Source organism: Curtobacterium sp. MCBA15_007, assembly GCF_001864905.1.
GTDB lineage: Bacteria > Actinomycetota > Actinomycetes > Actinomycetales > Microbacteriaceae > Curtobacterium > Curtobacterium poinsettiae.
This window is the reverse complement of sequence record NZ_MJGM01000056.1, coordinates 206154-249088: the sequence shown is the minus strand read 5'-3', so window position 1 is coordinate 249088 and position 42935 is coordinate 206154. Positions and strand designations below refer to the sequence as shown.

The 42935-nt window shown below is 72.3% G+C and carries 48 protein-coding genes and 1 pseudogene; 23 read left to right on the top strand and 26 right to left on the bottom strand.

Translation table 11 applies throughout. The features are described 5' to 3' along the window. Together BIU95_RS18810 and BIU95_RS18805 are read right to left on the bottom strand one after the other, a co-directional pair. A pseudogene (locus tag BIU95_RS18810) lies at nucleotides 1–470 on the bottom strand (hypothetical protein); the annotation flags it as partial. 86 nt (nucleotides 471–556) lie between these two features. After that, nucleotides 557–1930, bottom strand: coding sequence for a hypothetical protein (locus BIU95_RS18805; protein WP_071252028.1), 1374 nt, complete (start codon nucleotides 1928–1930; stop codon nucleotides 557–559). 111 nt (nucleotides 1931–2041) lie between these two features. On the opposite strand from BIU95_RS18805, the gene BIU95_RS14970 reads away from it, so the two are divergent. Next, entirely contained in the window at nucleotides 2042–2473 is a 432-nt protein-coding gene (locus BIU95_RS14970) for a GNAT family N-acetyltransferase (protein ID WP_017888555.1), read from the top strand. A 43-nt stretch (nucleotides 2474–2516) separates the two neighbouring features. On the opposite strand, the gene BIU95_RS14965 is transcribed toward BIU95_RS14970, so the two are convergent. Both BIU95_RS14965 and BIU95_RS19195 read right to left on the bottom strand, forming a co-directional pair. Next, on the bottom strand, nucleotides 2517–3044 hold the full coding sequence (locus BIU95_RS14965) for an Lrp/AsnC family transcriptional regulator (protein ID WP_017888554.1): 528 nt from the start codon (nucleotides 3042–3044) through the stop codon (nucleotides 2517–2519). A 9-nt stretch (nucleotides 3045–3053) separates the two neighbouring features. Continuing rightward, nucleotides 3054–3620 carry a TetR/AcrR family transcriptional regulator gene (locus tag BIU95_RS19195; protein ID WP_071252027.1) on the bottom strand — a complete coding sequence of 189 codons (567 nt, stop codon included), beginning with the start codon at nucleotides 3618–3620 and terminating at the stop codon, nucleotides 3054–3056. A 122-nt stretch (nucleotides 3621–3742) separates the two neighbouring features. Between BIU95_RS19195 and BIU95_RS14955 the strand changes: the two genes are divergently transcribed. Together BIU95_RS14955 and BIU95_RS14950 are read left to right on the top strand one after the other, a co-directional pair. Next, nucleotides 3743–5218 carry an MFS transporter gene (locus tag BIU95_RS14955; RefSeq protein ID WP_071252026.1) on the top strand — a complete coding sequence of 492 codons (1476 nt, stop codon included), beginning with the start codon at nucleotides 3743–3745 and terminating at the stop codon, nucleotides 5216–5218. A 177-nt stretch (nucleotides 5219–5395) separates the two neighbouring features. Beyond that, nucleotides 5396–5845: a phage holin family protein gene (locus tag BIU95_RS14950; RefSeq protein ID WP_042538095.1), complete on the top strand. Its 450-nt coding sequence runs from the start codon at nucleotides 5396–5398 to the stop codon at nucleotides 5843–5845. A gap of 61 nt (nucleotides 5846–5906) precedes the next feature. On the opposite strand, the gene BIU95_RS14945 is transcribed toward BIU95_RS14950, so the two are convergent. Together BIU95_RS14945 and BIU95_RS14940 are read right to left on the bottom strand one after the other, a co-directional pair. Continuing rightward, entirely contained in the window at nucleotides 5907–6413 is a 507-nt protein-coding gene (locus BIU95_RS14945) for a hypothetical protein (protein ID WP_071252025.1), read from the bottom strand. A gap of 39 nt (nucleotides 6414–6452) precedes the next feature. Continuing rightward, a complete protein-coding gene (locus BIU95_RS14940) occupies nucleotides 6453–6842 on the bottom strand; it encodes a DUF5997 family protein (protein WP_017888549.1) in 390 nt (129 codons plus the stop codon). Nucleotides 6843–6875: 33 nt separating this feature from the next. Here BIU95_RS14940 and BIU95_RS14935 point away from each other — a divergent pair, with 33 nt between their 5' ends. Together BIU95_RS14935 and BIU95_RS14930 are read left to right on the top strand one after the other, a co-directional pair. After that, nucleotides 6876–7688: a LysR family transcriptional regulator substrate-binding protein gene (locus BIU95_RS14935; RefSeq protein ID WP_159556791.1), complete on the top strand. Its 813-nt coding sequence runs from the start codon at nucleotides 6876–6878 to the stop codon at nucleotides 7686–7688. Beyond that, nucleotides 7685–8155, top strand: a complete 471-nt coding sequence (locus tag BIU95_RS14930; RefSeq protein ID WP_042538097.1) for a GNAT family N-acetyltransferase — start codon at nucleotides 7685–7687, stop codon at nucleotides 8153–8155. The genes BIU95_RS14935 and BIU95_RS14930 overlap by 4 nt, the downstream gene beginning before the upstream one ends. Nucleotides 8156–8306: 151 nt before the next feature. On the opposite strand, the gene BIU95_RS14925 is transcribed toward BIU95_RS14930, so the two are convergent. The 5 genes from BIU95_RS14925 to BIU95_RS14905 all read right to left on the bottom strand — a co-directional run bounded on the left by BIU95_RS14925 (nucleotide 8307) and on the right by BIU95_RS14905 (nucleotide 12317). Then, nucleotides 8307–8987, bottom strand: coding sequence for a DJ-1/PfpI family protein (locus BIU95_RS14925; protein WP_017888546.1), 681 nt, complete (start codon nucleotides 8985–8987; stop codon nucleotides 8307–8309). Nucleotides 8988–9038: 51 nt separating this feature from the next. Next, on the bottom strand, nucleotides 9039–9659 hold the full coding sequence (locus BIU95_RS14920) for a DNA-3-methyladenine glycosylase I (protein ID WP_017888545.1): 621 nt from the start codon (nucleotides 9657–9659) through the stop codon (nucleotides 9039–9041). A 37-nt stretch (nucleotides 9660–9696) separates the two neighbouring features. Then, the gene (locus tag BIU95_RS14915; protein ID WP_071252023.1) at nucleotides 9697–10113 is read right to left on the bottom strand and encodes a VOC family protein; all 417 of its coding nucleotides are present in this window, start codon (nucleotides 10111–10113) and stop codon (nucleotides 9697–9699) included. A gap of 175 nt (nucleotides 10114–10288) precedes the next feature. Beyond that, nucleotides 10289–10624 (bottom strand): hypothetical protein, encoded by a 336-nt coding sequence (locus BIU95_RS14910; protein WP_017888543.1) that lies wholly within the window; start codon nucleotides 10622–10624, stop codon nucleotides 10289–10291. Nucleotides 10625–10646: 22 nt separating this feature from the next. Next, a complete protein-coding gene (locus BIU95_RS14905; protein WP_017888542.1) occupies nucleotides 10647–12317 on the bottom strand; it encodes a sodium:solute symporter family protein in 1671 nt (556 codons plus the stop codon). Between the two features lie 142 nt (nucleotides 12318–12459). Between BIU95_RS14905 and aroQ the strand changes: the two genes are divergently transcribed. Continuing rightward, nucleotides 12460–12903, top strand: a complete 444-nt coding sequence (aroQ, locus tag BIU95_RS14900) for a type II 3-dehydroquinate dehydratase (protein WP_017888541.1) — start codon at nucleotides 12460–12462, stop codon at nucleotides 12901–12903. 197 nt (nucleotides 12904–13100) lie between these two features. On the opposite strand, the gene BIU95_RS14895 is transcribed toward aroQ, so the two are convergent. Beyond that, nucleotides 13101–13697, bottom strand: coding sequence for an NAD(P)H-dependent oxidoreductase (locus BIU95_RS14895; RefSeq protein WP_056071056.1), 597 nt, complete (start codon nucleotides 13695–13697; stop codon nucleotides 13101–13103). An 88-nt stretch (nucleotides 13698–13785) separates the two neighbouring features. On the opposite strand from BIU95_RS14895, the gene BIU95_RS14890 reads away from it, so the two are divergent. Then, a complete protein-coding gene (locus BIU95_RS14890) occupies nucleotides 13786–14253 on the top strand; it encodes an MSMEG_6728 family protein (protein WP_071252022.1) in 468 nt (155 codons plus the stop codon). A 22-nt stretch (nucleotides 14254–14275) separates the two neighbouring features. Here the strand turns inward: BIU95_RS14890 and BIU95_RS14885 are convergent, their stop codons facing one another. From BIU95_RS14885 to BIU95_RS14855, 7 genes are all read right to left on the bottom strand, one after another. Next, on the bottom strand, nucleotides 14276–14566 hold the full coding sequence (locus BIU95_RS14885; RefSeq protein ID WP_071252021.1) for a hypothetical protein: 291 nt from the start codon (nucleotides 14564–14566) through the stop codon (nucleotides 14276–14278). 218 nt (nucleotides 14567–14784) lie between these two features. Beyond that, entirely contained in the window at nucleotides 14785–15051 is a 267-nt protein-coding gene (locus BIU95_RS14880) for a hypothetical protein (RefSeq protein WP_071252020.1), read from the bottom strand. Between the two features lie 79 nt (nucleotides 15052–15130). Next, the gene (locus BIU95_RS14875) at nucleotides 15131–16270 is read right to left on the bottom strand and encodes a cysteine desulfurase family protein (RefSeq protein WP_071252019.1); all 1140 of its coding nucleotides are present in this window, start codon (nucleotides 16268–16270) and stop codon (nucleotides 15131–15133) included. A gap of 2 nt (nucleotides 16271–16272) precedes the next feature. Next, complete coding sequence (gene nadC, locus BIU95_RS14870; RefSeq protein WP_071252018.1) at nucleotides 16273–17157, bottom strand: carboxylating nicotinate-nucleotide diphosphorylase; 885 nt, start codon at nucleotides 17155–17157, stop codon at nucleotides 16273–16275. After that, complete coding sequence (locus BIU95_RS14865) at nucleotides 17154–18890, bottom strand: L-aspartate oxidase (protein WP_071252017.1); 1737 nt, start codon at nucleotides 18888–18890, stop codon at nucleotides 17154–17156. The genes nadC and BIU95_RS14865 overlap by 4 nt, the downstream gene beginning before the upstream one ends. Nucleotides 18891–18922: 32 nt before the next feature. Continuing rightward, nucleotides 18923–20194, bottom strand: a complete 1272-nt coding sequence (gene nadA, locus BIU95_RS14860) for a quinolinate synthase NadA (protein ID WP_017888533.1) — start codon at nucleotides 20192–20194, stop codon at nucleotides 18923–18925. Between the two features lie 8 nt (nucleotides 20195–20202). Next, nucleotides 20203–20910 carry an NUDIX domain-containing protein gene (locus BIU95_RS14855; RefSeq protein WP_017888532.1) on the bottom strand — a complete coding sequence of 236 codons (708 nt, stop codon included), beginning with the start codon at nucleotides 20908–20910 and terminating at the stop codon, nucleotides 20203–20205. A 144-nt stretch (nucleotides 20911–21054) separates the two neighbouring features. Here BIU95_RS14855 and BIU95_RS14850 point away from each other — a divergent pair, with 144 nt between their 5' ends. The 3 genes from BIU95_RS14850 (at nucleotide 21055) to BIU95_RS14840 (ending at nucleotide 24330) form a co-directional block, all read left to right on the top strand. Beyond that, the gene (locus BIU95_RS14850) at nucleotides 21055–21336 is read left to right on the top strand and encodes an acylphosphatase (RefSeq protein WP_052481700.1); all 282 of its coding nucleotides are present in this window, start codon (nucleotides 21055–21057) and stop codon (nucleotides 21334–21336) included. Between the two features lie 165 nt (nucleotides 21337–21501). Further along, nucleotides 21502–22983 carry an MDR family MFS transporter gene (locus BIU95_RS14845; protein ID WP_017888530.1) on the top strand — a complete coding sequence of 494 codons (1482 nt, stop codon included), beginning with the start codon at nucleotides 21502–21504 and terminating at the stop codon, nucleotides 22981–22983. Nucleotides 22984–23082: 99 nt separating this feature from the next. Further along, nucleotides 23083–24330: a D-arabinono-1,4-lactone oxidase gene (locus BIU95_RS14840; RefSeq protein WP_071252049.1), complete on the top strand. Its 1248-nt coding sequence runs from the start codon at nucleotides 23083–23085 to the stop codon at nucleotides 24328–24330. 105 nt (nucleotides 24331–24435) lie between these two features. On the opposite strand, the gene BIU95_RS14835 is transcribed toward BIU95_RS14840, so the two are convergent. After that, nucleotides 24436–24945, bottom strand: a complete 510-nt coding sequence (locus tag BIU95_RS14835; RefSeq protein WP_071252016.1) for a 2'-5' RNA ligase family protein — start codon at nucleotides 24943–24945, stop codon at nucleotides 24436–24438. A 177-nt stretch (nucleotides 24946–25122) separates the two neighbouring features. Between BIU95_RS14835 and BIU95_RS14830 the strand changes: the two genes are divergently transcribed. From BIU95_RS14830 to BIU95_RS14820, 3 genes are read left to right on the top strand one after another with little or no spacing between them, the layout of a single operon-like run. Further along, a complete protein-coding gene (locus BIU95_RS14830; RefSeq protein WP_017888527.1) occupies nucleotides 25123–26073 on the top strand; it encodes a MetQ/NlpA family ABC transporter substrate-binding protein in 951 nt (316 codons plus the stop codon). Beyond that, on the top strand, nucleotides 26073–27200 hold the full coding sequence (locus BIU95_RS14825) for a methionine ABC transporter ATP-binding protein (RefSeq protein WP_071252015.1): 1128 nt from the start codon (nucleotides 26073–26075) through the stop codon (nucleotides 27198–27200). Before BIU95_RS14830 ends, BIU95_RS14825 begins: the two co-directional genes overlap by 1 nt. Continuing rightward, nucleotides 27197–27871, top strand: a complete 675-nt coding sequence (locus BIU95_RS14820) for a methionine ABC transporter permease (RefSeq protein ID WP_017888525.1) — start codon at nucleotides 27197–27199, stop codon at nucleotides 27869–27871. The genes BIU95_RS14825 and BIU95_RS14820 overlap by 4 nt, the downstream gene beginning before the upstream one ends. A 629-nt stretch (nucleotides 27872–28500) precedes the next feature. Here the strand turns inward: BIU95_RS14820 and BIU95_RS14815 are convergent. Continuing rightward, the gene (locus tag BIU95_RS14815) at nucleotides 28501–29277 is read right to left on the bottom strand and encodes an endonuclease/exonuclease/phosphatase family protein (RefSeq protein WP_017888523.1); all 777 of its coding nucleotides are present in this window, start codon (nucleotides 29275–29277) and stop codon (nucleotides 28501–28503) included. A gap of 133 nt (nucleotides 29278–29410) precedes the next feature. Then, nucleotides 29411–30820 (bottom strand): MFS transporter, encoded by a 1410-nt coding sequence (locus BIU95_RS14810; RefSeq protein ID WP_017888522.1) that lies wholly within the window; start codon nucleotides 30818–30820, stop codon nucleotides 29411–29413. Nucleotides 30821–31070: 250 nt separating this feature from the next. Between BIU95_RS14810 and BIU95_RS14805 the strand changes: the two genes are divergently transcribed. Then, entirely contained in the window at nucleotides 31071–32318 is a 1248-nt protein-coding gene (locus tag BIU95_RS14805) for a hypothetical protein (protein WP_017888521.1), read from the top strand. Between the two features lie 223 nt (nucleotides 32319–32541). Here the strand turns inward: BIU95_RS14805 and BIU95_RS14800 are convergent, their stop codons facing one another. The 3 genes from BIU95_RS14800 to BIU95_RS14790 all read right to left on the bottom strand — a co-directional run bounded on the left by BIU95_RS14800 (nucleotide 32542) and on the right by BIU95_RS14790 (nucleotide 35375). Beyond that, nucleotides 32542–33033, bottom strand: coding sequence for a pyridoxamine 5'-phosphate oxidase family protein (locus tag BIU95_RS14800; RefSeq protein ID WP_017888520.1), 492 nt, complete (start codon nucleotides 33031–33033; stop codon nucleotides 32542–32544). 369 nt (nucleotides 33034–33402) lie between these two features. After that, complete coding sequence (locus tag BIU95_RS14795) at nucleotides 33403–34065, bottom strand: hypothetical protein (RefSeq protein ID WP_017888519.1); 663 nt, start codon at nucleotides 34063–34065, stop codon at nucleotides 33403–33405. A 200-nt stretch (nucleotides 34066–34265) separates the two neighbouring features. Further along, the gene (locus BIU95_RS14790) at nucleotides 34266–35375 is read right to left on the bottom strand and encodes an LLM class flavin-dependent oxidoreductase (protein ID WP_017888518.1); all 1110 of its coding nucleotides are present in this window, start codon (nucleotides 35373–35375) and stop codon (nucleotides 34266–34268) included. A gap of 166 nt (nucleotides 35376–35541) precedes the next feature. Here BIU95_RS14790 and BIU95_RS14785 point away from each other — a divergent pair, with 166 nt between their 5' ends. Further along, complete coding sequence (locus BIU95_RS14785) at nucleotides 35542–36480, top strand: SDR family oxidoreductase (protein ID WP_042538121.1); 939 nt, start codon at nucleotides 35542–35544, stop codon at nucleotides 36478–36480. Between the two features lie 163 nt (nucleotides 36481–36643). Here BIU95_RS14785 and BIU95_RS14780 read toward each other — a convergent pair whose 3' ends face one another. Further along, nucleotides 36644–37435, bottom strand: a complete 792-nt coding sequence (locus BIU95_RS14780) for an NRDE family protein (protein WP_071252014.1) — start codon at nucleotides 37433–37435, stop codon at nucleotides 36644–36646. A 64-nt stretch (nucleotides 37436–37499) separates the two neighbouring features. On the opposite strand from BIU95_RS14780, the gene BIU95_RS14775 reads away from it, so the two are divergent. The 8 genes from BIU95_RS14775 (at nucleotide 37500) to BIU95_RS14750 (ending at nucleotide 42887) form a co-directional block, all read left to right on the top strand. Next, nucleotides 37500–38768 carry a phosphopantothenate--cysteine ligase family flavoprotein gene (locus tag BIU95_RS14775; RefSeq protein WP_071252048.1) on the top strand — a complete coding sequence of 423 codons (1269 nt, stop codon included), beginning with the start codon at nucleotides 37500–37502 and terminating at the stop codon, nucleotides 38766–38768. A 94-nt stretch (nucleotides 38769–38862) separates the two neighbouring features. Further along, nucleotides 38863–39261 (top strand): hypothetical protein, encoded by a 399-nt coding sequence (locus tag BIU95_RS14770; protein ID WP_017888514.1) that lies wholly within the window; start codon nucleotides 38863–38865, stop codon nucleotides 39259–39261. Next, nucleotides 39258–40049 carry a YqjF family protein gene (locus tag BIU95_RS14765; protein ID WP_071252013.1) on the top strand — a complete coding sequence of 264 codons (792 nt, stop codon included), beginning with the start codon at nucleotides 39258–39260 and terminating at the stop codon, nucleotides 40047–40049. Before BIU95_RS14770 ends, BIU95_RS14765 begins: the two co-directional genes overlap by 4 nt. Beyond that, nucleotides 40046–40150, top strand: coding sequence for a DUF1810 family protein (locus BIU95_RS18965; RefSeq protein ID WP_017888512.1), 105 nt, complete (start codon nucleotides 40046–40048; stop codon nucleotides 40148–40150). The genes BIU95_RS14765 and BIU95_RS18965 overlap by 4 nt, the downstream gene beginning before the upstream one ends. A gap of 14 nt (nucleotides 40151–40164) precedes the next feature. Continuing rightward, the gene (locus BIU95_RS19190; RefSeq protein WP_200860534.1) at nucleotides 40165–40299 is read left to right on the top strand and encodes a hypothetical protein; all 135 of its coding nucleotides are present in this window, start codon (nucleotides 40165–40167) and stop codon (nucleotides 40297–40299) included. A 133-nt stretch (nucleotides 40300–40432) separates the two neighbouring features. Next, a complete protein-coding gene (locus BIU95_RS14760; protein ID WP_017888510.1) occupies nucleotides 40433–41083 on the top strand; it encodes a GntR family transcriptional regulator in 651 nt (216 codons plus the stop codon). Nucleotides 41084–41259: 176 nt separating this feature from the next. Further along, nucleotides 41260–41715 carry a MarR family winged helix-turn-helix transcriptional regulator gene (locus BIU95_RS14755; RefSeq protein WP_017888509.1) on the top strand — a complete coding sequence of 152 codons (456 nt, stop codon included), beginning with the start codon at nucleotides 41260–41262 and terminating at the stop codon, nucleotides 41713–41715. Between the two features lie 299 nt (nucleotides 41716–42014). Beyond that, a complete protein-coding gene (locus BIU95_RS14750) occupies nucleotides 42015–42887 on the top strand; it encodes a hypothetical protein (RefSeq protein WP_139179821.1) in 873 nt (290 codons plus the stop codon). Nucleotides 42888–42935 lie beyond the last annotated feature (48 nt).

Below are 42935 nucleotides of genomic sequence, written 5' to 3'. Positions count from 1 at the left end.
GCGGGAGCCGCCGGAGCCGGGGCCGGAGCCGCAGGAGCCGGGGCCGGAGCCGGGGCCGGAGCAGCCGCGGGGGCAGCCGCGGGTGCGCTCGTCGAGACCGCATCGCCGCCGACGGCCACGGCGTTGCCGCCGACCGTCACCGGTGCTGCGACGTCCGGCACCACCTGCGTGCCGGAGAGCGTGCCGTCCTCGCCCGAGGTGCTCGGGGACACGGCGGCGGGCGCCGGAACAGCCGCCGGGGCCGGGGCAGCCCCGGCCGAGCCGGTCACGGTGGACACCGCGTCACCGAGCACGCCGATCGCGTTGCCGCCGAGGGACACCGGAGCGTCCACGGAGGGCGCCACCTGGGTGCCCGAGACGGTGCCGTCGGCACCCGAGGTCGTGGCCGCGTTCGCCGCAGCCGTGCCGCCGAGCGTGAGCCCGCCGACGAAGAGGGCGAACCAGAGCCCTCTGGAGACGTACTTGTTCATGGTCGTACTCCTGATCGAGATCGTCACCGACCGCGGACGCAGCCGGGATGTGTGCGTGCCTGCCGTGCCGGGCAGGCGCACCGATCTCAGTCAGGGGCGACGTCGTGCTCGCCGACGACCGATGCGGGGACCGTGTCGTCGGAGAGCGTGCCGCGAGACCCCGCGGCGAGGGAGACGATGTCGTCGGTCGTACCGACGATGCCGACGGCAGCTGCGCCGCCGGAGTTCGTGGAGGCGCTGCCACCGAGCACGCCGGCGTCGGTGCCGTCGAACGGGACCCCGTGGCCCTCGCCGTCCGCGGGGACGAGCAGCGCGTGGCCGCCGAGGGTCGCGTCCTGCGCGTCGACGACTGCGAGCACCGGGCCGACCGGCGCCGCAGGGGTCGCCGCAACGGCGTGGTCGGGCGAGCCGAACACGCCGGAGCGAGCACCCGCGTCGTTGCCGGTGCCGACGCGAGCCGGAGCGGTGGGCACCGCGGTGCCCTGCGCGGGCGCGGTTCCGGGCCGGACGGGGACGTCGGCGACCGGCGCCGACGGGACGGGCCCGGCGGGCGGGTTCGAGCCGCCGCCCACCGGGAGTGCGGGGACGTCGACGACGGGATCCGTGCCTCCTGGCAGGGCGCCGCCCACGGACGGGACGACGCCCTCGACCACGGCAGGGACGGTGCCGACGGTCGTGCCGACCGAGCCGAGCGTGTCGTCGACCAGGCCCGTGACCGGACCGGTGACGGTGCCGAGGGTGTCGTCGCCGAGGACCGTCCCGACCACCGGGACGCTGCCGACCACGTCGTCGACGGTGTCGACGACGGCGGTCACGGGGCGTGCGCCGGTGACGTGTTCCACGGTTCCGGTGACGGGGCGCAGGACGTTCGCGACGGCGTCGGTGACCGGCCGGGAGGCGGTGCTCACGTGGTCGACGACCTGTCGCACCGGGCGCGTGGTCGGGTCGGCCGCGGGGGCGGTCGTGGTCGGCTGGGCAGCCGGGGCAGCCGGGGCGGCAGGCGCTGGAGCGGGGCTCGACGGGGCCGGGGCGGCAGGCGCGGGAGCGGCGGGAGCAGGGGCGGCGGGGACCGCGGCAGGCGCCGGGGCGGCGGGGACCGCGGCAGGCGCCGGGGCTGCGGGAGCGGGCGCCGATGCTGCCGGTGCCGGTGCCGGGGCTGCGGGAGCAGGTGCCGGTGCCGGTGCCGCGGGTGCCGGCACGACGGCCTTGCGGACGGGGTCCGTCACGCCGCCGACGACCTTGCCGACCTCGCCGGTCACCCCCTGCACGGTGCCACCGACGCCCTCGATCACGTTGCCGACGAGTCCGCGCTGCTCGGCAGCAGCCGGGGCGGTCGTGGCGGCGGATGCCGGGCGCGCGCCGAGCAGCAGGGACAGCAGCACGAGGGCAGCGAGGGTCCCGACGCCCAGCAGGACGATGCGGAGTGCGGCGCGCCAGGGTGCGCGCAACGGGTTGTCCATGCGCTCACCTCCTGATCTCGGCTGCGCACGTAGAGTGGTTGACCGGCAATGTACGCCGATCCGGTCCGGAACACACCCTGTTTCGGAAGAAATACTCAGGAAGGGCCGTCCGTGGTCTCGATCTTCAACGCTCCGACCCGCAACCTGGACATCGTCACGCTGCACGAGATCCTGCGGCTCCGGCAGGATGTCTTCGTCGTCGAGCAGGAGGCCGCGTACGGCGACATCGACGGCCGCGACCTCGAGCCGGGGACGGTGCAGTTCTGGGCCGGCAACGGCTCGGTGGACGCGACCCTGCGTCTGCTCCGCGAGCCCGACGGCACCGAGCGCATCGGCCGGGTCGCCACCGCGCAGCATGCCCGCGGGCAGGGACTCGCCGGGCAGCTCATGGAGGCGGCGATCGCCGAGTCGCGCTCGCCGAGCATCGCCCTCGGCGCCCAGTCCCACCTGGAGCAGTGGTACGGCCGCTTCGGATTCGTGCGTTCCGGGGACGAGTACCTCGAGGACCGCATCCCGCACATCCCGATGACGCGGAAGCGCTGACCCGGAGCTACTGCCCCGGGGCCCCTGACGCGGGGTTCGTGCCTCAGGCCCGCCAGCGCCGCAGTTCGTCGAACGAGCGGCCCTGGGCGGCGCGGTCGGCGACGAGGCGTTCGAACACGATGTTCGTCTGCGTCGTCGCCACCGAGGGGTCACCGCTGAGCTCGTCGGCGACGAAGTCCCGGAGCTGCTCGGTCGACTCGCACGCGATGTGCACGAGGAAGTCCTTGTCCCCGGCCAGGAACGACACGTCCTGCACGACCGGCACCCGCAGCAGGCGCTTCGCGAAGTCCCGCAGTTCGTGGCGAGCGGCGGCGTGCACGCGGACGGACACCATCGCCTCGATCGAGAACCCCAGGCGCGCGACGTCCACCTCGGCCCGGTAGCCGCGGATCACCCCGGCGTCCTCGAGGGCACGGACCCGGGCGAGGCACGTCGAGGGCGCGATGCCGACCGCGGCCGCGAGCCGGTTGTTCGGGATCCGGGCGTCCGCGGCGAGGGTCCAGAGGATGCGCTCGTCGACCTCGTCCAGGCGCGGAGCGGGGTCGGGGCGACGTGCGGGTCGGTCGGACACCCCTCGACGCTACCGCGGCGGCGCGAGCAGGGCGCGGAGGGCGTCCTCGAGCGCCGCCGACACGACGGCGTCGGCGGCGGATGCCAGGGGTTCCACCGCGGTGGACTGCCGGAGCATCGACATCCCGAGCACCACCGCGAGCGCGATCTCGGCCCGGACGAGCAGCGCTTCGGACCCGGCACCGCCGACGGTGCCCGCGAGCCGTTCGGCGTACCGACGCAGCGTCTCGCGGCGGATGGCGTCGGCACCGTCGTCACCGGAGGACCGGAGCAGGAGCATCAGCTGCAGCGAGTCGTCGTCGGTGGGCGTCCGCACGATGTGGGTGATGATCCCCGTGAGCGCCCGCTCGAGCCCCTGTTCGCTCGTCTCCTCGGCGCCCAGGTCACGGACGACGCGGTCGAGGCAGGCGCGGAACAGCCCTTCCTTCGACCCGAAGTACCGGTTGATCAGGGCGACGTTGACCCCGGCGTCCCCGGCGATCTCGCGCACGGTCGTCGCGCGGTACCCGTCGAAGGCGAACCGTCGGCGGGCGGCCTGCACGAGCAGGAGTCGGGTGGCCGCGGCGTCCTTGCTCATGGTGCGCAGCCTAGCGGTCCTCACAGGGATGTAAGCAAGCGTTGACATGCGGTCGTTCCCGCGTACGCTCATGATGTCAGCAGTTGTTTACATCGCCATCGACCACGAGGACACGGAGCACGATGACCGACACCATGCAGAGCCCACGGACCGGCTCGCACCCCACCACGAACGGGCGCCGGCCGAACAGCACGGCGATCATCGTCTCCCTGTCCCTCGGCGGCCTGTCCTTCGCGGTCCTGCAGTCGCTGGTCGCCCCGGCGCTGTCGACCATCGGACAGGACCTCGGCGCCTCCACCAGTGCGACGAGCTGGGTGCTCACGGCCTACCTGCTCTCCGCCTCGGTGCTCACGCCGATCCTCGGTCGCCTCGGCGACATGATCGGCAAGCGCAAGGTCCTGATCGTCGTGCTGTCGATCCTGCTCGTCGGGGCCGTGCTCGCCGCGCTCGCGCCGAACCTCGGCGTGCTGATCGTCGGACGGGCACTGCAGGGCGCCGCCGGTGCCGTGATGCCGCTGTCGATCGGCATCGTGCGGGACGAGCTGCCGAAGGAGAAGGTCAGCGTCACGATCGGTCTGCTGTCGGCGATCTTCGGGATCGGTGCCGGTGTCGGCATCGTCGCGGCCGGACCCATCGTCGAGCACCTGTCCTGGCACTGGCTGTTCTGGCTCCCCGCCGTGCTCGTCGTCATCGCGCTGCTCGGGGCGGTCTTCGGCATGCCGGAGTCCCCCGTGCGGAAGCCCGGACGCCTCGACACGGCCGGCACGTTCGTCCTGGCGGTGTCGCTCGTCGCGATCCTGCTCGCCGTCAGCGAGGGCGAGACCTGGGGCTGGGGCGACGCCAAGACCATCGGCCTGCTGGTCCTCGGCGCCGTCGCACTGGTCGTGTTCGTCCTCGTCGAGCTGCGGGTCGCCGAGCCGCTCATCGACGTGCGGCTCTTCGCCGTCCGCGGCGTCTGGACCGCCCACGTCGTCGCACTGGTCTTCGGGTTCGCGATGTTCGGCACCTTCGTCCTCGTCCCGACGCTCCTGCAGCTCCCGACGGCGCTCGGCTACGGCTTCGGCAAGGACGTCACCCAGGCCGGGCTCTTCCTGCTGCCGACCGTCGTGATGATGGTGGTCGCCGGGCCGATCGCCGGCGTCCTGGTGCGCAAGGTCGGCCCGAAGCCGCCGATGCTCATCGGCGGGTTCGCCATCGTCGCCGCGTTCGTGCTGCCAGCCGTCGCACACGCCGAGCTGTGGCAGGTGGTGGCCTCCGGCGTCCTGACCGGCATCGGCATCGGCATGGCCCTGGCCGCCTGCTCGAACGCGATCATCGAGAGCGTCCCCGCGAACCAGACCGGCGAGGCCATCAGCGCCAACACGGTCGTCCGCACCATCGGCTCGAGCGTCGGCACCGCCGTCATCGCCGCGCTCATCACCTCGCACAGCACGCCGCAGGGGCTGCCGACCGACGACGCCTTCACGATCGGGTTCTGGGCGTGCACCGGGGTCGCGGTCGTGGCCGTGCTCGCAGCACTCGTCGCCCCGTCGATGCGTGCGCGCCGCGCAGCGGCCGCCGCCCGCGGGATCGACGACCTCGAGGAGGTCACCGAGTAGCGCGGTGGACCCGGCCACCCCGCCAGGCCCGTCCTGCGTCGTCGACGCGGGGCGGGCCTCCGCGTCCGTTGCACAACCTGGGAACGCACCGCACGCACGCGCGGCGGCGTGACGATCATCGGGTCGGTCGCGTCCTGTCAGGGGACGCGGACCGCCGCGCCCGGACAGGAGACCCTCATGAGCAGCACCGACCACGACGACACCACCGCACCCGGCCGGCCGTCGTTCCGCGACACCGTGACCGCCGGACTCGTGCAGAAGGCCCTCGAGCCGGTGCTGCGCGCGGTACGTGAGGAGGTCGCCTCGGCGCGGCGGGAGATCGGCGAGCGCGCCAGCGGTGCGAAGACCGGGCTGGTGCTCACCGGGGTGGCCGTCGGGTTCGCCCTGACGACCCTGGTCGCACTGGCGGGCTTCGCGGTGGCGCTGTTGGCCCTGGCCCTGCCGCTGTGGGCGGCGACCGGGATCACGTTCGCGGCGTTCGCGATCGTCACCGCGATCCTGTTCGTCGTCGGCCTGCGCGGGATCCGGCGCGGGGTACCGCCGGTGCCGAAGGACACGATCCAGGCGGCCAAGCAGCGGGTGACGCACGCGGCGGACGCCCCGGCGGACAGCGCCGCGCGCGACTGACGCCCCCGCTCCCGCCGTCGCTGCGGGCGCAGCCGCTGCTGCCGGCGCGGGCTGGGCTGGGCTACATCGCCAGGGTCATGCCGACCACGGCGACGGTCATCGCGAAGACCTCGCCGCTGCGGACGGCTCGCCGGTCCTCGCGCCCCCACTCGTACCGGAGCAGCCAGCCACTGAAGGCGCAGTAGCCGATCACGCCGGCACCGAGCACCGCGGACAGCGCGATGCCGTGCCCGGCGTGGTCACCGGCGACGCCCGAGGCGTGGCCCATCAGCAGCATCCCCGCCATCATGACGGCGGAGAGCGCGCGGTGCACGTCCATCGGCTCCGCACGGCGGCCGTCGGCGCGGCGTCGACGCATGACGGGCAGCGGTGCGAGCAACAGCAGCAGGGTGGCGGCGAACAGGGTCCACACGGCGCCGGCGTCGACGACGGGCATGAGCATCGCGACGAGCATCACGCCCGCCGGCACGATCACGCCCGGACGCGGCCGGTAGCGGTCACCGACGATGCAGCACACGGACGCGAACTGCGGCACGACCAGCATGGCGTCGGCGACGGTCTCGTGCACGTGGGGCGTCCTCGGTGCGGCGGAGTGGTGCGGGTGGGGTCAGTCCTCGGCGCGGGCAGCGGCCTTGGCGGCACGCTCCTGCTTCACGCGGGCGTTCTCGGCGTGCACGGCGGCCTGCGTCGCACGCTCACGGACGAGCCACTCGGGCTTCTGCTCGAGCAGCGTCTTGATGTCCGCCGTCGTCAGCGCGTCGTCGATCCCGGCGCGGCTCAGACCCGAGATCGAGATGCCGAGCTTCTGCGCCACGACGGGCCGCGGGTGCGGGCCGTCGCGTCGGAGGTCCTCGAGCCAGGTCGGGGGTTCGGTCCGGAGCTCGTCGAAGGCGGTCCGCGTGAGGGGAGCGCTCTGGAAGGACTCCGGAGCGGCCGTCAGCAAGATGCCGAGCTTCTTCGCAGCCGTCTCGGGCTTCATGGTCTGTTCCTGCGCCATGAGGACAAGGGTACGGCCCCTATGCTCGTCTGCATGACCGCGGCTCTCACCATCGCCTTCGTGCCGGGGGTCTCCCCCGCAAAGTGGGCCCGTGTCTGGCGGGATCGCTTCCCCTCCATCGAGCTCCGGCTGCGGCCGATCGGTGCCGACGACGTCGACGACACGCTGGCGGGCGAGGCTGACATGGTCTTCGCGCGCATGCCCGTGTCCGAGCGGCACAACGCCATCCCGCTCTGGACCGAGACGGCCGTCGTCGCGATGCCCAAGGACTCCCCCCTCGCCGAACTCGCCGAGGTCGACCTCGCCGACGCCGAGGTCCACGTGATCGACGCGGGCCCGGTGCCCGCCGACATCGACGGATCGCTCGACCTGGTCGAGGCGAACGTCGGCGTCGTGGTGCTCCCCCAGTCGCTGTTCCGCGCCGCCAGCCGCAAGGACCTGGTCGGTCGTCCGCTCATGGACGCCGAGGGCACGCGCATCGCGCTGGTCTGGCGGGACGAGGACGCCACCGAGACCACCGAGGAGTTCATCGGCGTGGTGCGCGGGCGGACCGCCAACAGTTCGCGCCAGCCAGGAGGCCCGGATCGCGACGGCGACGACGACTCGCGTCCGGCTCGTGGCGGCGCCAAGGCCGGCTCGGGTGCCAAGGGCGCGTCGGGTGGGTCCGGCGGGTCGGGTGCGTCGGGGTCCAAGGGCGCCGGCGGCTCCGGCGGCAAGGCCAAGGCGAAGTCACCCGGCAGCGGCAAGTCCGGCGCCGGCAAGAAGTCCAACACCGGCAAGGGGCCCACGCCCGGACGCGGCAAGATGCGCGGCAAGCCGAGCCGGGGTTCCAAGGGCAACCGATGACCGACACGCGGCTCGTCGCGATGCCGGCCACGCGCCTCCCGGCCTGGCTCCACCGCACGATGGCCGAGTACGTCGAGTCGCGGATGCAGGCGGGCGAGAGCCGCGAGCAGGCCGAGGCGAACGAGCAGCAGTCGCGGGACCGCTGGTTCCCGGACGGCTCCCCCGCTGACGGCCACCTGGTGTGGGAGGTCCTCGACCAGGACGACACCGTCGTCGGGTCGCTCTGGATCGGTCCGTTCACGACGGGCAGCACCGACTGGTGGGTGTTCGACGTCGAGATCGACGAGGCGCACCGGCGTCGCGGGCACGCCCGTCGCGCGCTCGAGCTCGGGCACCGCGCCGCTGCCGAACGCGGTGCGATGAGCATCGGGCTGAACGTGTTCGGCTACAACACGGGAGCGCAGGAGCTCTACGCGGCCCTCGGGTACCAGGTGACGTCGGCGCAGATGCGGAAGCCGCTGCGCTAGCGCAGGACGGCCGCGGGCGCGGCGCTGGTCACAACACCCCGCCTGCATGGCCCCGAGCGGTCACGAAGTGTCGGCTGGCCGCGCCCGGAACGACGTGTCGTGACCGCTCGGCGGAGACCAGCGGAGATTCGTGACCGTGTGGAGGTCCGCGTCAGCGCAGGACGGCTGCGGCGGCGCGGGTCACCCGGTCGCCGCGCGATTCCTCGGCTGCTGCACGGGCCCGGGCGATGACGACGGCGTCGGCGCGCTCGGCTGATCCGTGGTCGAACGGTGGCTGCGGGTCGTACTCGATCTGCAGCTGGATCGCCTCGGCCGCGGGGCGTCCGGCGAGCTCGGCCGCGAGCCACAGCGCCATGTCGATGCCCGCGCTCACCCCGGCGGCGGTGACGACGGCGCCGTCCCGAGCGATCCGGGCGTCGACCGGCTGCGCACCGAAGGCCTCGAGCATCGGCTTCGAGGCCCAGTGGGTCGTCGCGCGACGGCCGGCGAGCAGCCCGGCGGCGCCGAGCACGAAGGCCCCGGTGCACACCGACGTCATCCACGTGGCGTCCTCGGCCTGGCGCCGGACGAAGGCCACGACGTCCGGGTCGAGCATCGCGTCGAAGGCACCGTCACCGCCGGGGACGACCAGCACGTCCGCGGCGCCTGCATCCTGGATCGTCACGGTGGGGACGAGCGCGAGGCCGCAGTCGCTCGGCACGGGGTCGAGCGTCGCCGCGACGTACTCGACGCGCGCGCCGGGCACGCGGCTGAGCACCTGGGCCGGACCGGTCAGGTCCAGCTGGGTCAGGTGCGGGAACAGCAGGAACGCGATCCGGATCTCGTCGGCCATGTCGTGACCATAGTCCCGGCGCTCTCGTTCTCGTGCTCGTGGGCTCGGCCGTCAGTTCCAGACGCCCGAGGTCCCGCGCCGGTGGCTGCCGACCAGGTGGGTGTCGACGATGCCGAGCGCTTCCATCAGGGCGTACATCGTCGTCGGCCCGACGAAGGCGAAGCCGCGCTTCCGCAGCGCCTTCGACAGCGCGAGGGACTCGTCCGACTTCGTCGGGACCTCGGCGGAGGACCGAGGCTCGGGCGTGGTCGTCGGCCGGAACGACCACACGAAGCCGGCGAGCCCGCCGTCCTGCCGCAGGGCGATCGTGGCGTTCGCGTTGGTGATCGTCGCGAGGATCTTCGCGCGGTTCCGGACGATCCCGGCATCGGCCATCAGCCGCTCGACGTCGTCCTCGCCGAAGGCCGCGACGGTGTCGGCGTCGAAGTCGGCGAAGGCTGCACGGAACGCCGGTCGCTTCGCCAGGATCGTGCGCCACGACAGGCCGGACTGGAACGCCTCGAGCGACAGCCGCTCGAACACCCCGCGTTCATCGCGCACGGGCATGCCCCACTCGGTGTCGTAGTAGGCGCGCAGCAGGTCGTCCGACGACGCCCAGACCGGCCGGGCCAGGCCATCGTCACCGGTGACGAGGTCGGGCACGGGCGGGGCGTCGACGGGCTCGGTGCTCATGCGACCATCCTGGCGGGCGCCCCCGACACCCCGGGACTCACTCGGCGGGCGGATCGTCCTGCGTCGCCTGCTCGTCCATCCACACGTACTCCCAGCGGTGTCCGTCCGGGTCGGTGAAGCTCCGCTGGTACATGAAGCCGAGGTCCATCTCCGGGCGGTCCTCGGTGCCGCCGGCTGCCACCGCGGCGTCGACGACACGGTGGACGTCCTCCTTCGACGGTGCGCTGAGCGAGTTGATGACCTCGATCGTGTCCCGACCGGCGATCGTCTTGTCGGTGAAGTCTGCGAACTTCGCCGTCGTCAGGATCATGACGGAGATCGTGTCGCTCACCACCACGCACGCCGCGGTGTCGTCGCTGAACGCCGGGTTGATCGAGTACCCGAGCGCCTCGTAGAACGCCTTCGAGCGCTCGAGGTCGGTGACGGGCAGGTTGATGAAGACCATCGTTTCCATGGCGGTTCCTTTCGTTCCGCTCAACCTGGACCCACCTGGATCAGCGCGCAACCGTTTCATGGGGGAACCAACCGGTACGGGCGTCCGACGATGAGGGCGGAAACGACGAAGTCGCTGTCGTGCGACAGCGACTTCGTCGTTCTGCGTCGGCCGGGGACGCCCGAGCCAGACGGGCTCAGGCCAGCTCGCGCCCCTCGCCCGCGGCACGCTGGTGTGCCTCGGCCTCGGCCTGGCCGATGATGTCCTCGGCGGGCACGGGGTTCAGGCGGTCCCAGAGGAAGAACAGCCCGCCGCCGACGAGCAGCGAGATCCCGACCCACAGGTTGATGTGGATCCCGCCGGTCTTCTCGGGGTCGGTGTTCCAGTGCACGATCCCGACGATGGTGGTGATCACGCCGTACAGGACGAACAGGCCGCCGAGGATGCGGCGCAGGTCGAGCCGGCGGGTGGAGCGGACCAGGGCAGCCTTCTGCTCCTCGGTCATCGCGCCGGGTGTGGTGGTGTCACTCATGAGCAGTGGTCTCCTTCGCGGATCAGAGGAACGGGAGGTACAGGACGACGCACAGCACGAGCGCGACGGTGCCGAGCAGCGCGGGCGAGCGGTACCAGGCGGTGTCCGTCGCGACCGAGTCGCCGTGCAGGTCGATCTTGCCGATGCCGTAGACGAGCCCGCCGAGTTCCTTCTCGTCCTTCGGCTTGGTCAGCATCGAGACGACGAAGCCGACGACCAGCACGGTGACGAACGAGATGATCGCGCCGTACAGGGTCTCCGCGGTGGCCGTGGCGAACAGGTCGGGGTTCACCAGGTACGCGATCCAGGTGATCGTCGGGGTCACGATGCCGAGGACGTAGCCCCACAGCGCACCCTGCGTCGTCATGCGCTTCCACAGCAGGCCGAGGATGAACACGGCGAACAGCGGTGCGTTGAAGAACGAGAACAGCGTCTGCATGTAGGTCATGATGTTCGACGCCTGGGCCGCGATGAACGCGGTCGCGATGCCGACCACGACGCCGACGACGGTGACCCAGCGGCCCGTCTTCAGGTAGTGCAGGTCGGGCATGTTCGGGCGGATGTAGCGCTGCCAGATGTCGTAGGTGAAGACGGTGTTGAACGACGAGACGTTCGCCGCCATGCCGGCCATGAACGATGCCAGCAGACCGGTCACGGCGATGCCGAGCACACCGGTCGGCAGGTACATCTGGATGAGCTTCGGGATCGCGTCGTTGTAGGTGAGTGTGCCGTCCGCGAACTGGTTGCCCACGACGGCCGCGGCAATGAGGCCGGGGATGACGACGATGGCCGGGATGAAGAGCTTCGGGATCGCGGCGATGAGCGGGGTGCGGCGGGCCGCGGACATGTTCTTCGCCGAGAATGCACGCTGCACCTCGGTGAAGTTGGTGGTCCAGTAGCCGAACCCGAGCACGAAGCCCAGGCCGAGCACGATGGCGAGCCAGTTGGCACCGATCGGGTTGGTGACGTCACCGAAGCCGGTGCCGGCCCAGGCCTGCAGGTGCTGCACACCCTGGGTCTTGGTGATCGCCTTCGACAGGCCGTCCCACCCGCCGACGCGGTGCAGACCGACGATCGTCAGCGGGATGAGCCCGGCGATGATCACGAAGAACTGCATGACCTCGTTGTAGATCGCGCTCGAGAGTCCGCCGAGGGTGATGTAGACGAGCACGAAGCCCGCGGAGACGATGATCGCCAGCCACTCCGGCCAGCCGAGCATGGCCTCGATGACGATGGCCATCGCGTACAGGTTGATGCCCGCGATGAGCACGTTCGACACCGCGAACGCGATCGCGTTCACCAGGTGCGGCGCCTTGCCGAAGCGGCGCAGCATGAACTCCGGCACCGAGCGGACCTTCGAGCCGTAGTAGAACGGCATCATCACGAGGCCGAGGAACACCATCGCGGGCACGGCGCCGACGAGGTAGTAGTGCAGGGTGGCCATGCCGATCTGGGCACCGTTCGCCGCCATGCCGAGGATCTCGGTGGCACCGAGGTTCGCGGACACGAACGCCAGGCCCGTGATCCACGCCGGCATCGAGCGGCCGGACAGGAAGAAGTCCATGCTCGTCCGGACCTGCTTGCGGGCGGTGAACCCGATCCCGATGACGACCGCGAAGTACACGATGATCATCAGGTAGTCGACCCAGCCCAAGTCGAGCCGGATCCCTTCGTTCGCTGCAGCGAGAACCATTCACATCTCCACGTCAGTGTGTTGCAGTCGACAACTCTGCCGACCCGGACGAAGACGTTACACCGGTTTGTGACCGTTCACATAGCCCGCGCATGCATCGTCCGCGCCGCGCATCGCTCCCCCGGTTCGCTACGCTCGGCCCATGACCGACGCGTCGCGCATCCTCGTCCTCAACGGCCCGAACCTCGACATCCTCGGGCGCCGCGACCCGGAGCAGTACGGCACCGTGACGCTCGCCGAGATCGAGGCGATCGTGCACACCGAGGCAGCGGTGCACGGGCTCGAGGCCGACTTCCGCCAGACCAACCGCGAGGGCGAGCTGGTGGAGTGGCTGCACGAGGCGCTCGACGACTTCGCGGCGGTCGTGATCAACCCCGCCGCGTACGCGCACACCTCGGTCGCACTGCACGACGCGGTGGAGGCCCTGTGGGTCCCCGTCGTCGAGGTGCACCTGTCGAACACGTGGAAGCGCGAGCCGTTCCGCCACGTCGACCACGTCGCCACTGCCGCGACGGCGGTCATCGCCGGCGCGGGTGCCGACGGCTACCGACTGGCGGTCGCGCACGTCGCGTCCCTGCTCGCCTGACCCACAGAAGACCGGGAGGCCCGTGGCGGCGCCGCCACGGGCCTCCCGTCCGCCTGCTGCTCACGCTGGGTCGCGCCCGTTCCTTCCAATCGCACGCGCGATGCCAGGTGGTTCCGGGCGTCCCTGATGGGAACTTCCGACCAGGGGCACCCGGAAGCACCGGGTACGCCCGGAAGGACGGGGCGCACGCGCGCGGATCAGAAGTCGGCGGGACGCCGCACGTCGGTGAGGCCTGCGGTGGCGAAGCCGCCACGGATCAGCGGTACGGCGCGGCGCACGGCCTGGTCGATGCGGAGCTCGAGGTCGACGCTCGCGATGTCGTAGCCACCCTCGCGCTTGGTGAAGTCCCGCTCGTTGCCGAACACCCCGAGCGGCAGCGTCGTGGACTGGAAGAAGCCGAACAACGGGCGCATCTGGTGCTCGACGAGCAGGGCGTGCCGGTCGCTGCCACCGGTGGCGGTGAGGAGCACCGGGGTGTCGACGAGGTCGTACTGGCCGACCCAGTCGAAGAACAGCTTGAAGGCGCCGGAGTAGGCCGCGCGGAAGGCCGGGCTGCCGACGACGAGCACGTCCGCGGCCTCCACCGTCTCGAGGGCCCGGCGGGTGCGGTCGGACATCGTCTCGCGACCCGAGGCCGCGCCGAGGTCGGCCAGCAGCGGGCCGATCTCGATCGTCTCGGTCCGGGCGCCGTCGATCTCCTCGGCCAACCGGGCCACCGTCGCCGCGACCAGGGTCGAGGTCCGCGAGGGGTCCGATGGGCTGCCACTGACGCCGACGACCAGTTCTCCGCTCATGCGGTCGATGCTCACACGCTGCCGTGCAGGGCGGCACGTTCGTGACGACATGTGTCGGGTGCCAGTCGGTCGGGGTAGCGTCCGCGCCATGCAGACCTTCCTGCCGTACGCCGACTTCCGGGCATCCGCCGAGGTCCTCGACGACCGGCGGCTCGGCAAGCAGCGGGTCGAGACACTGCAGGTGATGCGCGCACTGACGCTCCCCGACTACGGCTGGCAGCACCACCCGGTGACGGCGATGTGGCGTGGGTACCGTCCGGCGCTGATGGCGTACCAGGAGGCCACGTGCCGTGTCTGGGCCGAGCGCGGGTACGCCGACACGTGTCTCGAGAAGACCCTGCTCGACCTGGGCCGGTTCCCGGAGGACCTGGCGGCGTACGAGCGCGGCGACGTGCCGATCCCGCCGTGGAACGACGACGAGGCCCTGCACGTCTCACACCGCTCGAAGCTCGTGCAGAAGGCGCCCGAGCACTACCGGGAGCTGTTCCCCGACGTGCCGGACGACCTTGCCTACGTCTGGCCGGGGACCCCCGAGCCGGCGACGCCCACCGTCTGACCGTCAAGCGACCGCCCGGCTCTCAGGCGACCGGTATCCAGCGGCCGCCCTCACGCCGGGTGACCACGTCGGAGCGGATCTCGACGACGTCGCGCAGCCCGTCGACGGTGGCGTCCCGCACGGCTGCGGCGGCCCGGTCGTCCTCGGCCTCGAAGCGCACGACGGCGCACGGCACACCGCGGAGCAGTCGGACGTCCTCGGCCTCGACCACGGCGTGTTCGCGTACCAGGCATGCTGCGGCGGGCAGGACGGCGTCCGGGGCCGTGCCGGACGCCAGGGCACCGATCGCCAGGGTCACGCGGTACGAGGGCATGCACCGACGCTACCGGGGAACCGGAACCCGCCGTGGGCTGCAGGGGAACCGACGCCGCTGGAGGGGTGCGGACGTCGACCCACGGCGGGATCGCGGTGTACGGCGGGACACGACGACAGGGGAACGTCGCGCCCCGCGCCGGACGCCGATCAGGGGGTCGACATCCGGTCTGGGTCCACCGCGCGGCTCGGTTCAGGGGAACCGCACGGTGGTGGACCTCAAGGGTGTTCGGTGTCCTCTCGGTACCGGTCCGTCTCGGTCGGTGCAGGCATCGACCGGTGGGCGGCGGCTGGCCGGACCATCGGGAGCAGGGCACTCCCGGCGGTCGCGAGCGCTCCGACCACGGCGATGAGCCCGAGCGGGGCCGTGCCGAGGTCGTGCTGCGCTGCCAGGGCGAGCGCGACGAGGGTGGCCGGCGCCGGCAGGAGCTGCACCGCTCGGAAGCGGTCGTCCCGTCGTGTCCGGGTCACCATCACGTTCGCCATGACGACACTCTGACGCAGATCGGTTGTCCGCAGAAGAGGGGACACGTACCCAGAGATGGAGTAGAACGTCTAGTACACCTCAGCCGAGGGCGCGGACGGTCGCCACGGCGTCGGCCACGGCCCCCACGACGAACGGGACATCGCCGGCCGTGAGCGTCGCGTCGAACGTCAGACGGAGCGCGGTCCGGGCCACGTCCTCGGGGATCCCGAGCGCCGTGAGCACGTGCGAGGCTTCCGTGCTGCCCGCTGCGCAGGCGCTGCCCGACGACGACACGACGTCGCGCTGCTCGAGCTCGAGCAGGACGGTCTCGCCGTTGACGCCCGGGAAGCAGAACGACGCGTGCCCGGGCAGCCGGTGCTCCCGCGACCCGGAGACGAACGCACCGGGGACGGCGGCGAGCACGCCGTCGAGCACCGCGTCGCGCACCGTGGTCGCCGTGCCCGCCCCCGACCGCACCGTCTCCGCCGCCAGCCCGAGCGCCGTGGCCACCGCCACCGCTCCGGCCACGTCCTCGGTGCCGGACCGCCGGCCCCGTTCCTGACCACCGCCGTGCAGCAGCGGCTCGAGCGGGACGCCGGAACCCACGGCGAGCACGCCGGTGCCCTTCGGAGCACCGAGCTTGTGCCCGGACAACGACAGCGCGTCGACGCCCAGGGTCCCGAGGCCGATCGGCAGCCAGGGCGCGGACTGCACGGCGTCGGTGTGGAACCGCGCCCCGACCTCGTGCGCCACCGCGGCGAGCACGGGGACGTCCTGCACGGTGCCGATCTCGTTGTCGGCGTGCGCGATCGAGACGAGTGTGGTGTCCGGGCGGAGCGCCGCGCGCAGCACCGCCGGGTCGACGCGGCCGTCCGGCCCGACGGGCAGCACGGTGACGTCGAAGTCGTGGAAGCGGGCGAGGTAGGCGCAGCTCTCGAGCACGGCCTCGTGCTCGATGGCGCTCGTGACCACGTGCCGACCGCGGGGCGCGGCGAGGGCGATCCCCTTGATCGCGGTGTTCGCCCCCTCGGTGCCGCCGGTGGTGAAGACGACCTCGGCGGGCCGGCACCCGAGCACCGCGGCGACGGCGGCCCGTGCGGCGGTGAGTCCTCGCGCGGCCTCGTCCCCGACCCCGTGCGTCGACGAGGGGTTGCCGAACACCCCCGTCAGGTAGGGCCACATCGCCTCGAGCACCTCGCGGCGGACCGGGGTGGTGGCCGCGCGGTCCAGGTAGAACACGACTAGTCCTGTACGGGCACCGCGACGTCGATGTCGAGCCCCAGGTCGAGCGCCCGCGCCGAGTGGGTCAGCGCCCCGACCGAGATGACGTCGACGCCGGTCGCCGCGATCGCCGCGACGGTGTCGAGCGACACGCCTCCCGAGGCCTCGACGAGCGCGCGCCCGGCGACGATCCCGACCCCGGTCACCAGGTCGTCGGGGGTGAAGTTGTCGAGCATGACCGTGTCGACCCCGGCCGCGACGACTGCTTCGATCTGGTCGATGCGGTCCACCTCGACCTCCACGTGCACGGTGTGCCCGAGCCGCTGGCGGGCCTGGGCGATCGCGTCGCCGATGCCGATCCCGCCGGCCAGGACCACCGCCAGGTGGTTGTCCTTGGCGAGCACGGCGTCGGAGAGCGAGGTGCGGTGGTTGTGTCCGCCACCACACCGGACGGCGTACCGCTCGAGTGCCCGGAGGCCCGGCGTCGTCTTCCGGGTGTCGACGATCCGCGCGGACGTGCCCGCGGCGGCGGCGACGTGCGCCGCGGTGGTCGTCGCGATGCCCGACATCCGCTGCACCAGGTTGAGGGCGACCCGTTCGGCCCGCAGCACGGCCCGCGCTGACCCGGTCACGGTCGCGAGGACGTCGCCCGCCGCGAAGCGCGTGCCGTCGGCGACGTGCACCACAGCCTGGATCGACGGGTCGACGGCGTGCATCACGGTGACGAACACCGACCCGCCGCTCAGTACGCCGGACTCGCGCGCGCCGAGGGTGGCGGTCGCGGTCGCCTCCACGGGGATCAGGGTCTCGCTGGTGACGTCGCCCCAGGGCGCGTCCTCCTCGAGCGCGGTCTCGATCACGCGACGGAGCGCGTGCGGCGGGATGGTGCCGGGATCGGTGGTCATGCGGGTACCTCCTGCGGGACGGCTGCGGAACCGTCGGCGCGTTCGTGGGCGTGCTGGTCGGGACCGGCGTCGGTGTGGTCGGCGACCCAGGCGTACGAGGCCGGGACGGTGGGGTCGGTGTCGGGGTGGTCGGTGCGGGCGTGCGCCCCGCGGGACTCGGTGCGGGCCTCGGCGGCGAGCGCGACGAGTCGGGCCAGGTCGAGGAGCGCACGGTCCTCGTGCTCGCGCACGCCGCCGCCGGTCGGCGCGGTCAGCGCGTCGAGGTCGCGGCGCGCGCTCGCCAGCCCGACGGCGTCACGGAGCAGCCCGACGCGGTCCGTCATGACGGACTGGACCGCCTGTCGGACGGCACCGACGTCGTCGAGGTGGGTCGCGCCTCCAGGCCGGGTCGGACTGGGCCCACGCCTGCCGGTTCCGGCGCGCTGCGGAGCCTGCGGAGCGGCGTGACGGCCGCGCAGGTGGGGGGAGGAAGGGGTCGCGTCGGTCGCTCGGGGCACGCTGGTGACGTGGAGACCGGCGTCCCCGCGCAGGCGGAGCAGGTCGGGTCGCGGTGCGGCGACCGCGTCCGCTGCGCGGACCGCGAAGACGAGCCCCTCGAGCAGGGAGTTCGAGGCGAGCCGGTTGGCGCCGTGGACCCCGGTGCAGGCGGCTTCACCGACGGCGAGGAGTCCGGGCAGGCTGGTGCGACCCTCGGCGTCGGTGGCGATGCCGCCCATCGAGTAGTGCGCGGCTGGTGCGACGGGGACGCCCTCGCGGGTCCAGTCGAAGCCGGCGGCGCGGGTGGCCCGGGTGAGTCCGGGGAACCGCGTGACCAGGAACCCGGCGTCGAGGCCGGTGGCGTCGAGGAGCACGGGTGCGCCGCCCTGGTCGCGCACCGCCGCGGCGATCCCGCGGGCGACGACGTCACGCGGGGCGAGCTCGGCGTCCGGGTGCACGTCCGTCATGAAGCGGTGTCCGGCGGCGTCGCGGAGGACGGCACCTTCACCGCGGACGGCTTCGGACACCAGGCCGCCGCCGGGGACCGCCAGCCGCGTCGGGTGGAACTGGACGAACTCCAGGTCGGCGAGGACGGCGCCGGCTCGCCAGGCGGCGGCGACCCCGTCGCCCGTCGCCACCAGGGGGTTCGTCGTCTCGCGGTACAGGTGCCCCGCTCCCCCGGACGCGATGACGACGGCGTCCGCGTCGAGCCGGCGGGGTTCTCCGAGCAGGTCCAGGACGTCGGCGCCGACGACTGCCCCGTCACGGACGACGAGGTCGGTCAGGCTGGTGCGCTCCAGGATCGTGACGTGCCGTCGGTGCAGTGCCGCGATGAGGGTGCGCTCGACGGCGGCCCCGGTCGCGTCACCGTCGGCGTGCACGACGCGCCACCGGCCGTGCGCGGCTTCACGACCGCGGGCCAGGTCGTCGCCGTACCGGTCGAGGGTCGCCGGGTCCGACGACCGGTCGAAGGGCACGCCGAGGGCGAGCAGGTCGCGGACGCGGGCCGGGCCGTCGGTGCACAGGACCTCGACGGCACGCGCGTCGGCACTGCCGGCCGCGGCGACGTGGGTGTCGGCCTGGTGCAGTGCCGCGGAGTCGTCGGCACCGAGCGCCACCGCGATGCCGCCCTGGGCGTACGCGGTGGCGCTGTCGGCGAGCGCGCCCTTCGTCACGAGGGTGACGTCGTGCAGGGCACTGGCGCGGATCGCTGCGGTCAGCCCGGCGATGCCGGAGCCGACGATGACGACGTGCACGGTGGTCTCCCTCGTTCGGTCGGACTCGTGTGTCAGCCGCGGGGCTTGGCAGCGAGCATGCGCTCGAGCGCGACCTTGGCGTCGGCCTGCACGTCGGCGGGGACGACGATCTCGTTGAGGACCTCGCCGCGGACGAGTGCCTCGAGCACCCAGGCGAGGTAGCCCGGGTGGATCCGGTACATCGTCGAGCAGGGGCAGACGACCGGGTCGAGGCAGAAGATCGTGTGCTGCGGGTACTCGGCGGCGAGCCGGTTCACCATGTTGATCTCGGTGCCGATCGCGAAGGTGGTCGGTTCGGTGGCGGCAGCGACGGTCTTCCGGATCAGGTCGGTACTGCCGGCGTGGTCGGCAGCGTCGACGACGGCCATCGGGCACTCCGGGTGCACGATGACCCGCACACCCGGGTGCTCGCGGCGGGCCTGGTCGATCTGGTCGACCGTGAAGCGACGGTGCACCGAGCAGAAGCCGTGCCAGAGGATGACCTTCGCCGCTTCGAGTTCACTCGTCTCGTTGCCGCCGAGGGGCTTCCGGGGGTTCCACATCGGCATCAGGTCGGTGCTGATGCCCATCGCCTTCGCGGTGTTGCGGCCGAGGTGCTGGTCGGGGAAGAACAGGACGCGCTGCCCGCGCTCGAAGGCCCACTCGAGCACCGTCGCTGCGTTCGACGAGGTGCAGACGATGCCGCCGTTGCGCCCGCAGAAGGCCTTGAGGTCGGCGGCGGAGTTCATGTAGGTGACCGGGATCACGGGCACGCGGCCGTCGGCGTCGGGCTCGGTGCCGTACACGGCGGTGAGCTCGGCCCACGCGGCCTCGACGCTGTCGATGTCGGCCATGTCCGCCATCGAGCAGCCGGCGGCCAGGTTCGGCAGGATCACGCGCTGGTCGTCGCGCGCCAGGATGTCGGCGGTCTCGGCCATGAAGTGCACGCCGCAGAACACGATCGCCTCGGCGTCGGGCTTGGTCAGGGCGGCGTTCGCGAGCTGGAACGAGTCACCGAGGAAGTCCGCGTGCCGGACGACCTCGTCGCGCTGGTAGAAGTGCCCGAGGACGACGACCCGGTCGCCGAGGGTGGCCTTCGCCCGCTCGATGCGCTCGTGGAGCTCGTCGGTCGGGGCCGTCTTGTACTCGTCGGGCAGGACGCCCTGGCGCGGGGCACTCGTCGGGATGACGTCGGACATCGACGATCCCGGGCCGTACCCGGGGCGGGAGTCGAAGTCCCACGTCGGCATCGCGAGGTCGGGCGTGCAGGTGCTGCCGCCGGCCTTGCCGTTGGAGATGAGCTCGATCGTCGTGGCGATGGACACGGGGTTTCCTATCGGTTCCGCTGCTGGTGCTGATCGGCCCCGGTCTGCAGCGGGCCGTTGTCCGCGTAGGCCAGGTCGGGGTTCGAGCGGTACAGCCGAGCCGGACGGTGCCGGCCCCCGCTCGTGGTCTCGTCGGTCGGCAGGACCGCGTCGGTCTTCTCGACCTGCCGACGGAAGTTCGCGGGGTCGAGTGCTCGGCCGAGCACCGCCTCGTACACGCCGCGGAGTTCGGCGAGGGTGAACCGGTCACCGAGGAACGCCTGCGCGATCCGCGAGTACGACATCTTGTTGCGCAGCCGCCACAGGGCGTACTCGACGATGCGGTCGTGGTCGAAGGCGAGCGGCGGGTGCTCGTCGGCCAGGAACCACCGGACGTTCCAGTCGTCGGGCACGACGTTCGCCTCGTCCGGGTGCACGAGCGCCCAGTACACGATCGACACGACCCGGCTCGGGGAGCGTCCGACATCGCCGAACGCGTAGAGCTGCTCGAGGTAGCGCGGCTGGACGTTCGTCGTCTCGCGCAGTCGGGCGGCCGCCGAGTCCTCGAGCCCCTCGTCGTCGCCGACCCAGCCGCCGGGGAGCGCCCAGGATCCCTCGAACGGTTCGGCGACGCGACGCACGAGTGGCATCCACAGCGCCGGCGCACCGGTGTCGGGGTGCGGGCGCAGCGCCACGATCACGGTGGAGACCGCGACGCGGATGCCTGGTTCGTCCATGAGGAAGATAGTGTCAATCTGACTCGAAGTGTTCAGGTTGGGATGACACTATCACTGCCGACGGGGTGCGCTCGTCACGAGCCGGAAACAGATCGTCACGGGGCCGAAAACTCCCGGGAGCACGCCGCGGTTAGCGTGGAGGGCATGACGACGGTGACGAGGGTGCATGCCGTGGTGTCGGGGACCGTCCAGGGGGTCGGCTTCCGGTACTGGACCGCTCGGAAGGCCGACGGGCTCGACCTGGTCGGCTACGCGAGGAACCTCTGGGACGGCACGGTCGAGGTCGAGGCCGAGGGCCCCTCGGTCGCGGTCGACTCGCTGATGGCGTGCCTGCGCACCGGGCCGCCGTCGGCGACCGTGACCGACGTCTCCCTGCGGTCGGTCGTGCCGCACGGGGACGCCGACGGGTTCGCGATCCTGCACTGAGCGGACACGCCCGACGTCGCGCGGGCACGTCGGGGGCGGTGCCGATCGTCCACCTGCGGACGTCGCCAGCGAAGCGGAATAATCGCATCCACTCAGGGAGTTGGCCTGTCTGCGCGTCCTGCGCCACACCCGTTCCACCCGTCGTGACCCACCAGGAGCACCCGCATGACCCAGGCCGTCGATTCCGCCCCCCGCACGGGAAGCGTCTCGCAGCCGTCCGCTGCCGAGACCCGACTCGTGATCGGGCTGCTGCTCGTCTCCGCGTTCGTCGTCATCCTCAACGAGACGATCATGGGCGTGGCGCTGCCCCGGCTCATGGACGACCTCGACATCAGCGCCGCGACCGGTCAGTGGCTGACCACCGGCTTCCTGCTCACCATGGCGGTCGTCATCCCGATCACCGGGTTCCTGCTGCAGCGGTTCAACACCCGCCCGGTGTTCGTCTGGGCCATGGGCCTGTTCTCGGTGGGCACGCTGATCGCCCTGCTCGCCCCCGGGTTCACGGTGCTGCTCATCGGCCGCATCGTGCAGGCCAGCGGCACCGCGATCATGATGCCGCTGCTCATGACGACGGTCCTGACCCTCGTCGACCCCGCGCACCGTGGCCGCATCATGGGCAACATCTCCATCGTCATCTCGGTCGCACCGGCGATCGGCCCGACGATCTCCGGCCTGATCCTCAACGCCTTCTCGTGGCGCTGGCTGTTCGGCTTCGTGCTGCCCATCGCGATCGCGGCGCTCATCCTCGGCATGGTCAAGGTGCAGAACGTCTCGACGCCGCGCAAGGCGCCGATCGACGTCGTCTCGGTGGTGCTCTCCGCCTTCGCGTTCGGCGGCATCGTCTACGGCCTGTCCAGCATCGGTGAAGCCGGCGCGACCGGTCCGCTCGTCCCGGTGACCGCCCTGGTCGTCGGCGCCGTCGCCCTCGCGGTGTTCATCGTCCGGCAGACGCGCCTGCAGCGCACCGACAGCGCCCTGCTCGACCTGCGCACGTTCCGCACCCGCGGCTTCACGGTGCCGATCGTCGCGATGGGTCTGAGCTTCATGGCGATGTTCGGCACGCTCATCCTGCTGCCCATCTACCTGGAGCGCGTCCTCGGGCTCGAGGTCCTGCAGGTCGGCCTGCTGCTGCTCCCCGGTGGTCTGCTGATGGGCCTGCTCTCCCCCATCGTCGGTCGCATCTACGACCGCCGCGGCCCGCGCGTGCTGCTCATCCCCGGATCGATCATCGTCAGCGCCGTGCTCTGGGCGCTCTCCACCGTCGGCGTCGACACGAGCGTGTGGTTCGTCCTCGGTGCGCACGTGGTGCTGAGCATCGGGCTGGCCCTGACCTTCACGCCGCTGTTCACCGCGGCGCTCGGCGGGCTGCCCCCGAAGCTGTACTCGCACGGCAGCGCGGTGCTCGGCACGGCGCAGCAGCTCGCCGGTGCAGCGGGCACCGCCCTGTTCGTCACGCTGCTGACGATCGGTGCGGCCACCGCCGTTGAGGGCTCCGGTGCCCGTGGGGTCCAGGTGGCCACCGCGTCGGGCGTCGGCACCGCCTTCATGGTCGGTGCGATCATCTCGCTGTTCGGCATCCTGGCGTCGGTGTTCGTCCGCCGACCCGAGGTGCCCGAGGGCGCACCGACGCCCCCGCCCGTGCACTGACCGACGGACCCCGCGGGGCGCCGACCCCGTGACGGGGACCGGCGCCCGGCTCGCACCCGGCTCGCACCGGGCGCTGGACTGCGTGGCAGGGTGGGCGGCATGCGGTCGACGACGAGCGAGCTCAACTGGTCCGGCACGGTCACGTACACGGCCGAACGGGTCGTCCGTCCGTCGTCGATCGACGAGGCCGCCCAGGTCGTGGCGGACGCCGAACGGGTGCACGGACTCGGCACCCGGCACTCCTTCAACGACGTCGCCGACTCCCCGGGCGTCCTGCTCGACCTGACCGGGATCCCCACCGACCTGGTCGTCGACGCCGAGCACCGCACGGTGACGCTCGGTGCCGGCACCCGGTACGGCGACGTCGCGTCCGACATCGACCGCGCCGGGTTCGCCCTGCACAACACCGGATCACTGCCGCACATCTCCGTCGGGGGCGCGGTCGCGACCGGTACCCACGGCTCCGGCACGGCGCTGGGGTCACTCGCCACCGCCGTGCGCGCGTTCGAGGTGCTCGGTCCGGACGGCTCCGCCCGGACGATCGACCGGACGGACCCGGGGTTCGACGGTGCGGTGCTGCACCTCGGCCTGCTCGGCATCGTGACCCGGGTGACCCTCGACGTCGAGCCCACCTACCGGATGCGTCAGGACGTCTACGGCGCGATCCCCTGGGACACCTTCACGGCGAACGTCGCCGAGGTGCACGCCGCCGCGTACTCGGTGTGCGCGTACACGGTGTTCGGCGACGCGATCACCGAGGTCCTGGTGAAGTCGCGCGTGCCCGACGGCGGCGGGGACGTGCCGGTTCCGGACGCGCTGGCCGGGGCACCCCGCCTGCCCGGCACCCCCGGCGACGACCACCGGACCGCGCGCGACGGCTCCGTCGGCCCGTGGTGGGACCGGCTGCCGCACTTCCCGATCGGGTCGGTCCCGAGCCACGGGTCCGAAGTGCAGAGCGAGCACTTCGTCCCGCTCCGGCACGCGGCTGGAGCCCTCGACGCGCTCCGAGGACTGGCGGACCGGATCCAGCCGCACCTGCACGTCTGCGAACTCCGGACGATGGCCGCGGACGACCTCTGGCTCAGCCCGACCCAGGGCGAGGACGTCCTCTGCATCGCGTTCACCTGGCAGAAGCACCCGGCCGAGGTCGCCGCGCTCCTGCCCGACCTGGAGGCCCGGCTCGCGCCCTTCGACGGCCGACCGCACTGGGGCAAGATGAGCTCGCTCGACCACGCGGCGATCGCCGCGCTGTACCCGCGGCTGGCGGACTTCCGCGACCTGGTCGCCCGGGCCGACCCGGAGCAGACGTTCGCATCCGCGTTCGGCGAGCGGGTGCTCGGGACCTGACCCGGGCCTCCAGGCCGCGCAGCGCAGCTCAGTGCAGCGCTGCGCGGCGCACTGCCGCTCAGTGCCGCTCAGTGCGGCGCTGCGCTGCCGTCGCCCCGCCGGAGGTCAGATCGACGTGAACGCGAGCGGCGTGATCGTCCGCCTCTCACCGTCCCAGTGCCGGACACCGCCCACGTCCAGCGTCTCCGGCAGCGCCACGGCACGCAGCGCCGCGACCGCCCGTGGCAGGTCCTCGTCGCGCACCCGGCGGGCCAGCGTGACGTGCGGCGACCAGTGCCCGGGCACCGACGTCTCGACGCCGCCGGGCGCGATCGCGTGCACCTCGTCGTGGAAGGTGGTGAGCGCCGTGTCGAGGACCACCGCGCGCACGAGCACCGAACGGCCGGCGCCCGCGGGGAAGAGCAGCAGCCCGCCCAGCCGGATCGACGTCGGGACCGAGGTGCGGAACCCGGCGGGCACGGGCAGCGTCTCCCCGGCGGCCAGGGTGACGTGCGGCGCGTTCGACGGGGACGGGTGTCGTCCCAGGCTCGGCAGGTCGGCGTCGATCAGGGCCTGCCAGGCCGACCGCACGGCGGCGTCCGACTCCGGGCCGAGGACGAGTTCGATGCTGCGCACGGTCCGAGTCAACCAAGTCGTGTCGGGACGCGTCCTGCGACGCACGCGGCACGGGTCGAGTGCTGCGTAACACGACGGAACGGAACTCGCTCCGGCGGTGGGGCGCAGGTCACACTCGTCTCCACGCCGCGGACCACCGCGGCTCCCCCGCACGCACGGCCCACGAGGAGCACCAGCATGTCCGCAGCCCCAGCACTGCCCGAGAAGCCGAAGGGCAAGCGTCCGATCGGCTGGATCGTCGCCGCCGCGATCGTCGTCGTGGCCATCGTCGTCGCCGTGGTCGTCGGAGCCCTGCGCTCCGGCAGCGACGGTGCCGGTGCCGCCGGCGACGCCGCGCCGAAGACCGTCACGATCGGTGTCTCGGACAAGTCGCTCGGCTACTGGAGCACGTACACGAAGCTGGCGAAGGAGAAGCTCAACGTCACGGTCAAGCTGACGAACTTCTCGGACTACTCGCTGCCGAACCCCGCGCTCAAGGACGGCCAGCTGGACATCAACCAGTTCCAGCACATCCAGTACCTGGCGGACTACAACGTCACGTCCGACGACGACCTGCAGCCCATCGGCTCCACCGCCGTGTACCCGCTGCCGCTCTACGCGACGAAGTACGACAAGCCGTCCGAGCTGCCCGCGAACGCGAAGGTCGCGATCCCGAACGACTCGATCAACCAGGCCCGTGCGCTCCTGATCCTGCAGGCGGCGGACCTGATCACGCTCAAGGACGGTGGCTCGGCGTTCTCCACCGCGGACGACATCGAGACGAAGAAGGTCGACGTCCAGCCCCTCGACGCCTCGCAGACCGCGAACGCGCTGCAGCAGGGCTCCGTCGCCGCCGCCGTCGTGAACAACAACTTCGCCACCGCGGCCGGCCTGCCGATCTCGGACGCGATCTACCAGGACGACCCCTCGAGCGCAACCGCTGCCCCGTACGTGAACGTGTTCGCCGTCCGCGACGAGGACAAGGGCAACAAGACCTACCTCGAGCTGGCGGAGCTGTTCCAGGACGACGCCGTGCAGAAGGCCTTCGCGAAGGACCTGCCCGAGGCCGTCGCCCGCGACGAGAGCGCCTCGAAGCTGCAGGACGAGCTCGCCCAGGTCGAGCAGGACGCGAAGGCGGCCAAGCAGTAGTGCCGGTCCTCGTCGAACTCCGCGGCGTCTCGAAGCACTACCGCCGCGCCGACACCGGCGAGACCGTGGTGGCCGTCGAGGACGTCTCCCTGGACGTGCACCAGGGAGAGGTCCTCGGCGTCATCGGGTACTCCGGTGCCGGCAAGTCCACCCTGGTCCGCCTGGTCAACGCACTCGAGCTGCCGAGTTCCGGCACGGTCACCGTCGCGGGCCGCGAGCTGACGGCGATCCCCGAGCGGGACCGCCGTCTGGCACGTCGGAACATCGGGATGATCTTCCAGCAGTTCAACCTGTTCCGGTCCCGCACGATCGCCGGCAACGTCGCGTACCCGCTCAAGGTCGCCGGTGTGCCGAAGGTCGAGCGGGACCGCCGTGTCGCCGAGCTGCTCGACTTCGTCGGCTTGCTCGAGCGTGCCCACGCCTACCCGGAACAGCTGTCCGGCGGCCAGAAGCAGCGCGTCGGCATCGCCCGCGCCCTGGCGGCGTCGCCCGACCTGCTGCTCGCCGACGAGGCCACCAGCGCCCTGGACCCGGACACCACGTCCGAGGTGCTCGCGCTGCTGCGCCGGGTGAACCGGGAGCTCGGCGTCACGATCATCGTCATCACGCACGAGATGGACGCCGTCCGGCAGATCGCCGACCGGGTCGCCGTGATGGAGCAGGGCCGGGTCGTCGAGGTCGGGGATGTCTACGACGTGTTCTCCGCACCGAAGACCGGTGCCGCGCAGCGCTTCGTCCGCACCGCGCTGCACGACCGGCCCTCACCCGAGACGCTCCGGCGTCTCCGGGACCGACACCCGGGTCGGCTCGTCACGGTGCAGATCACCGACGAGGCCGGGCTGCAGAACCGCATCGACGCCGCGTTCCGCGCCGCCGGGGTCACCGCAGAGCTGGTCTACGGCGGGGTCGGCGAGATCCGGGAGCGTCGGATCGGCTCGCTCACCTACGAGCTGAGCGCAGCGGGCGGCGCGTCCGGCGGGCCCGGAGTGCCCGGCGGGCCCGGAGTGCCCAGCGGGCCCGGAGCGTCCGGCGGGCCCGGGGTGGCCGGCGGTTCCGACGCCATCGACCGGGCGATCGCCGCGCTCCGCGCCGACGGCGTCACGACCGACGAGGAGGCCGCCGCGTGAACAACAACTCGTTCCAGAGCGTGATCGACACGTTCGACGTCTTCCTGGCAGCGATCCGCGACACCATCGTGATGTCGCTGATCTCGCTGGTCATCGCCGGGGTCATCGGCCTCGCGCTCGGCCTGCTGCTCTACGCGACCCGGCCGGGCAACGTGCTCGGCAACCGCACCGCGTACACGGTGCTCAACGTGTTCGTGAACCTGATCCGCCCGATCCCGTTCGTGATCTTCCTCGCCGCGATCGCCCCGTTGTCGCGGGTCGTCGTGCAGACCACGATCGGCGTCCCCGCGGTGACCTTCGCGATCTCGCTGGCCGCGGCCTTCGCGGTGTCCCGGATCGTCGAGCAGAACCTGCTGTCGGTCGACCCGGGCGTCGTCGAGGCGGCTCGGGCCTCGGGCGCGCACCCCGTCTCGATCCTGCTGACCGTGCTCATCCCCGAGGGTCTCGGCCCCCTGATCCTCGGCTACACGTTCATCTACATCGGCATCGTCGACATGACGGCGCAGGGTGCGTTGATCGGTGGCGGCGGCCTCGGCGAGTACGCGATCACCTACGGCTCGCAGCGCTACGACTGGTGGGTGGTCTACGTCTCGGTGGCGGCGATCGTCGTCATCGTGCAGCTCGGCCAGTTCATCGGCAACCGCTTGGCGCGGGCGACCCTGCGCCGCTGACCCGCGGTCGCGGGCTCTGCGGGCGACCGCCTGGAGGCCCGGTACCGGTCCACGAGACCGGCACAGGGCCTCCAGTGCGTTGCGGGCTGAACGGGCGCGCCCAGCGTCGTCCGCCGAGCGGTCACGACTCCCCGCTCACGTCCGCCGAGGTCGCACGAACCGTCGCCCGCCGGGCCGCCAGCCGACACTTCGTGACCAGCCGGCGGCACACCCGCGGCAGGTCGCACCCTCGGAACGCGACACCGACACGCCCGACCGCAGACCACCCAGCGGTCACGACTCCCCGCTCGCGTCCGCCGAGGGCGCACGGACCGTCGCTGCGCGCCCCCGCAACCGACACTTCGTGACCATCCGGCGGCACACCCGCGGCACGTCGCGCACCCGGCCGCCAGCCGACACTTCGTGACCAGCCGGCGATGCGCGCGCTGCAGGTCGCGCCCCCGGAACGCGACGCCAACACGCCCGACCGCCCACCACCGAGCGGTCGCGACTCCCCGCTCACGTCCGCCGCGGGCGCACGAACCGTCGCCCACCCGGCCGCCAACCGACAGTTCGTGACCAGCCGGCCATGCGCGCGCGGCATGTCGCGCGACCGCGGTAGCCAGCGGCCAGCGCCTGAGGGCACCCGGTCAGGCGGCGGGAGCCTCGACGGTGGTGACGGCGCCGGTCTCGCCCGGGTGCTCGTAGTGCGCTCGCACCAGGATCGGACGGTGGTCGGAGATGCCCGCCGGCAGGGTCTCGACGCCGGCGATGTGCAGCCCGACGCTCGTCGCGAAGTCGAAGTGGCCCGTGAACTTTCGGTAGCGCAGGTACGTCGGCTGGTCGGACAGCGACAATGCAAACCCGCCCTGCTCGATCTTGCGACGCAGGTTCGTCTGGAACCACGGGTAGTTGAAGTCGCCGACCATGACCGCGGGGACGTCCTTCGCGAGCTCGCGCAGGAACTGGTGCGCCGCCTCGATCTGCTTGCGGCGCAGGGAGTTCGTCGCGGTCAACGGTGAGGCGTGGAACGACGCGACGACGACCTCGGCGTCGGCCTCGGTGTCGCGCAGGTGCATCGCGATGAGCCGTTCGTGCGCGGGTGCGAGGACCCGGTCGTGCAGCGACTTCTGCAGCGAGTGGATGCTGAAGTCCTGCACCTCGAAGCGGTCGTCGCGCTTGTAGATCGCGAGCCCGAGTCGGTTGGTGCGGGTCGACGCGGCGAGCGACAGGCCGCCGATCGACGGAGCGAGGTCGTTGCTGTCGCACTCCTGCACGCACAGGACGTCGGCGTCGGATGCCTCGGCCAGTGCGGCGAGCTCGCCGTTGGCGGTGTGCTCGCGGAGGTTGTAGCTGACGACACGGAGCTGCGTGGGCTGCACGGTCTGGTCCGATGCGATCGTGCTCTGCTGCTCTGGCGCGGCCATGCTGCCTTCCTGTCCGGGTGTTCCGGTCACCCTGCCGCGGTCACCGTACTCGGGTACCGCGGACGGTTGCTGAGACTGTAACGCCTGCCGGGTTTCGTCCGTGTGACCGTGACGGAAACGGACAGCGGCGGGATCAGGCGCGGACACGGCGGACCGGACGGACGGTGTCGCCCGCTGAGCGACTCATCAGGATGCCCTCGACGCAGGCGACCACGAGCAGGGCGGCGATGACCCAGAAGGCCACCGTGTACGGTCCGTCGCCCCCGAGCCCCGAGGCCGCGCGGATGACCACCGCGGCGACGGCGACCCCGAAGCCCGCGGCGGTCTGCTGCAGGGTCGACGACAGCGTGTTCGCCGGGGTCATGTCTGCTTGCTCGACGTCGGCGAAGGCGATGGTGTTGTAGGCCGTGAAGCCGACGGAGCGAGCAGCACCGCTGACGACGAGCAGCACGGCGAGCAGCCAGAACGGGGTGTCCTCGGTCATGAACGCCATCGCGACCACGGTCAGCGCGGCGATGGCCGACGACACGATGATCACCGGGCGGTAGCCCCACCAGCGCAGGAACGGGGTCGTCATCGGCTTGATGCCGAGGTTGCCGACGAACACCCAGAGCACCGCTGACCCGGCGAGCACGGCGCTCCAGCCCCAGGCGTCCTGGAACAGCAGCGGGAGCACGAACGGCACCGCGGACACCGCCAGACGGAACAGGCTGCCGCCGGCGTGCGACACCCGGAACGTCTCGAGCCGGAACGCGTCGAGCCCCATGATCGGGTGCGGCGCCCGACGGAAGTGCCGGATCGCGAACCAGCAGCAGACGGCTCCGACGACACCGGACACGACGACGGCCAGGACCGGGATGACGTCGAGTGCGAGCAGGGACGCCATCACGACGAGCGAGCCGAGCCCGACGCAGGCGAGCAGCGACCCGAACCAGTCGAACGGCACCCGCTGCGCCGCACGCTCCTGCGGGACGAGCACCAGGGCGGCGACGAACGCGATGACGCCGAGCGGGATGTTGATGAGGAAGATCCAGTGCCACGACAGCGTCTCGACGAGCACGCCGCCGATGAACGGCGCGATGATCGGGGCGGCGAGGGCCGGCCAGGTCAGGATGGCGATGGCGGTGACGAGTTGTTCGCGCCCGGCGCTCCGGAGCACGACGAGCCGGCCGACGGGCACCATGAGCGCTCCGCCGAGGCCCTGCAGGATGCGCCACAGCGTCAGCTCCACCAGCCCGGTCGACAGCGCGCACAGTGCGGACGCGATCGTGAACAGCGCGATGGCCCCGGCGAAGACGGTCCGCGAACCGATCCGGTCGGTGAGCCAGCCGGACACCGGGATGAACACCGCGAGGGTGACGAGGTAGGCGGTGATCGCGACACCGACCGCGGCGGAGTCGACTCCGAGGTCACGCCCCATCGCCGGCGCGGCGGTCGCCAGGATGGTGCCGTCCAGCAGCTCCATGAAGTAGGCCCCGGCCACCAGCACGGCGACCGCAGTGCTGCCCGTCCGTCGTCTGGGTGTCGTCGCCGTCGTCGTCATCGCCCATCGAGACTATGCCCGCGGACGTCCCTGTCGTCACGACGTCGCCCGTCCCCACGCGGAACCAGGCGTCTGGACGGCGCGTGGAACGAGCCACCCACCGCACTCGGCACCGGCCGTCCACCGGGCGCGAGGTGGGATGCACGACGCAGGTCGGACCTCCAGGCGCGGTTCGGGGCGATCCTCACGCTCGGGCCGACTACCCTGGCCGGGTGCCGACCCGACCACCCGAACGCCGAGGAACTCGCGCGTGAGCCGCACCGACAGTGCCGGCGTGCTCGCCGGACGGTGGTCCGCCGGCCGACGGCGTGCCCTCGACACCGTGACGTCGCTGCCGGCGTGGGCGGCGGTCCTGCTCGTCTGGACCGGCGGCCGGGTGCTGTCCACACTGTGGCTCGCGCTCGCGTACCCGCTCATCGGTCGTGCCCTGCCGGACAACGCGATCTGGGGCAACGAACACGGGTTCGGCGCGTTCCTGGTCGCCTGGGACGGGCAGTACTACGAGCAGATCTCGCTGCACGGCTACCCGGATGCCCTGCCCCTCGACGCTGCCGGCAACGTCGCCCAGAACGCCTGGGCCTTCCTGCCGGCGTTCCCCTTCACCATCCGGGCGCTGACGGCCTCGACCGGGGTGCCCTTCGACCTCGGCGCACCGCTGGTCGCGATCGTCGCCGGCCTGCTCGCCACCTTCTTGCTGCACCGGCTGGTGCGGGACCGGGCGGGGCACGCAGCGGCGATGTGGGCGGTCTTCTTCTTCAGCTGCGGTCCGTTGTCGTTCCTGCTGCAGGTCGGGTACGCGGAGAGCATGTTCCTCGTGTTGTCGTTCGGGGCGCTGCTCGCGCTGGAACGTCGGCGGTACGCCCTCCTGACCGCACTCGGGGTCGCCGCGGCGTTCACCCGCCCGGGCGCCCTGGCGATCCCGCTCGTGCTCGGCGTCGTCGCGCTCGTCCGGTGGGTCCGGGCGCGGCGGGAGACCGGCCGCGTGTTCGAGGGCTTCCCGCTCCGCGAGCAGGTCGGGGTCGTCGCCGCCGGCCTGACCATGGTCGCCGCCGGACTCGCCTGGCCGGTGATCGCCTCGCACGTCACCGGGACGCCGAACGCGTACCTGGAGACGGAGATGTCCTGGTGGGTGAACTTCATCGGCCGGGTGGACTTCGTGCCGCTGACGCCGTGGTTCCTCATCGCGGGCCGCTGGCTCGGCGTGGGCGGGATCCTGATCGTGGTGTTCCTGCTCGTCGCGTACCCGCTCTGGCTGCTAAGGAAGTCGACGCGCCGGCTCGGACCCACGACGGTGCTGTACTCGGCCGGGTACGCGCTGTACGTCTTCGCGGTGTCGTTGCCGATGGCCTCGACCCCGCGGCTGCTCATGCCGCTCGCGCCGCTGTTCGGGTCGCCCGAGCTGGTCGCGAAGCCCTGGATGCGGTGGACGCTCGTGTCTGCGGCGTTGGCGGGGCAGCCGGTGCTGGTCGCGGTGCTCTGGTTGCTCGGCCCGCCGTGAGCAGCTGACGCGCAGACCGGGCTGGTCTCCGCGCGACGCCGGCGTCTCGTCGCGGCAGGACGCCGTCGTCTCGTCACGACGCCGTCAGGTGCGCAGGACGCCCCCGAATCCGGCGGCGTCATGCGCGCGAGGCGGCGCCACAGCACTACGACGGCGTCAGCGCACCAAGCCGGCGCCACAGCACCGCCCCGCACCGGGCCGGCCCCACCACGCCGTCAGAGCCTCAGAGCTCGAGCGTCCCGTGGTCGCCCGTGTCCGGCTGGCTCTGCTTGCCGAGTGCCGCCTTGAACATCTGCACCAGGCTGCCGACCGGCCCGGTGTCCTGGGTCCAGTACTCGACCGAGACCCCCTCGACCGTCAGGAGCCGGATCGTCGGGTCCTGACGCCCCTCCGGGAACCACGCTTCGGCGAACGGCGACCACAGCTCGTCGACGACGGAGTCGTCCTGGGTCACGGTCGCGGTCCCGGCGATGGACAGGTACCCGCCCTGCGACTCGATCGAGACGTTGACGTGCGGGTTCCGCGCGATGTCCTCGACCTTCTCGCTGCCGTCCTGCACCAGGAACCGCAGGGTCCCGTGGAACGTCTTGTCCTGCACCGCGAGGGGCCTGGCGTGCAGGTTCCCGTCCTCGCTCACCGTGGTGAGCAGTGCCGTGTGGGCGCCGTGGACGATGTCCGAGATCGCGGCGCGCTGCTCCGTCTGTGTGTCGGTCATGGTGCTCCTTTGCGTCATGCGCCCCGATCCGCCCGACGTGCGACCGTCGGTTCACGGGGCCGTACCGTTCCGACCAGTGTGCCCCTCCGGCGCTGGACGCGTCAGCCCCGCGCGTCGAGGTGGTCCGGTCGAGGTCGGCCTGGAGGCCCGGCGCACCTCCGCCTCGCCGCCCCCGCCCCGGCAGATCCCGGCCGTCGGGCCGCACATGCGTGTGCAGGATGCGACACCACACGCGTCGATCGACAGGTGGAACGTCGTTGCATGCACACGCACCGGATGCGTGTGCATCAAGCGATCGGACACGAGTCGTTCGACACGTGCATCGTCGGAACATGCACACGCACGGAACCGACTCCCGGCCGGCCGGGCTCAGACGGGTTCGCGGATGGTGGTCTCGACGTCGACGACCTGCGGGATCTTCGGCATCGAGGCGAAGCCGAACGCCACGGGCGGGTCGAGCGGCGCAAGGTCCCCCAGGGACTCCCCCGCCCAGGTGCCGCGCACACCGGTGACGTCGTGCGCCCCGGTCACGCCGTAGTACTCGCGGCGGCCGTTGCCCGCCGAGCCCGCGGTGCCGGAGCCCGGCGCGAGCAGGCGCGCCACGGGGTCGATCGCAGCGAGCCAGCGCGGGTCTCGGGCGATCGGCTTCGGCACGATGCGCAGGATCCGGCCGAGCGGCGAGATCCCGCCGACGTCGATCGAGGCCTCCAGCGCACCGGCGCTCAGTTCGAGGCCGCGGGCGGTGCGGCGGGCGTGGACGTCCACGACCGAGACCGTGTCGAAGCGGTAGGTGCCGGAGACGTACGCGGCGACGATCTCGTCCGGGGCGAGCAGCACGCTGGTGCCGTCGGGGAGCTCGAGGAACACGTCCGTGAACGGCCCGAACGGTGAGCGGTCCCACATGCCGACGACGATGCGGACGCCCGAGGTCGTGCCGACGCCCATGATCCGCCCGCGGAACCGGCGCTCGACGACGGAGTCGGAGGCGTGACCAGGAACGGGACCGGAGGCGTGGTCGGGGTGTGACGACATGTCCTGGACCGTACCCGCGGCCCCCGTGAGCCGATCTCGGTGGCCGCCCCGGACCTCCCGGCCGTTGCCCGCGCGCCGCGCTGCCCGCCGGAACCCGAACGCACGACACCGGTGCTCACGCTCCGAACACCCGCGAAGGGTGGTGCGGAGTGCGAACACCGGTGTTTTGCGGACCCGGACCGGGACCGGGACGGCGTCCGTCAGGCGACGGGGACGGGCTGCGCCAGCAGCTCGCGGACGCGGGGCGCGACCTCGGAGCCGTAGAGCTCGATCGACCGCATCATGTCGGCGTGCGGCAGGCGACCCGTCGCGTACCGCATGTCGAAGCGCGAGGCGCCGAGGATCCGCATGTTGCGTGCGACCTTGCGGGCGACGGTCTCCGGCGAGCCGACGTAGAGCGACCCGCCGGCCGACAGGCTCGCCCGGTACCCGGCGACGTCGAGGGGCGGCCAGCCGCGCTCCCGGCCGAGCTGGTCGGTGACGGCCTTGTGGTACGGCCAGTACCGCTCGGCGGCCTCTTCGTCGGTGGCCGCCACGAAGCCCGGCGAGTGCATCGCGATGGGCTGCTGCGGCAGGTCGAGCTGCGCGAGGGCCTGGCGGTACAGGCGCGAGAAGGGGGCGAACTGTGCCGGCTGCCCGCCGATGATGGCGAGGAAGAGCGGCATCCCGTAGGACGCGGCACGGATGACCGACTGCGGGGACCCGCCGACACCGATCCAGGTCGGGATGGCGCCGTGCTCGAGCTTCGGGAAGACGTCCTGGTCGACCAGGCCCGCGCGCTTGGTGCCGGACCAGGTGACGGCGTCGCCGCCGCGCAGGGCCGCCCAGAGCTGGAGCTTCTCCTCGAACAGGACCTCGTAGTCGCTCAGCTCGTAGCCGAACAGGGGGAACGACTCGGTGAAGGAGCCGCGGCCCAGGATGACCTCGGCGCGGCCGTTCGACAGCGCGTCCACGGTGGCGAAGCGCTCGTAGACACGGACGGGGTCGTCGGAGGACAGCACCGTGACCGCCGAGCCGATGCGGATGCGCTCGGTGCGGGCGGCGATGGCGGCGAGGACGACCTCGGGGGCACTCACGACGAAGTCGGCGCGGTGGTGCTCCCCGACGCCGATGAAGTCGACGCCGACCTGGTCGGCGAGGACGGCCTGGTCGACGACGTCGCGGATGCTCTGCGCGTCGGACTGCAGGCTGCCGTCGGCGCGTTCGGTGACGTCGCCGAAGGTGTCGAGGCCGAGCTGCAGGGGCCCGACCCGATCGGGTGCGGGCGGCGGGACGTCCGACGGACGGTCGGTGCCGAATGCGTTGCTCATGGTGTCCTCCTGATCGCATTTCCATGCGTTTGCATCAATGTAGCACGATGCGCCCCAGCGCGCACGGGGTGGGCGACCGGTCCGGCACGGCCCAGGCCGGGGTCGGCGACCGGTCCTGCACAGGCCCGGCCGGGGTCGGCCAGCCCGGACGAGTACGGTCACCCGCATGCCGAACCTCCCCGACCAGACCGGACGCCGCATCGTCGTCACCGGATCCAACAGCGGCACCGGACGAGAGGCCGCCCTGCGCCTCGCCGGAGCCGGCGCCAGCGTCGTGCTCGCCGTCCGCAGCACCGAGAAGGGCGAGTCCGCCGCCTCCGGCATCCGCGCCGCCCACCCCGGCGCCGACGTGGAGGTCCGCGAACTCGACCTCGCCGACCTGGCCAGCGTCCGCCGCTTCGCGAGCGGCATCGTGGACGAGGAACGTCCGATCGACGTCCTGGTCAACAACGCCGGCGTGATGGCCCCGCCGGAGCGCTTCGAGACCGTCGACGGTTTCGAGCTGCAGTTCGGCACGAACTTCCTCGGCCCGTTCGCCCTGACGAACCTGCTGCTGCCGTCGCTGCTCCGCGCCGGGGCAGCCCGGACCGGTGCACCCCTGGCCGAGGCACCCCGTGTCGTGACCATGTCGAGCCTCGCCGCGATCCCCGGCCGGATCCGCTTCGCCGACCTGCAGTGGGAGCGCGGCTACAACGGCTGGCGTGCCTACGCGCAGTCGAAGCTCGCCGACCTGCTCCTCGCGCTGCACCTGCACCGCCTGACGGTCGAGGCCGACGTGCCCCTGGTCAGCACCGCCGCCCACCCCGGCTACACCCGGACGAACCTGCAGGCCGCCGGGCGCTCGCTCGGTCGGTCGAAGCCGGTGCGGTCGAGCAACCGCGCGCTGCCCTTCACCCAGGCCGTCGAGCAGGGCACCGAACCGCTGCTCTACGCGGCGGTCGGCCCGAACGCCGTTGGTGGCGCGTACTACGGCCCCTCCGGTCCGTTGGGCATGACCGGTCCGACCACCACCGTGTCGATCCCGGGCTCTGCGCGGAGCGCCGACCTCGCCCGCTCGCTCTGGGCGGTCGCCGAGGACCTCACCGGGACGCGCCCGCCGCTCTAGCCGAGACGCCGTCGTCTCCCCAGGACGCCTCCAGCTCCACGAGACGCCGCCGAATCCGGAGGCGTCTCGTGGACCTGGCGGCGCCTGCCAGGCACACCGGCGTCTCGCAACGGGCGCGGGGCGCAGCCGGGAGGCCCGGGTCGGGTCCGGCACGTCGAGCGCGTCAGGCGCGGTGCAGCTCCACCGACCCGTCCAGCCGACCGGGTTCGGTCAGCCGGGCGTGCTGCAGGACGGTGCGGCCCGGAGCTATCGCTGCCGCGACGATCGACAGCGTCGTCATGTGCCCCTCGGTCTCGTGCACGTCGCGGAGGATCGCGTCGGGGTGGTCGCTCGGCAGCGCTGCGGACTCCGCAAGCACGCCGAACCAACCACCCCACCCGTCCCCGGCGTCGGCACCGGCGTCCACGGTGCGGAGTTCGTCGAATGGGCCGAGCACCGGCGGGCCGGTCGGCGCGTCGACCGAGCGGAAGGCCTCGAGCCACCGACCGATGCGCGGTGCCGCGGGGTCGTCCGCCGCACCGTGGGTGACCATGTGGACGCCGGGACCGAGCTCGGTGGTGCGGACCTGATCGCCGTCCCAGGTCAGCACCGAGGCGCCCTCGGCCGTGGCGCGCACCAGGTTGAAGGCCCGGGTGGTCGGCAGCGTGCCGTCGTGTCCGGGCAGCAGGTCGTCGGCGACGGCGTCCACCGGCACCACCCCGCGGGTCGTCCACGTCCCGTCGGCGCTCGCGACGGGTTCGGCGCGGTTGAGCACCACGGCCAGTCCGGCACGGTCGGACGCAGCGAGCCAGGCTCCACCGGCGGAACGGTCACGGACACCGCGGACCTCGGGGTCGCGGTCCGGCCACCACGCGGCGGGCGGGTCCCACGGGCGTTCGGGCGACTCGTCCCGCAGGGCCAGGACGGTGACGGGCCACGCGGACCCGGGGTCGACGCGGACGACGACGGTGCACATGCCGTCGATCCTCGCACGTGGCCCCGGTAGCGTGAGCCAGGTGAACGCAGCAGCAGAGCGCGCCCTGACCGTCATCGTGGGGATCACCGGGGGCATCGCCGCCTACAAGGCCGTGGGGGTCGTCCGCGACCTGGTCAAGCGTGGCCACGACGTGCACGTCGTCCCGACCGAGGGCGCGCTGCGCTTCGTCGGTCTGCCCACGCTCGAGGCCCTCAGCCGCAACCCCGTCACCACGAGCGTGTGGGACGACGTCGCCGAGGTGCGCCACGTCGCGCTCGGTCGCCGGGCGGACCTGGTCGTCATCGCCCCCGCCACCGCGGACTCGCTGGCCCGGATGGCGCACGGCCTGGCGAGCGACCTGCTCGGTACGACGCTGCTCGCGACCGAGGCACCCGTCGTCGTCGCCCCCGCGATGCACCCGCAGATGTGGGAGCACCCCGCGACCCGTGCGAACGTCGCCACGCTGCGTGACCGCGGCGTCCACCTGGTCGGACCGGTCGTCGGCGCGCTCACCGGCGACGACGCGGGCATCGGACGGATGGCGGAGCCCGAGGACATCGTCGTCGCGGCACTCGCGGTGCTCGACGAGCACCCCGCCCCGGCCGGCCGCCGCGGTGGGGGGACCAGCACGGGCACGGGAACCGGGGCCCGCGGTGAACAGGGGGACCTGGCCGGTGTCCGCGTCGTCGTCAGCGCCGGCGGCACCCGCGAGCCCTTCGACCCGGTGCGGTTCGTCGGCAACCGCTCCAGCGGCCGCCAGGGCATCGCGATCGCCGCCGACGCCGTCCGTCGTGGCGCGTCCGTGACCCTCGTCGCCGCGAACGTGGACGGCTCGCTGACCGCCGGACTGGACGCGACGGTGGTGCCCGTCGGGTCCGCGCTCGAACTCGCCGACGCCGTGCACGCGGCCGCCGCCGAGGCCGACGTCGTCGTGATGACCGCAGCGGTCGCCGACTACCGACCGGCCGAGGTGCACTCCGAGAAGCTCAAGAAGGACGCGCAGGGCGAGCGCATGACGCTCGAGCTGGTGCGGAACCCGGACGTGCTCGTCGACCTCGTCGCAGCACGGCGGACCGGGCAGGTCATCGTCGGGTTCGCCGCCGAGACCGAACCCGACCGCGATGCCCGGGTCGAACTCGGGCGCGCCAAGATCGGCCGGAAGCCCGCGGACCTGCTCGTCGTGAACCACGTCGGCTGGTCGGCCGGCTTCGAGCGCGAGGAGAACGCGATCGAGGTCCTGGTCCCCGGTGGCCAGGTCGTCCGCGAGACCTCCGGCACGAAGGCCGAGGTGGCGACGGCGGTCCTCGACCTCGTCGCGACCGCACTGACGTGAACACGCACTGACGTGAACGCGCACTGCCGTGCGTCCGCACTGAACTGAGCCGCGCCTCCGGCTGCTTCCGAGGACGAGCGGGCACGATGGGCACATGCGACGACGTGAGCGGATCCGACGTGCCAACCGCACTGCCACCATCCTGGCAGTGGCCCTCGGCGGGGCGGGTGCCATGCACTTCCTGCGCCCCACCCACTTCGACCGGATCGTGCCGGAGGCCCTGCCGCCGCGGCTGACCACGCTGGCCTCCGGCGTGGCCGAGCTCGGGATCGCCGCGGGGCTCGCGTTCCCCGCGACCCGCCGCGCTTCGGGCTGGGCTGCGGCGGCACTGTTCGCGGCGGTGTTCCCGGCGAACCTGAAGATGGCGAACGACCTGCTCGAGCACCCCACCTCGAGCCGGGCGATGCGGCTGGTCGGGGTCCTGCGGCTCCCCCTGCAGCTGCCGCTGGTCCTCTGGAGCATCCGGGTCGGTCGGCACGCGCCGAAGCCGTGACCCAGCCGTCGTGGACCCGCGCGGCGGTGCCGTTGCTGCACCGCCCGGTCACCCAGCACGCGTGGGAGGACATCGTCTTCGCGCACTGGCGGCACGACCCGGCGTCGCTGCGGCGGCTCGTGCCGCGCGGCACCCGCCCGGACGTCGTCGACGGCAGCGCCTGGGTGGGACTGTCGGCGTACGTGTTCCGTGAGACCCGGGTCCCGCCGTTCCCGTCCGCCGGGCGGCTCGGCACCATGACCGAGGTCACGATCGAGGTCCTGACGGTCGACGACCAGGGACGGCGCGGGGTGACCTACCGCACGGTCGACACCGCGAACGTGCCCGCCATCGTGGCGGCGCACGCGCTGCTCGGCGTGCCGTACACGTTCGCGCACGCACGCTCCCGGCGCCGTGGTGACGCGATCGCGCACCGCTCCGTCCGGCACCCGACCCGCGCGCTGCACCCGGTGCGGTGGGCGCGGTCGCTCCGGCAGGAACGCCCGACGGGTGCGGCCAAGCCGAAGCACGCAGCGTCGGTGCGGGTGACCGCGGGCGAGGTCGTCGACACCCCGCTGGCCGCGGAGCTCACGACCCGGGCCGGCATCCACGCGCGGTACCTGGCGCAGACGCTGTTCTGGCAGCGGCAGCACCCGGTGCTCACCACCCGTGCGGCCACGCTCGACCGGCTCGAGGGCGACCTGCCCGACGCAGTCGGGATGCCCGGGCTGTTCGACCGGGCGCCGGACTCCCTGCTCGTGGTCGACGGCACGACGGTCCGGTACGGCTGGGGCGGGGTCGTCCGGTGACCGACGACCCGTTCGACCTCGACCGCTTCGTCCGCGCCCAGCAGGGGGTGCACGACGTCGCACTCGACGAACTCCGCCGCGGCCGCAAGTCGTCGAGGTGAAGCTCCGGTCGTCGATGACGCTCTTCGCCAGGATCGCCGCCGACCCGGGCCCGTTCGTCGCCGTGCTGGAGCGCTGGTACGACGCTGCCGAGGACCCGGCCACGATCCGCCTGCTCGTCGATCGGGGACCCGCCCGAACCGGCACCTGACACCCCGGTACTGACACGCGCTGAACCGATCGCAACGCCGTTGTCATATCAGGTACGGTGATGCGAGCACGTGCGATGTCGACCGTGCCCGTTCGCCCGGCGCCCCGACGCCGCCACCCCCGAAGGAGAACGCATGCCGGTCCCCCGCAGCGCCCCGACCGAGCACCAGCTGCTCCGTGACACCGTCCGACACAAGATCCACGACGCGATCATGGACGGCACCCTGCTCCCCGGGGAACGACTGAACGACGACGAGCTCATCTCGTGGCTCGGCGTCTCCCGCACGCCCATCCGTGAGGCCCTGAGCCAGCTGTCCCGCGCCGGCCTGATCGAGATGGCCCCGAACCGGTACACCCGCGTCACCACGCCGGACCCCGCCGAGGTCATCGAGGCGATGCAGACCCTCGGCGTGCTGTTCGGCGGCGTGGTCCGGCTCGCGGTCCCGCGCCTCGGCACGGCGAGCCGGAAGAAGATCCTGGCCCAGCTCGACAAGACGATCACCGAGCTCGAGGCGCACGAGGTCGCCGCCGTCAACCACGACGCCCTCGACGTCTTCGCCCTGTACGTCGCCGAGTGCGGCAACGAGAACCTGCAGCGCGTCTGCCGCGACACGATGGACGGCTTGGCGTTCCGGTTGCGGCTGCCGAACCTCGACGAACTGGTCGACTGGGACCGGATGACCGAGGACTTCCGACGCCTGCGCGCGGCCACCGAGTCGGGCGACAACGTCGCGGCCGAGCTCGCGACCGAGGCGATCCACCAGCTGCCGGGCGAGAAGCGCTGAGTCCACCTGTACCCGCGTTCAGGAACCGCCCGTCTCGCCGACGCGAGGCGGGCGCTCGGCGCTCCACGGGCCTCCCGGCCGGAGCGCCGGCCACGCGCCCGGCGCTCCCAGTCCCGGGGCCGCACGGACCGATAGCATCGCTGGCGACCACCTGAACCAGGCACCCGGAGCAGCACATGAACCCCCGCCCGACGGACCGTACCGAGGTCGCCGCACGCCTGGCCGCAGCGGTCGGTCGGATCAACCGACGGGCCCGCACCGACTCGGCCTCGCTCGGGTACGGCATCGTCTCCGCGCTCGCGTCGATCCAGCGGCACGGACCCCTGCGCCCCGGCGACCTGTCGCGGATCGAGGTGGTCACGAAGCCCACGATGACCCGCATCCTGACCGAACTCGAGCAGCGCGGGTTCATCCAGCGCGAAGCCGACCCGCGCGACGGTCGGGCGTTCATGGTCACGGCGACGCCGGAGGGCATCGAGGCGGTCGAGCAGGCCCGCGCGAACCGCACCGGGATCGTGGCCGAGCTCATCGCCGAGCTCGACGAACCGGACGTCGAGGCGATCGCCGGAGCCCTGGCCGCACTCGAGCGTGTAGCCCAGGGCGAGCACGCCCAGGAACCTCACACCTTCTAGCCCCGCGCAGGACCGTTACCGAACCGTTACCAAGCGGTGGACGGACCGTTCTGCCAGCGTTCCTGGACGCGCTGCCCAGTCGGACCGGTCACAGTGACCGCTCCGCCTGACCGCGGCCACCCCACGGCCGCGTTCCCGGCGGACGGACGGGCCCCACACCACCGTCCGGTCCTCACCGGCTCGAGGACTCCTCCGTCGTCGCCGACGGTGTCACCGACACCGCCAGCATCCGGCACGCCCGCACGACCCGTTGTGCGAGCAGGAGTCCGTCCCCACCGAGCCGCCGACCTGCGGAACCGATGCGACACACCCCTGAGCTCCCCACCCCCACCGCCTCGACCCGACGTGAGGCGCTGAACACCCCCAGCCGCCGGATGCGCCGTGCCCTGCGACACCGGGCGACGATGATCGCCGGCGGCGCCGCGGTCCTCGCCGTCGCCGGTGGCGCGTTGACCGTCGGCACGCAGCCCGCGATCGGCGAAGCCCTCGGCATGCCGACCGGCACCCCGAGTGCCTCGGCGACCGCCCAGCCCGCGCTGCACGGCACCGCACTCGACCGCGCCCAGGCCGCCGCCACGATCACCACGGCGAAGACCGTCATGCAGACCGCGAACGCCAAGGTCGACACCTCGTCGCTCGAGCAGCGGGTCGACGCCCTGAGCGACTACCCGGAACTGTCCGGTGCGGCGCTGACGAACCGGATCTCGACGACCGTCGCGTCCGCCACGCACGTCGCCGAGGCGAGTGCGACGCAGGACAAACGGGACGTCGACGCGAAGGCAGCCGCCGCCGCCAAGGCCGCCGCCGACCGGCAGGCCGCCGCCGAGGCAGCCGAGGCCGCCCGGAAGCTCGCCGCCGGCAACACCGTCGCGGGAGCCAAGGCCACGGCGACCTCGCTCGCGTCGTCCGAGTACGGCTGGGGCGCCGACCAGTTCCAGTGCCTGGACAACCTGTGGACCAAGGAGTCCGGCTGGAACTACCAGGCCGTCAACGCCAACGGCGGTGCCACCGGCATCCCGCAGGCGCTCCCCGGATCGAAGATGGCCACGGTCGGATCGGACTGGCGCACCAACGCCACCACCCAGATCACGTGGGGTCTGCGGTACATCAGCTCGGCGTACGGCACCCCGTGCGCGGCGTGGGCGCACTCGCAGGCGAGCAACTTCTACTGATCGGCGCGGGTCGCGACGGCGACCGGCAGACGAACGGGAGGCCCGTGG

Excerpts from the sequence above, each read along its gene's own strand:
- BIU95_RS18805 (WP_071252028.1), bottom strand. The coding sequence starts at position 1,930 with ATGGACAACCCGTTGCGCGCACCCTGGCGCGCCGCACTCCGCATCGTC.
- BIU95_RS19195 (WP_071252027.1), bottom strand. The coding sequence starts at position 3,620 with ATGAGCAAGGACGCCGCGGCCACCCGACTCCTGCTCGTGCAGGCCGCC.
- BIU95_RS14955 (WP_071252026.1), top strand. The coding sequence starts at position 3,743 with ATGACCGACACCATGCAGAGCCCACGGACCGGCTCGCACCCCACCACG.
- BIU95_RS14950 (WP_042538095.1), top strand. The coding sequence starts at position 5,396 with ATGAGCAGCACCGACCACGACGACACCACCGCACCCGGCCGGCCGTCG.
- BIU95_RS14940 (WP_017888549.1), bottom strand. The coding sequence starts at position 6,842 with ATGGCGCAGGAACAGACCATGAAGCCCGAGACGGCTGCGAAGAAGCTC.
- BIU95_RS14935 (WP_159556791.1), top strand. The coding sequence starts at position 6,876 with ATGACCGCGGCTCTCACCATCGCCTTCGTGCCGGGGGTCTCCCCCGCA.
- BIU95_RS14930 (WP_042538097.1), top strand. The coding sequence starts at position 7,685 with ATGACCGACACGCGGCTCGTCGCGATGCCGGCCACGCGCCTCCCGGCC.
- BIU95_RS14925 (WP_017888546.1), bottom strand. The coding sequence starts at position 8,987 with ATGGCCGACGAGATCCGGATCGCGTTCCTGCTGTTCCCGCACCTGACC.
- BIU95_RS14920 (WP_017888545.1), bottom strand. The coding sequence starts at position 9,659 with ATGAGCACCGAGCCCGTCGACGCCCCGCCCGTGCCCGACCTCGTCACC.
- BIU95_RS14915 (WP_071252023.1), bottom strand. The coding sequence starts at position 10,113 with ATGGAAACGATGGTCTTCATCAACCTGCCCGTCACCGACCTCGAGCGC.
- BIU95_RS14910 (WP_017888543.1), bottom strand. The coding sequence starts at position 10,624 with ATGAGTGACACCACCACACCCGGCGCGATGACCGAGGAGCAGAAGGCT.
- BIU95_RS14905 (WP_017888542.1), bottom strand. The coding sequence starts at position 12,317 with ATGGTTCTCGCTGCAGCGAACGAAGGGATCCGGCTCGACTTGGGCTGG.
- aroQ (WP_017888541.1), top strand. The coding sequence starts at position 12,460 with ATGACCGACGCGTCGCGCATCCTCGTCCTCAACGGCCCGAACCTCGAC.
- BIU95_RS14895 (WP_056071056.1), bottom strand. The coding sequence starts at position 13,697 with ATGAGCGGAGAACTGGTCGTCGGCGTCAGTGGCAGCCCATCGGACCCC.
- BIU95_RS14890 (WP_071252022.1), top strand. The coding sequence starts at position 13,786 with ATGCAGACCTTCCTGCCGTACGCCGACTTCCGGGCATCCGCCGAGGTC.
- BIU95_RS14885 (WP_071252021.1), bottom strand. The coding sequence starts at position 14,566 with ATGCCCTCGTACCGCGTGACCCTGGCGATCGGTGCCCTGGCGTCCGGC.
- BIU95_RS14880 (WP_071252020.1), bottom strand. The coding sequence starts at position 15,051 with ATGGCGAACGTGATGGTGACCCGGACACGACGGGACGACCGCTTCCGA.
- nadC (WP_071252018.1), bottom strand. The coding sequence starts at position 17,157 with ATGACCACCGATCCCGGCACCATCCCGCCGCACGCGCTCCGTCGCGTG.
- BIU95_RS14855 (WP_017888532.1), bottom strand. The coding sequence starts at position 20,910 with ATGGACGAACCAGGCATCCGCGTCGCGGTCTCCACCGTGATCGTGGCG.
- BIU95_RS14850 (WP_052481700.1), top strand. The coding sequence starts at position 21,055 with ATGACGACGGTGACGAGGGTGCATGCCGTGGTGTCGGGGACCGTCCAG.
- BIU95_RS14845 (WP_017888530.1), top strand. The coding sequence starts at position 21,502 with ATGACCCAGGCCGTCGATTCCGCCCCCCGCACGGGAAGCGTCTCGCAG.
- BIU95_RS14840 (WP_071252049.1), top strand. The coding sequence starts at position 23,083 with ATGCGGTCGACGACGAGCGAGCTCAACTGGTCCGGCACGGTCACGTAC.
- BIU95_RS14830 (WP_017888527.1), top strand. The coding sequence starts at position 25,123 with ATGTCCGCAGCCCCAGCACTGCCCGAGAAGCCGAAGGGCAAGCGTCCG.
- BIU95_RS14815 (WP_017888523.1), bottom strand. The coding sequence starts at position 29,277 with ATGGCCGCGCCAGAGCAGCAGAGCACGATCGCATCGGACCAGACCGTG.
- BIU95_RS14810 (WP_017888522.1), bottom strand. The coding sequence starts at position 30,820 with ATGACGACGACGGCGACGACACCCAGACGACGGACGGGCAGCACTGCG.
- BIU95_RS14800 (WP_017888520.1), bottom strand. The coding sequence starts at position 33,033 with ATGACCGACACACAGACGGAGCAGCGCGCCGCGATCTCGGACATCGTC.
- BIU95_RS14795 (WP_017888519.1), bottom strand. The coding sequence starts at position 34,065 with ATGTCGTCACACCCCGACCACGCCTCCGGTCCCGTTCCTGGTCACGCC.
- BIU95_RS14790 (WP_017888518.1), bottom strand. The coding sequence starts at position 35,375 with ATGAGCAACGCATTCGGCACCGACCGTCCGTCGGACGTCCCGCCGCCC.
- BIU95_RS14785 (WP_042538121.1), top strand. The coding sequence starts at position 35,542 with ATGCCGAACCTCCCCGACCAGACCGGACGCCGCATCGTCGTCACCGGA.
- BIU95_RS14780 (WP_071252014.1), bottom strand. The coding sequence starts at position 37,435 with ATGTGCACCGTCGTCGTCCGCGTCGACCCCGGGTCCGCGTGGCCCGTC.
- BIU95_RS14770 (WP_017888514.1), top strand. The coding sequence starts at position 38,863 with ATGCGACGACGTGAGCGGATCCGACGTGCCAACCGCACTGCCACCATC.
- BIU95_RS19190 (WP_200860534.1), top strand. The coding sequence starts at position 40,165 with ATGACGCTCTTCGCCAGGATCGCCGCCGACCCGGGCCCGTTCGTCGCC.
- BIU95_RS14760 (WP_017888510.1), top strand. The coding sequence starts at position 40,433 with ATGCCGGTCCCCCGCAGCGCCCCGACCGAGCACCAGCTGCTCCGTGAC.
- BIU95_RS14755 (WP_017888509.1), top strand. The coding sequence starts at position 41,260 with ATGAACCCCCGCCCGACGGACCGTACCGAGGTCGCCGCACGCCTGGCC.
- BIU95_RS14750 (WP_139179821.1), top strand. The coding sequence starts at position 42,015 with ATGCGACACACCCCTGAGCTCCCCACCCCCACCGCCTCGACCCGACGT.